Consider the following 57,671-nt stretch of genomic DNA (forward strand, 5'->3'; position numbering starts at 1 on the left):
CATCAGCGGGCTTGGCAGCAGTAAAGTTTCGACAGCCTCCAACAGAGTTTTTCATTAAAGGGACGGTGACATTAGTATCAGTATAGCTAAGTCCCCAAAAACTGAATAAACAGTGTTCCACGCAGGAGCACGTTCTTACATGACCCTCAGACATGCGACGAGCATTCGAAGAAGCGTAGGAGCACGCTCTTACATGACCCCTCAGATATGCGACGAGCATTCGAAGAAGCGTAGGAGCACGCTTTGTCACAGCATCATTTTCTCCTGCCATTTTAGTTCGCCGTCAATTTTTATATCAAGCTAAATCAACAGCTGCCTGATCAGCAACATCCGGTCCAATCTGCTGCAGATAGCAAGTCACTGCACCCTTATCTTTTTCTTCTGCATACGTCACAAGTTTTTCAGCAAATTCTTTTCCTTGTTCACTTCTGGATATTTCGTTGGTTAAAATCAGCATTTTTTCCATCTCATCATCCCCTCACAAGAAAAAAACAAGACCGGAGCAACGGTTAATCCTGCAGCTCCAGCCTTATAAAACAAAAGATTCTCAACCGCTTTTACTTATTGATTTTGGCATTCAGCTCAGCAATTTTTACAATTACATCTGTTGCCTTTTCCATTGCCTGAAGTGAAACATATTCAAAACGTCCATGCATGTTTTCTCCGCCGGCAAAAATATTTGGGGTCGGTATTCCCATAAAAGAAATTTTTGAGCCGTCTGTTCCACCACGAATCGGTTCAATGACTGGTTTTATATCCAGTTCAATCATCGCCTGTTTTGCCACTTCAATAATACTCATGTCTTTTTCAATAATTTCGCCCATATTGTAGTATTGATCAAACAAGTTCATCACAACACGTTCCTGATCAAACTGACTGTTTAATTTAGCCTGAATCTCCGTAATCATCTCTTTACGAGCTTCAAATTTCTCGCGGTCATGGTCACGGATAATGTAAATCATCTGTGCTTCTTCCGGAGTTCCTGACAATTGATGGAGATGGAAAAAGCCTTCTCTGCCCTCTGTCTTTTCAGGTACTTCCTCTGCAGGCAATTCATTATGAAAATCAATAGCCAGCTGTAACGCATTAATCATGGTGTCTTTTGCAGTTCCAGGATGAACATTTTTTCCAAGAAGCGTAATTTCTGCCTGTGCTCCATTAAAGGTTTCAAACTGCAGTTCCCCGACAGGTCCGCCATCCACTGTATACGCAAAATCAACATTAAACTGGTCAACATCAAATTTATTTGCACCTATCCCGATTTCTTCATCGGGGCCGAATGCCACCCGAATCGTTCCATGTTCAATTGATGGATTCTTAATTAAGATTTCCATAGCAGTCATTATTTCAGCAATCCCGGATTTATCGTCAGCACCTAACAAAGTTGTCCCATCTGTCGTAATAAGTGTCTGTCCGGCATAATTTTTTAAGTTCGGAAAATCATTCGTATTTAGCGTGTATTTCCCTTCAGCATCTAATTTAATGGTCGATTTTCCATCATAATTTTCAACAATCTGAGGATTTACATTTTCTGCATTAAAATCAGCAGTATCCATATGTGCAATAAAACCAATTGTACGCACGTCTTTGTCTGTATTTCCCGGCAGCGTGGCTATCACAAAACCATTATCCTCATTATAAAAAACCTCTGACATTCCCAGTTCTTCCAGTTCCTTTTTCAGTGTGCGGGCAAAAGCAACCTGAGTCTCTGTTGAAGGGGTCGTTTTACTCAGCGGATTTGACCGTGTTTCAGTCTTTACATAGCGTAAAAAACGAGGTAATAAATTTTCGTACATTCTCATTACTCCTATCTAAGTTTAAATGGATTTGTATTTACTTCTGATTGAATAAATGTTACTTCCCAAGTATAGTCTTTTTTCCACTGATTGAACAGTTTGACCAACTCAGGCATACACAATTCTTCGATGTGGTGCCCCGGATCAATAACTGTGAGTCCTTCTTCTTCCATGTCATGAGCAGTATGATAATAGACATCTCCTGTGATGTAAACATCAGCGCCCTTATTTAAGGCCTCCCGGTAAAACTTTTCTCCGCTGCCGCCGCAGATCGCCACTTTTTTGATCTTCTTCTCCTCGTCCTTTGTAATCAGCCGAAGTCCTTCCACACCAAACTTATTTTTCACCAATTTTATAAATTCTGTCAGAGTCACTGCTTCATTCAGTTCTCCAATCCGCCCTAGTCCATATTCTTTTTTTAGGTTGCTAATAGTATAAACATCAAACGCTGGTTCTTCATATGGATGAACAGAATACATTGCATTGAGGACAGCTGTTTCCAGTGTTTCAGGAAAAATCACTTCAATTTTGGCTTCCTGAACGCTTTCTTCCTGATTCAGCCGACCAATTGACGGACTTGCTCCTTCAACTGGCGTAAAGCGTCCTGTTCCAATAATTGAATAACTGGTATTACGATAATCCCCCTGAGTACCTGCTCCCGCTTCCCCCAATGCCGCTCTCATTTCTGCTGCCTGCTCCACCGGAACAAAGACTGCCAGCTTTTTATAGGGAACGGTATGTGTTTTTGCCAGGTAGACAGTGTTCTCAATTCCAAGCAATTCGCAAAACCAGTCGTTCAATCCATTTTCAACAATATCTAGATTCGTATGGGCTGCAAATACTGCAATATCATGCTTTAAAAGATCTGCATACATCTTCGTTTGCGGCTGATCCAAGTCTAATCTTTTAGCCGGTCGAAAAATTGGCGGATGTTTGGCAATAATTAAATCCACTTTTTTTTCAATTGCTTCTACCACGACTTCAGGACGCACATCCAGTGTGACCATCACTGTATTCAGTTCCTTGTTAGTTGTGCCGATATGCAATCCTACGGGGTCTCCTTCTTCGGCCAGCCATTGAGGACAGTAAGCTTCAAATTTTTCGAAAAATTGTTTCCCGGACAAACTCATTCTAAAGAACCTCCTCGATTTTTCTGATTTCTGATTCTATTTTTTTTATTTTTTCCGATTGATCTGCGGCTGACCTTTTTAGCTGTTCAACCACATTCTGCCGCTGTTTCAATTCCCGCTGCCATTTCTTCCGGAAAGCATCTCCTTTTTTAGTGATAAGAACAGGGCCAAACAACAATTCTGCTTCTGTATATTGAACAGTTCTCACTTCTCGTTTTGCACAGATAATCTCATAAATTTTTTGATTTTCTTCAAGGATAGCCTCTTCCAAAATGGTATATCCGCGCTGCTGCAGCCAGACGCGCAGTTCTCTTTCTCCAATGTTAGGTTGAAGAATCAGCAATTCACTGCCATTTATCCGTTTTGCGTTCCATCCCCGCTCCAGAATATCTCTGATGAGTACTCCGCCCATTCCACAAATTGAAACAGCATCAATTTTATCCTGCTCTTCAACCGCGTCCAAGCCATCAGCAAGACGGACCACTATTTTGTTCTCAAGCCCGCTTTTCCGAACTTGCTTTACAGCTGATGCATACGGTCCTCTGACCACTTCACCTGCTACAGCAAATTTTATTTTCCCCTGAAGCATCAGTGAAACAGGCAGATAGGCATGATCTGAACCGATATCAGCCAAGCGACTTCCAGTAGGAACAAAGGCTCCTACTTGGTTCAAACGTTTTGATAATTGATTTTCATTCATCTCTCAATTCCTCCATTAGACATTATAACATAAGAGAATTATTCTAAAAAATTTCAGCAGCAGGAAAATAACTTATTTGGTTTATTCCATTGCTTGATTTTCACTCCTGTTCCATTCAGGGAAAATAACAAGATACGCAGCAGAGAAAGGCGAACAGTCAGCTCTATTTTTCTATGTTTTCCAGAGTGAAACCGTTACACCTTTGTCCTCTCCTTTTTGAGTAAAGCCATTTCCATCTCGAATCTGGGTTAAAAAAAGCAGTCATTGAAAAGCAAACTGCTGTTCAATGACCACTCCCGAAATTCTATTTGTCAGACCTGTTTTATACGAAAGCTTATCAATAGCTTTCATTATTCAGATTGAACGAATAGTATGAGCTCACAAATGTTTGACAAAGGTCCGAACGCTCTTCGTCGTTCAGTTTTAATCAACTCTTTTTCTAATTCCTATTTTTCCAACCAGCTTTTCACTTCAGCCAAGGCTTCTTCAATCCCGGCAGGATTCTTACCGCCCGCTTGAGCCATATCAGGACGACCGCCTCCGCCTCCGCCGACTTTCGGAGCAATTGCTTTGATCAGCTCTCCTGCTTTCAAGCCCTTATCATTTGCTGTTTTAGACATTGCCGACAATAAACTCACCTTGTCACCTTGAGCAGTGGCTAAAACTAATACATCTGAAAGTTCCTTCTGCTTCCATTGGTCAGCAAGCTGACGCAACTGATTCATATCCTTAACAGTCACTTTTGCTGCGATATACGTATAGCCATTCGCTTCTTTCACTTCTTTGAACACATCGCCTGCCTGTTGATTTGCCAGCTTGCCTGCCAACTGTTCATTTTCTTTTTGAAGCTCACGCAGTAGCTGCTGCAGTTGTTCTGTCTTGGAGACAACATCCTTCAATTGTGGTGATTTTACAATTCCGGCAATTGTTTTCAACTGCTGTTCTTCTCCATGCATTAACTCGTAGGCTTCCTTACTCGTAACAGCCTCAATTCTTCTCACTCCAGCACCGATACCTGACTCAGAAACAATTTTAAAGATACCGATATCCTCTGTATTGCTTACATGCGTTCCGCCGCAAAGCTCAATGGAGTAACCGCCGATATTAACCACACGAACTTCTTTTCCATATTTTTCACCAAACAATGCCATTGCACCCATGTTTTTCGCTGTATCAATATCTGTTTCAATTGTTGTAACCAGAATTGCTTCCCAGATTTTTTCATTAACAATGGCTTCCATTTGAATCAGTTCTTCTGGAGTCACTTGTCCAAAATGTGTAAAGTCAAAGCGTAAATGTCCCGGCGCAACCAACGAGCCTGCCTGATTTGCATGATCGCCTAAAATATCCTTCAATGCACGATGCAGCAAGTGTGTTGCTGTATGATTTTTTAAAATGCGGTTGCGTTTATTTGTATCAACCTTCAATTGATACACAACACCTTCACTCAGTTTCCCTGTAATCTCAACTGTATGCAGAAATTGTCCGTTTGGTGCTTTGAGAACCTTCGTTACGTGAGCAACCACTTCGCCGCTTTGATTATTAATCGTACCCTGGTCAGCAACCTGTCCACCCATCTCAGCATAAAATGGTGTTTCAGCAAAAATCAACTGTGCTGTCCCTTCACTCATTTCATCAACAATATTTTCGCCGTCCAAAATAATCAGCAATTCTGAGTTTGCTTCAAGTTCAGTATAACCGACAAAAGTGCTTTTCACTTTAATATCAGTCAACACAGCTGACTGCACACCCATGGACGCTTCTGTATTTCTTGCAGCGCGTGCACGCTCCCGCTGCATGTCCATTTCTTTCTCAAAACCGGAGTGATCAACTTTCAGTCCTTCATCTTCTGCCACTTCCTCTGTCAGTTCAACTGGGAAGCCATAGGTATCATACAGTTTGAAAATGTCTTTACCGCTCAATGTGTCTTCTTTAGAATCCTTAACAGATGCAATCAGCTCATTAAGAATTTCCAGTCCTTCATTAATCGTTTCATGGAATCGTTCTTCTTCAGTCCGTACTACTTTTTCAATAAAGTCTTTCTGTTGAAGAACTTCCGGATAGTAGCTGACCATAATTTCACCGACAACCGGTACCAATTTGTAAAGGAACGCTTCATTAATCCCTAATTTCTTCCCATGCATCACTGCTCGACGAAGCAAGCGTCTTAAAACATAGCCCCTTCCCTCATTTGATGGAAGTGCACCATCTCCGATAGCAAATGACAAAGCACGAATATGATCGGCGATGACTTTAAACGAAATATCAGTCTGAGGATTTTCTCCATATTTTGCTAAGCTGCTTAATTTTTCAACTGCACGAATAATCGGCATAAATAAATCAGTTTCAAAGTTTGTCGGAGCATCCTGAATAATGGAGACCATTCGTTCCAGTCCCATCCCCGTATCAATATTTTTATGAGGAAGCGGATCGTAAGACCCGTCTGCCTGATGATTAAACTCAGAAAAGACTAAATTCCAAATTTCCAGATAACGCTCATTTTCTCCTCCCGGATAGTTCTCAGGATCATCTTCGGCAACATCTAAAAATGCTTCGCCACGGTCATAAAAGATCTCTGAATCTGGACCGCATGGACCTGCACCGATATCCCAGAAGTTATCCTCCACATCCACAATATGGTCTGCTGACAATCCTACTTCCTCTGCCCAAATTCTTTTTGCTTCTGTATCTTTTGGATAGACAGTGACATACAGCTTATCCGGATCAAAACCAATCCAATCAGGAGAAGTCAAAAACTCCCACGCCCAAAGAATCGCTTCTTTTTTAAAATAGTCGCCAATGGAGAAGTTGCCCATCATTTCAAACATAGTATGGTGGCGAGCTGTTTTTCCAACATTTTCAATATCATTAGTACGGATTGATTTTTGTGCATTGGTAATTCTCGGATTTTCGGGAACAACCGATCCGTCAAAATATTTTTTTAAGGTTGCTACCCCTGAATTAATCCAAAGTAGTGTGGGGTCATTAACCGGCACAAGTGAAGCACTTGGTTCAATAGAATGACCTTTTGATTTAAAAAAGTCCAAATACATCTGGCGGACTTGACTGCTTGATAACTTTTTCATCGTTCTATTCCTGCTTTCTTAATAAAGTTTTTCTTGTCTAACAAAGAGCTCTGGAAAACTTAATCTTACAGATACTATATAAAGCGACAAACAACTGGATCTTTGCTGAAACAGTCTGACAGCTGCTAATGATAGTCTGCATTTTATATGCTGGAGGTACTCCCCCTTGTCTGAGCACACAAAAACACCATTGCAGTCAAGGACGAAATCTTCGCGGTACCACCTTGATTGCAATGATGCTGATCATTACCTCTTAAGCTCTGTAACGCAGAGTGGCGCCGATATTTCTACCGGTGTAACTAAAGAGAGCCGATTTAATCATATGTTGTTCTTTTCTCAGCTGTAAAGAACTTTCTGTAAACATAGAGAACTAAAAAGATATTCTTTAGATTTCTTCTCAAAGTATAAGGAAAATCGCCTTAAAAGTCAACTGCCAGTCTTGAGCAAGACAGGAAATTGTTCAAGCTAGCCTTAAAATTGTTCTATTGATAATCAACCAGTATAGCTTTCCTGTACAAATACATATCCGGACTTAAAATCTGTTCCGCAGAAATGGTATGTTCGGACTGATAATACGTGGATAATGGCAGCATATTTTCAATCAATGATTGCTTCGGCCGCTGCCGCTCCAATTTTACAGAGCTGCTCTCTCGAGTCAGCTCATATCTGTTCATATGACTGTCAACAATCAATCCAAACATATTGGGCCCGTTAATTTTCTCCAGAATATGCTGTCCAGATGAATTAGGATAGATTTTCAATTCATTTCCCCACCGAAACAAGCGTCTTGTTCCCGCACCCGCCGCGAACTCCCAATGATCTTCTGATAGCAGCTCAAAGCCTTTTTGAGCGATTCGTTTCTTTAATCCAGCATGCGTACAATCCTGAGAAGAATAAACAAGATAAGAATCTGTTGTCGGCACGAACTCTAGATAATAGCAGTTCTTTTTATGCAGCGTTTTTGGAAATTCCCAGAATATGCTTTCCTGAGCAGATAAAGGTGGAAATAGTATGGTCTTAATTTCTTCTTCAAACTGTAAAAAGGTACCGACTTCTCCTCTGAACGTTCCAGTTACTGTATCAAGAATACCAAGAATTGATGTGCCGGCAGGCAACGCATATTTCTGAACGAGCATCGGTGCAATTTTTCTTTTTCTGAGTTCACTTGTATGATCATTAATATACAAACTGATTCCTTCCAGAGTCGAAAAATCATAGGAATCTTCCACATTTAACCAATCAGCCGCTTCATCAATTTCTTGCCGGCTCAACATTGCTTTATATGTTTGATTCTCAATTTCAGCAGAATCAACATTTACCAGTTCGTGACTGCGAAGTCCTTCCACTCCAAGATCCCAGCCCAGGATAGCCTCCCGATTTCCCGGTATAAAAACAAATGTTTCGCCATCCAGTTCCAATTCGAAGGTTCGGCATTTTATTCCATAAAGCTCAAAATTTTTCAAACGAATATCTGTAATTTCTATATTTGGATCAACGTAATAAAGAAGAAGCTGTTGAAAGACTGTTTTCTTCACACTGTCAGACAGCTGTTTCCAGTTCACCCAGTCTAATTGTTCCATGAACACTGCTGAGAACCTCCTCGTAATTTTTTAATATTTCTGTTATGATAAGTATACCACTGAATCACATTTTATTTATCATAAAACATGGAGGAAAACTATGAAACTACATTTTGGAAATGAACGTTGGAATCAGGCAGCAGCTTTTGCACTCCGCTATGAGGTATTCGTAAAAGAACAGCACATCTCTGTACAGGAAGAATTTGACAGCCTGGATACACCTGATCGTAAGTACTTCGTATTATACGATGGAAAAGAAGCAGTCGGAACTGTTCGTTATGAAAAAGCAGAAGATGAAATTATTCAGCCCGATCGCTTGTGTGTGGAAGAAAATAACAGAAGAAAAGGCATTGGAACAAAACTAATGAATGCTCTTGAAGAAAAAGCAGTCAAAGACGGCTGCACGACCTCTACTTTATCGGCTGAAATAAGCGTTGTGCCATTTTATGAAAAACTTGGCTATACCAAACAATCAGGCACGTTTTTGGAAGATAATATCCTGTGTGTAAAAATGTCTAAAGAACTACCTGTTGAAGAGTAAAAGCAAAAAATGAATACATAGGGGTATTTTCTAAAAGCATGCGATACAAACGTCTTTTGTACTTACCTTCTAAAAATTCTATAGAAGAATACTGCCAACATAGCTTTTCATCAAGACTTCTTTTTGTCTATGACAACTTGTCCGATGCAGAAAATGTATGAAAAGTAACAGTTATGTTTAATTACTTTTAAACAACCAATAGAAAAAAACTACACCAAAAGTATCCTCTAAATACAATATGGTACTTATACATCTGTTTTGTATAGGCTAAACTGTTTGTTTTATTAGCCATTTTTTGCCCTTCTAATCGTTATTAAATATGGTCTGAACAACTTATTTTAACGATTAGAAGGGCTTTTGGGGATAACCTCTTGTCTCCCACCCGCATAGCAGGTGGATAGTTGCTTTATCCAAAAACACCAATGAAATGAACCCTTTTTTGGGCAAGCATTCCATTGGTGTTTTACTATAAGTTTGGGAAAGAATAAAGTTTCAAACTCTCTTCATATCTAACCCTGAATAAACGGCGGTACAAAAGCAAAAATTCTTTTTGCGACGAGTAACCGCAAGAGCAGCTCCTTTAGAATTAAGCCGAACTATCCTGAAAATAGGAGACGCTCCAGGTCCTTCACCGAGTAGGTAACAGGACGTCATCTACTCTGCTAAAGCAATCCTAGTGAAGCCTGTCAACTCTCGTATGTTTCATACGTAGAAGTTGAGGTGATCGAAGCGCAGCGTAGTGTATCAATTCTCAGCTATTTATTTTATGACTAGTGTTCCTTGACTAGTTTCGGATATTCCTTCTTGATTCTCGGAGCTGATCGCTTTTGGCCCGACCTCCTTTTTTAGTCATCCTGATTCAGTTTGCGAATCAGCTCGTCAATATGATTTCCGTATTCAACAGACTCATCTTTTTCAAAAATCAGCTCAGGCGTCTTGTATAAGCTCAGACGTTGCCCTAATTCCTTGCGAATCAACCCTTTTGCTTTATCCAATCCTTCCTGTGCCTTTGTCTGATCAGATGCCAGGCCAGACAGCAGGCTGTAATAAATCGTTGCCTGCTGCAAATCTCCTGTCACACGAACATCAGTAATCGTAATCCCCTGAACTCTGGGGTCTCTGACACGTTTTCTCAGGATATCATTGATTTCTCTTAATATTTCCTGTCCGACACGTCGGTCACGATAATTTGCCATGTTCTTTCTTCTCCCTTCATTCTGGAGCAGAATAGACTAGTTTCGTTTAATTTCTTCCATAACGAAGCCCTCAATCACATCGTCAACCTTTAAATCATTAAAGTTTTCGACCATTGCTCCACATTCAAATCCTAATTTTACTTCTTTTGCATCATCTTTAAAACGTTTCAGACTCGCAAGCTTGCCTTCGAAAATTACAATACCGTCACGAATAACATGAACTCCGCTGTCTCTGCGAATTGAGCCGTCTGTCACATAACAACCGGCAATTGTTCCAACTTTAGAAACTTTATACAATTCACGAACAACCATCTGTCCTGTAATTTTTTCTTCAAATTCAGGATCAAGCAATCCTTTCATAGCAGTTTCAATTTCATCAATTGCATTATAAATAATTCGATGAAGACGAATATCCACTTCTTCTTGCTCAGCCTGTTGTTTAGCCTGAGGTGTAGGACGTACATTGAACCCAATAATGATGGCATTACTTGCCGCAGCAAGTGTCACATCACTTTCATTAATTGCTCCTACTGCTGAATGGACGATTTTTACCCGCACACCTTCAACATCAATCTTTTGAAGACTAGCAGAAAGAGCTTCCGCTGATCCCTGTACATCAGCTTTGATAATAACATTAACTTCTTTCAGCTCGCCCTCTTTCAGACTTTCAAACAAGTTATCCAGAGTTACACGGCTGTTTGCTGAACGTTGTTCATGCAAGGCCCGCTTCGCTCTTTCTTCCCCTGCCTGACGAGCTGTTTTTTCATCTTCAAGTACGGCAAAACGATCTCCTGCCTGAGGTACATCATTCAATCCGGTAATTTCTACAGGTGTTGCCGGACCAGCAGTTTTGTCACGACGTCCGATATCATTTGTCATCACACGGACACGTCCATAAGTATTGCCGACAACAATCGGATCTCCGACTTTCAGTGTTCCCTGCTGTACCAGTAATGTAGCAACAGAGCCTTTTCCTTTATCCAGACGTGCTTCGATAACCGTTCCAATAGCATGCTGTGTCGGATCAGCTTTCAGATCTTCTACTTCAGCAATCAGTAAAATATTTTCTAATAACTCATCAATATTTTGATTGAACTTTGCCGAGATATTAACAAAAATCGTATCTCCGCCCCATTCTTCAGGAATCAGTTCATACTCAGACAATGCCTGTTTCACATGATCCGGATTAGCACCAGGTTTATCAATTTTGTTCACAGCAACAATGATCGGAACCTTCGCTGCTTTTGCATGGTTGATAGCTTCAACAGTCTGAGGCATCACACCATCATCTGCAGCAACCACTAAAATAGTGATATCTGTGATACTTGCTCCACGAGCACGCATACTGGTGAAGGCCGAGTGTCCTGGTGTATCAAGGAACGTAATTGGCTTCCCTTCAATTTCAATCTGATAAGCCCCAATATGCTGAGTAATTCCGCCAGCTTCGCCTGATGTCACTCGAGAATGACGCAGGGTATCCAATAAAGTTGTTTTCCCGTGGTCAACGTGACCCATGATTGTAACAACAGGAGGACGGCTTACCAAATTCTCTTCTGAAACAGCATCAGGTTCAAAGAATTTATCGATATCTGCAATATCAATTTGTACTTTTTCCTGAGGCTCAATCCCGTAATCTACTGCCAGCAGTTCAATCGTCTCTTTGTCCAATGACTGGTTCTGATTAACCATCACACCCATCATAAACAGTTTCTTGATGATTTCTGCCGGCTCACGGTAAATCTTTTTGGCAATATCCGCTACGTTCATACCCTCTGTATATTCAAGAATTTCAGGAAGCTCCTTGAATTTTCTAGCCGGTACCGGCGGCTTGGTAGATTCCTGGTACTTGCCTTTTTTCCCTTTTTTATTAAATCTGTTACGATTTTGGTTGTTAAAGTTATTACGGTTGTTTCTGTTTTGACCTCCACCGAATGAATTGCTTCTATTCTGGTTATTAGTGTTGCTGCGGTTTTGATTTTGACTGCTTTGTCCTGCTGCAGATCTGGTTTGACCTTGCTGACCCTGAGTCGGGCGTTGTTGCCCCTGCTGTTGTCCTTGCGGACGATTGTTTTGGTTGGAACGCTGTTGATTATTCTGACCTTGTTGTCCCTGTGGTCGATTATTTTGATTTGGTCGTTGTTGATTTCCCTGACCCTGTTGTCCCTGTGGACGGTTGTTTTGATTTGGTCGTTGTTGATTTCCCTGACCTTGTTGTCCCTGTGGACGGTTGTTTTGATTTGGTCGTTGTTGATTTCCCTGACCCTGTTGTCCCTGCGGACGATTATTTTGATTTGGTCGTTGTTGATTTCCCTGACCCTGTTGTCCCTGCGGACGATTATTTTGATTTGGTCGTTGTTGGTTTCCCTGACCCTGCTGTCCCTGCGGACGATTGTTTTGATTTGGTCGTTGTTGGTTTCCCTGACCCTGCTGTCCCTGTGGACGATTGTTTTGATTCAAGCGCTGTTGATTCCCCTGACCTTGTTGTCCCTGTGGACGATTGTTTTGATTTGGTTGCTGCTGTTTGCTCTGATTCTGTTGAACTGCCGGCTTTGACTGAGGCTTTGCAGTTTGCTGAGCTGCAGGTGCCGCCTTTTTTGTAAACGCAGAGCGCAGCTTTGTTTCATCAGACGGGTTGATCGCTCCCATATGATTCTTTACATCTATACCCAACTCATGCGCTTTATTTACAACATCTTTACTTGGTTGATCTATTTCTTTTGCTAATTCATATATTCTCTTTTTTCCCATGCAATCACCTTCCTAGCATTTCGTTAATTCCTTGAATTTCTTAGCAAATCCTTGATCGTTTACGCCAACAATCATTCGCTGTCTGCCAATCGCATGACTAATTTCTATCTGAAGTAATTCGTCATTCCAGGGAATTTCGTAATAAGAACATTTGTCCTTAATTTTTTTGCGTGTATTGTCGCTTGCATCTGCAGCAATAAACACAAATTCTGTTTTATTTTTTTGGATATCTTTCACTGTCATTTCTTCACCAGTGATCAATCTCCCTGCCCGCATCGCCAGTCCAAGTAAATTCAATGTCTTCTCTTTATTCATTGCCAAACAGCTCATTACGTGCTTTTTGATGTTCGACATAAGCCAGCAGTTCCTGATAAAAATCATCAGTCAGTGTTGTTTCCAACACTCGGTCCAGTATCCGGTTTTCCCACGCTCTTTTTATTTCTTCCGGTTCAAGTGCGACATAAGCACCTCTTCCCGGTTTCTTTCCAGAAGGATCAAGAGAAACCTCTCCTTCTTTTGAACGTGTAATACGAACCAGTTCTTTCTTAGGTTTCATCTCTCCGGACACAACAGATTTACGCATTGGAATTTTTCTTTTTTTCATAATATAGTTCCCTCCAAAAACGCTATTTTTCTTCTGCCTGTTCGTTGTCAAATTCTATATTTTCATATTCATCTGAGGTCAAATCAGCTTCCATCACTTCTTGATCTTCTTCATAACTGTCTTCAAAATTTTCGTTATACTCTTCATCATATACTTCTTCGGAATATTCTTCTCCATCAGCATTTTCTGCCTGTTGAGCATAGAAATCTTCCATCTCTGATTCTGGCTTAATATCAATTTTGAAGTTTGTCAATTTTGCTGCCAAACGTGCATTTTGCCCGCGTTTTCCGATTGCCAGAGACAGTTGGAAATCAGGAACCACAACGGTGCAGGCTTTTGGATTTTCAGCAGCAAAAATTACATCAACTACTTGAGCCGGGTTTAGCGCATTGCTGATAAATACTGCCGGATCTTCATCCCACTCAACAATATCCATGTTCTCGCCTTTCAGCTCGTTAACAATTGCCTGAACACGTTGTCCTTTAGGACCGACACATGTCCCTACCGGATCAACATTCTGATCGTTTGAGCGTACAGCTACCTTTGAACGATCACCCGCTTCTCTTGCAATATTAACAATTTCTACAATACCATCATAAACTTCAGGAATTTCCTGTTCAAACAAACGTCGCAACAAATCCGGATGGCTGCGGCTTACAAACACCTGAGGACCCTTTGACGTATTTTCAACACGGGAAACGTAGACTTTGATTCGGTCATGAGGCTGATAAAATTCATTTGGCATCTGATCTTGTTTGGATAAAACTGCTTCAATCTTGCCTAAATTCACGTAGATATACCGTCGATCCTGTCGTTCAACGATTCCCTGCATGATATCATTTTCGTAAGCGCTGAACTCATTGTAAATAATTGTTCTTTCCGCTTCACGGACACGCTGCAAAATAACCTGCTTCGCTGTTTGAGCTGCGATTCTTCCGAAATCTTTAGGGGTTACTTCAAAACGAATTTTATCACCAACCTCATAAGCTTTGTTTATCGCCATTGCATCTTTTAAAGATACTTCCAATTGTGAATCAAATACCTCGTCAGTCACTTCTTTGACAGCATATACGTGGATATTGCCTTTCTTTTCATCGAACTCCACTTCAACATTATTGGCCTGTCCATAATGTCTTTTATATGCGGAAACCAGCGCTGCCACCAACGCTTCAATTACCGTTTCCTTTTTTATTCCTTTTTCAGCTTCTAATGCATCCAAAGCATTTAACATTTCTTTGCTCATTTTTTATTATTTCCTCCCATATTTAGTCAAAGCTGAACGCATCTGCTTCCATCAATAAAACAGACCGTTAGAAGTTAATACTTAAAACTGAATTGCTAAGCGAGCCTTTGCAATATTTTTTCGATCGATGACCAGTTCCTTTGTTCTTGTTTTCACTTTGACAGTCAGCATTACTGTATCCTTATCAAATTTTTCCATTGTTCCTTCAAACTGCTTTTCACCTTCTATAGCTTGATACAAAGAAACATGGATATATTCTCCGACAGCATTTTCATAATCCTGTTCCTTTTTCAATGGACGTTCAGCCCCGGGAGAAGATACCTCTAGAAAGTAAGCCTGAGGAATTGGATCAGGTTCCACCGCATCAAGCCGTTCACTTAGTTTTTCACTGACAAATGCGCATTCCTCAATATCTATGCCGCCTGTTTTATCAATAAATACACGTAAAAACCAGTTTTTACCTTCCTTGACAAACTCTATATCTACAAGTTCAAAATTCTGCTCTTTTAAGATCGGTGTGACTAACTCGGTAACAGTTTCCACGACACTACTCAAAATTTTCGCCTCCTTCGAGATTGATGTAACGTACCATTGGCAATACAAGGCTCATGATCAATGCCATTAAAAAGAGTGAGCAGAAATCCGCTCACTCCCAATTAGTATCATTACTTGTATATAAGTTTAACATATTCTCCTACAGGAATCAAATAGACTGTATGACTCTTTGCTTAAGCAGAGCCGTTTCCAGAAAAATACCTGATCTTTCACAGAATAATTGTCTTTCTACTCATAAAATCAGCTATCTTTATGTTGTTTTTAATGATCGATTGTAATATGCTGTGCTGACCGAATTAAACCTAAGTTATGCTTCTAACCCAAGAAATACGGAGCATATCCAGCAGTATTACATACGAAACTGCTGGATATACGACGAGCATTTACCAAAAACGCAGGGACAAATTATACAAAAGATCATTAAAATTTAAGAAATCCTTTTTTTTGCAACATCTTTCAATTTCAATGATTGCTTCTTCAGAAAGTACATTTATTTTAAGGTACCAGAAATTATGATCATATATTTGGGAAACCAATAGATTAATATGCTCTATTATAGTATTGCCCTCTTTTCCCAGATTAACCAGATGATAATAAGAAATTTCATTTGTTTCTATCTTCTTTGCTCTATTCATGATCAGAGTCGTTTTCCCAATTAAATAGTTTACTTTTAATCTTACCGGATTGCTCTGCAAATTCCAACGTCACGTTTAAAGATAAAGATTCTGATTTACGAAGAAAAAAGCTGCGTACTGAGTAAAGATCTGCAGAACCAATTCCAGTAGTTTATCATAGAAACAATCGCAAGTAACCCGCAGCTGCTTCAAATCCCCAAAAAATGCGATCCTCTTTAAAAAATCAGCTTTCCTAATAATTTGATCAGTCTGTCCCAAATAAGTATTAAGAAAATAGTTTTCTGTTTTAGCAACATAGTTGAGCCTTTCTTTTTTGGGTTAATTATCTTACTATAGAGAAAATACAGAAAGGACAGAGAAAATGAAACAAAATCAAGTAATCAAAGTATCGAACGAAACGCTTAAAAAAATGGCTGCGGTCTACGAAAAAAATAAACTAAGTAAATCTGTTCCCTATACCCTTTTCACAGCTAAAACCGGAACAACGACTATCACTGCTTATAATTCCGGTAAAGTGATGTTCCAAGGAACCGGTGCAGAAAAAGAAGCCCAAAAATGGGGAAATCCTGCGACCTCTGCAAAAACAGCTAACCCTTCCAAATCCCAGCAGCTGCCTCCGGGATTTGATCAGCTGTCTGTCATCGGCAGTGACGAGGTAGGAAACGGCAGCTACTTTGGCCCCGTCACAGTCTGTGCAGCCTATGTTGAAAAGAATATGATTTCAAAATTAAAAGCATTGGGCGTCCGCGACTCAAAAGAACTGACAGATGACCAAATCATTAAGCTCTCACATCTGGTGAAGGAATTGATTCCCTACCGTCTGCTTATTTTAGAGCCAAAAAAATACAATGAGATTCAACCAAAATACAATGCCGTACATATGAAAGTTGCACTGCATAATCAAGCAATTTATTTACTGCTGAAGGATTTGGCACCTGTTAAACCGGAAGGCATTCTGATTGATCAATTCACCCCAGAAGGCAACTACCGGAAATATGTCCGCAGCGAAAAAAATCAGGTAACAGAAAAACTCTATTTTATTACTAAAGGAGAACAGTATCACATTGCAGTTGCTGCAGCATCAATCATCTGTCGAGCGGCCTTTCTAGAAGAGCTGCAGAAGGAATCTAATGAACTGGGATATACAGTACCGTCTGGTGCAGGTGCAAAATCGGATCAGGTTGCCGCCCGAGTTTTAAAACAAGGAGGCATGGACCTATTGTCCAACTATGTTAAACTGCATTTTGCCAATACAGGAAAAGCCCAGAAAATTGCAGAGAAATAATAGAACAACCTCTTTTACAGAAGAACCAGACTAAAATACCTCTTATTATGCTGCATGTTCGCTTTTACTGACAGAGCCAAGCAGCAATTGATCTAAAGAAATTAAGGAGAGATGTATATGATTATTAGGGAAGCAATACTTTCTGATGCCGAAGCTTTACATACAATTAACCAGGACTCCCTTGGCTATGACTACCCGCTGATTAAAACAAAGGAGCAGCTGGAAGATCTTCTTAATTTGACTGATAATAAACTATTCATCTGCACTATTGATGATCAAGTATGCGGTTATATTCATGCAGCGGTCTATCTAACCATTTATGCACCAAAGATGATTAATATACTGGCATTGTCTGTTGATACAGCATTTCAGGGAAAAGGCTGCGGAAAAGAATTAATGCAGTCCGTTGAAAAATGGGCAGCAGCAACAGGAGCAGGCGGAATACGTCTGAACTCCGGTGAAGAAAGAAAAGCAGCTCATCACTTTTATGAACATATAGGCTTTGCAAAACGAAAAAATCAGGCAAATTACTATAAAATGATTGGGTAAATTACATTTGTGCTTGTTAGGAAAAATCTAAAAAAATTTACTGCCCTGAAAAAGTCCGTTTTACCTGTTGATCTCAATGAGCTCAGGCGAAACGGACTTTCTATTCCATTACCAAAATAAGTTCAGTTTAGTTCAGGTAACATTACTTTACTACTTTCTAAAATCTTCCAATACTAGTCCAATTATTGAAACCACCCCATTATCGGCAAACTTCACATAGATTCTCTTACCCAGACTTTCATCCTCTTTTGCAGTTTCCAATGTATCGTATAAATAAATTGTTTCATTATATTTACCTGAAAGTTCTGAAAGTTTCATGGAAAAATCATTTTCCGAAATATTATATGCAGATGCTAGCTGAGAGATCAGCTTCTTTTGATCCTTCCCATTGAATTGCTCTGTAGAGGCAATATTCTTTACAACAACAGCTTCTCGTGTTGAAGAAACTGTTTTCTTTCCCTTGTCAAGGGTATATTTTATCTCTACCTGAGCAGAAATCGGGTAATACCCTTCAGAAGTTTTGAAAACTAAATATTCACTGTAATCAACCTCTGCTGCTGAGGATTGACTATAGTATTGCGTGTAGTCCAACGTCTGATTATCCATGGTCAGCTGCTCAGTCAAAATGCCTGTTGCGTTTTTGAAAGCTTCCGTTAACATCAATTGAAGCTTCTCCTTCATTAACTCCTCTGCCTCTTCCTTAGTCATCTCCCCAATATCATAACTTGGAAATGACTTATCTCGATTTTCCGACCAGATTAATAAGTTGTCTTCTGATGACAACTTATTAGCAGATGATCCATCACATGCTACTAAAAACCCACATCCAAGTAAGAGTACAAGTAACGAATGAATGATTCTTTTATTAAAAAACATAAATTTTCCCCTTTATCTTAATCAGATCAATTGCTTCTATTAGATAGCTGTTGGCAGTGATCAATCGACATAAGAATATACAGCTTAACTAATTCTCTACTGAATTTATTTTAGAAAAATCAAAAAAATTAGTGCTAAAAATACTTTTTTGACAAATGCACCATTTTCCCTCTTTTACTTTCTTTCATTTACTTATTTTTCTAGTCAAATACACTCAAATCCATCTGAATTAGCTGGCTTTGATCAAACTCACCTTCAACAAAGGTTAGACTCACAACCCGGTTATTTTTATCAGTTGGAACTTTATAAAAAGCTAATCCTTCGCTTTCTTCTCCTCTAGAAAGCTCATCATCATTCGCCTCAGCCAGTACTTTCAAATTTTCTACAGCTTCTTCTTCTGGAAAGTCTGATTGATTAAGCACTTGATTCCCAATTGTCAAGCTTGTCTTTTTAAACCAGACAGCAGGTTTTATTGAATTTTCGCCCTTATTCAATAGCTTAAACCTTACTGCCAAATACTCTTGATCAATGATTGTCACTTTGCGATAGCCAGTTACTTCAAACCGCATGGAAGCATTTTCTGCAAACATATTGGAGCTGCTGTCAGAAGCAGAACTATCTGAAATCCCCTCACTGTCTGCTGCTCCTTTTTCTACTAAACTATCAGCTGATTGATTAAGGATTTCTACTCGCTTTTCGTAATTTCTATCATCTGCTGAAAAATAATTAACTTGTACAACACTATTCTCCGTCGCAATATAGTAAAAGTGAGCCCACATACTCTCATTTTCAAAGCTTGTATTCAAAGTATATTTAAATGCCGGATAGCCATTTACTTCATATTCTTTCATAAAGACATCTTCAAGATTTTCATAACCATATGTCCGTTGAAGTTCTTCTCTTGTCTTTTCAGCGAAATTCTCTAAATCAACCTCTGCTTTTGAAAATGCCAAAATATACATAAAAGAATCACTCTTTGTATCCTCTGCACCAAAAGCTGCTGCATCACCAAAGTTTTCTTTTAATTTTGATTCCGTTTGTGTGTCCCAGTCGCTTGGAAGTTGAAATTCAAAGGTATGACCAGCACCATTGAATTTCACTTTTTCATCGGATAATGAATCAGAACATCCGCTAAGGAGAAGCAGTACCATTGCCAGAAATATATAAAAATTTTTATTCATTTGATGATTCCTCTTTTCTCCGTATCAATCGATCTTCGTACCTTCTATATAGCAAAAACAAAGCAATACAGCCTGCAAAAAGTATGAGACCTGTTTTTAACCCTTGTGGTAAAAAGACAAATTCTATCTCGTGAGTTCCAGCAGGAATTGCCAATGTCAAAAAGGCATTTTTGAAGGTTGGTATTTCTATTTTTTCACCATCAATATAGGCAGTCCAACCTGCATCATAAGGAATTGTTGTAAAGAGGACTTGATCCTTTGCCAATTTAACTTTTGCAGTTGCCGTCCTGCCTGTGGTTTCAAATGACACACCCTTTGCTTGAACTGCTTCAACAGCTTGTTCAAATTTAGTCGAATCTAATAGTAATACATCCGGCTTATAAATTTTAATCATTCTAGTCCCTGTAAATACAGCTTTAACCTCAACCGTTGTTCCTGTTTCATAATCACCCAAATTGTAGTATTGACCTGACGATGTGATAGTAGTCTCCCTTGTCACTCCATTAACTGTTGTTTTAACACTTCCTTCAAGCATGTACATCATATCTGTTGGATAAATACTTAAGTATGCCTGGTGACCAGCCGGTACATAGACAGACCACGTTATCACTTTTTCTTTTCCAGGACTGATTTCAGTATAGATTTGTTCCTTTCCAGAAGTTGCAACAACTGCATTTTCTATAGTTACTTGTCTTGGCTCCACCACTTCAGTCATTATTTCATTCGTTTCAGCTAAGTGGTTAAATAAAGCAGTTTGATTTTTTACTGCATCTGTTTCAAATATTCCATCATCTGTCAAAATTCCGAGCGGTAAAGCATAGCTGTTTTCATAAAGAGCATAATCACCGCTTTCAGAAATTTTTTCATAGCCGAATTTCATTGGGTCATCTTTAGCAATGTTATACTTGATTCCCAGTAAAGAATCCATGAAAAGTGTATTATTATCATAATTAATTGTCAGATTAGTCCCCAAGGATCGAAAGCCTAAATTATTCAAATACGCTGAAGAATGGCGGTTTCGAATTGAAGAAAACATTGTTACCCCACTATACCCATGAGTAAAGCTGTCATTCAAGTTTGCCCGATCAAGATTTTCCATTCGATAGAATGTATCATTTTCTTTTTTTGTCTGATTAACCAGCTTTTCAATATCGGAATAGGATTCAGAATAATAATATCTGCCAGGATATCCCCAATCAGCTCCCACACCTGCAATTAAACCTTTTGCATTAAAAAAAGTTTCAGTACTCATTAAAAGAAACAAAAATATCGGTATGTATATCCTCAGTTTATCTGTTTTTCCATATAACAGCAGACAAACCGCATAAAGAGCTAGAAATCCAATCGTCAGATAAAGCGACTCATTCGTGATATAGTTGTATCGTTTAGGATTTGACAAAAGAATTGCTGCAATAAACAGACTACCAATGATTAGTAGTATGTTCATTAGTTTATTTTGATCCTTTTTATCAAAAGCCTCAAATCCATAGCCGCCGAACAAAATGACTAAAAAGGAAAACAGAAAGCTAAACCGGAATAAAAACATATTTGGAGCATGCAGACCATGCCAGAATAAATTTAACGCATCAATATAAACACTTGCAATAAGTAGAATGAACAAAGTACCATAGCATAATTTACTTCTTAGAGAAAATTTGTCTGAAACAAAGTAGAAGCAGCAGAAAATAAGTGGAAGCAATCCAATATATATAAAAGGTGCTGATTCATATTTACTGGTGTCATATACCGCAACCATACTTTTTACAATAAAATCCCAGCCCCCTGTATCTGGAGTAAACAGACGATCAATTTTATTTAAACCTTCACCATTGTTTGTTAAATCTAAAATGGTCGGCAGAACTGTAAGCATCGAAGCGCCACCAGCTAATAAAGAAGTAATCATATATGGGTAAATCGTTTTTTTATAACGAGACCAGTCAATAATTAAGTGCATGCAATAATAGAGGAAGGAAAAAACACCGATCATAAATGCCATATAAAAATTGGAGAGAAACAATAATAAGTAGCTCAAAAATAGAATTCCCAGCTTCTTTCCATCCAGTATTCGGTGAATTCCCAAGATAATCCAAGGCAAATAGACAAAGGCATCCAACCACATAATCACTGGTGAATAAGCAACAGTATATCCCATCAATGCATAGGTGCTGCTAAAAGAAAGCTGCTGCCAGCGTGACATCTTTTTATATGTCTGTTCCGCAAACACATAAAAAGATAAGCCAATAAAGCCAAATTTTATTAGAGTAATCACATAAAGTGCATCTGGCATAGCTGCATTATCAAACAAAGCAACTAAAGGTGTAAATATACTATTCACATAATATGCTGCAAATGCCCAGTAATTTAATCCTAGGGACCCGTACCATGTATAAAACATACTTTGTTCTCCATGAAGCACATTATTGAAACTGGCATGAAAATTGGAATATTGAGATAAAGAATCACTTGCCATGATACTTCGCTCACTACCTATGTATATCCCATTCATAGAGTAAACAATTATCATAATGATGACAGGTATTAAAAAACTCAGGATCAAAACCAACCAATTTTTCTGGATATATCCAACAATTCTTTTTTTCATATACAGTTCACTATCCTTTTATTCAATTTATAATCCCCATTTTTGAAAAGGGGTAATAACGAATGACAGCGACACCTTCAACCTGATCATCGCGAACAAAGCCAAAATGTCTGCTATCTGTAGAATGGTTGCTATTATCCCCTAATACAAAATAGCATCCATCTGGAATATTATCTAAGTGTTCCAAATCATTCCAGACATTTTCTGTAATCGTCACTTTTAGCGTTCCATCCGGCAACTCTTTTGCTGGAATATCTTTTTCAGCTTGTTCCTTCTTTATTCGGCAATTAATGAATAGGGCATTTCCTTCAACCCATATTCGATCTCCAGGTATCCCAACCACACGCTTAGTATAAGAACTGTCTTCGGTATTTTCAGGATCGAAAGCAATTAAATCATATCGGTCAGGAATTTTTGTCTTCCAAATAATCAGCCGATCACTATTGGTTAGGGTTGGTTCCATTGAACTCCCGTCAATCCGATGCATCCTGATTTTCATGATGCCTATTACAAGCAATAAGACCATACAGATACAGAAGAAAGCAGAAATAAGGATCTCTTTCTGCTTTCCTATAAATTTTTTTTTCAACCTAGCTTGGGTAACTAGTTTCTTTTTATCTTTCTTCATACTTCTTTATTCCTTTATCATTAAAATTAGAAACGAACCATTGTATGGAAAGGAAACAGACGAAGTTTTACTACTCCTATAATGTCTTTTTCAGAGACAAAACCAAAATGGCGGCTGTCAATTGTATAAGACCGATTGTCTCCCAGAACAAAGTATTTCTTTTCCGGCACCCATTTTTCTCCAGTCAATTCAACCAAAGCAAAGTCTTCAGTAATTTGTGAAGAACCCTCACTTGAACTATTCAAATAACGCTCCAGCTCTTCTTTTTCATTTAGATAGAGCTGATTATTTTTATATAATAATCGATCTCCAGGCAATCCAATAACACGCCGAATATAACTCTCCCCTGAAGAATTTTTGTAACAAATCAAATCAAAATTTTTGATTTTTTCGACCTTACTTACAAATAATCGGTCTCGATTGTTCAATGTAGGGGTCATCGCATACCCTTCGACTTTTACTAATCTGAATGTAAAAAATGATATAAGACCTATTAGAAAAGAAAAAACTACAATTGAAATACTCATTTGGACCAAAAACTGATTAAATTTCTTTTGCCCTTTTTGTTTTCCTGACAGATGTCTTCTTTTTTTGGATGATTTTCTTCCAGCTCTTTCTTTTGGAATGTCTGAAGTTATTTTCTTCCGCTTCTTTTTTATAGCAGTTTGTTTTTTATTATCTTCTATACGATAGTGTGGCGATCTGGCTGCCTGTCTCTTTTGGCTTTTAACAGTCATTTTCCTATTTGTTCTTTTTTTCATAGTTATTCACACTCAAGATAACTCATTTTTTTTGCTTCAGCGCATGTTCATTTACTTGGTATTCTTTAAATATTTCCTGCTGATTTTCTTTTATTTTTTCTATGTCTGATTGATACATTTCCATTTGTTCCAGGTTTTCCAAAATCACTCGAGCTTGAGCATTTAAATTTATCCCAAGATTTTTTGCTGAAGTGAAGTAACGGTTCAGCTTTTTCTGACCATCAACACTCAATCCCATATAAGCAGTCTCTACAGAAGCACTTGTCAACTGCTGGGATAAATCCCGAATATTCTTTTCTGTTTTTTCAATTGAAGCACCATTATTATAGGATTCAATCTGACTATCTATTTCTCCTATCAAATAATAGATTTTAGCTAATGCAGCTGCATTCGAAGTACTCAAATTCGTCAATTGATAATAACGAGTATAAGATGCTCCTCCACCAAGTAAAACTGCCATAATAAGAAGGAAAATACCGTTCCTTCTTCGCTTTTTCTTGTATTGTTCTGCCTTTCTACAGATACGCTGCCATTTTTTGCGTTTTTTCTTGTTTTTCGGTCTTTTTTTCTTCAGCCCTTCCAGTTTCCTTCCAGCAACAATACTAAGAACTAAAAAGATTATACCTAACAACAACAAAAGAATTCCTAATGACAGCAGACCTATGAAGGCCATATCCAATTTACTCATATTCAAATTCATAGATATTTCCTCATTTTCGAACTATTTTCTGCCTGTCTTTTTTTAGAAGGCTTTTACTTCTTCTTTTTCTTTTTATTAGAGACCGTATGAACAATCAAGAATATGACAATAAGCAATGCCAATGCCGTACCTACAATTCCAGCAATCAGCTTCCAATCGATTCCTCTTTCTTGAACCAGTGAAACATCCTGCCCATTAAATTTATCTGCTTCTTCATCTGCAATGGCGAAATTCTCTGTCCACTCCCAACGTTTCTCTCCGGAGACAACAAGGATATGTGCTTTATACTTTCCAGGCTCCATACGATCACCATTCATTGTGACTGGAAAATCAATATATGAATTAGGTGCCATTCTCATCCCGGCTTTTTTTACATCATACAAAACTTCTTCTGAATCTCCTGGCATAACCTGAACCTCTACAGTCATATCTTCCAGGTACTCTGCAACAATATTCGAAAAATTAACAAACACAGCATTTCGATAATTAGCCAGCCCCGCATACACTTTGTTCAGGATTAAATCCGGCTCCAGCACTGCTTCATTTTCCTGCAAAATCATGCCGATCATATAAGCATATTCATTAATAATCCCTGTTTGATCTTCTGGATGTTCTACTCGTTGTTTCAATTGAATACCGCCAACAATCTTCCCATCAAAGGAAACTTCCGGCATCTTTATATTCAGCTTTAAGGGAACCACTGAATTTGCAGGAATAGTAATCTCACTTTCAGCACTCACAATATCATTAAACTTATATTTTAATGACTTGTCATCTTCCATTGCAGTCGGTCCATGTTCAATCACACCATTACCGTTTGTTTTTGCACCATTCAGTGAAACATCTACAATCATTTCGTTTGCAGAATCGTTAATCAACTGAATTTCAACTAGTTGTTCCTGACTTGCTGTCATCAGCAAATCAAAATAGCCAACATCTTTTGAAAGTTGATTTTCTGGTTTAATAACTTGATAATTAAATCCACCCATTGGATCTGTTCCTTCATTTTCAGTGCTTACAGATTCTTCTGCATATGTGGAAACTCCAAAACTGAATAGCGACACTATGTACAGAAGGAATAATGGAAACAAAAAATTTTTTTCTTTTTTCATAACCTGACTACCTTGTGACCTTTCATATTTTTAATAAGAGAGGCTATGGCATTAGCATGCCTAGAACCCTTAAAACCGAATAAACAGTGTTCCAATCTTTGCATGATTCGAGCATTCGTAAGAAGCGTAGGATCAAGTTCTTATATACCCCCTCAGACATGCTTCGAGGATCGGAACCAAGTCCTTCAATTCTTAGCAGCTTTGCCATTTAGAAATTGATGAGATCAAAACGAAGTCCTTCAATTCTTAATGGCTCTGCCATTTCGGAACAAAGTGTAGCGAGAACCGCAGACGCAGAAAAACGGATACAGCGTAATGTTTTGTCTCGAGAATCGTTAGACTCGCAGAGACAGCAGTTCTTCTGCGCATACAGTTCTACTACATCAAGTAAGCTGGTTTCATTCAAGGAATACTTATCGAAACTACGCATACCATTCTGCTAAAGTACGAATATAAGCAGAAGCGGCAAAGTAGAACCAGCACTTGTCGGTCCTAATCTGTGCCGAGTAATCGCAGGCAACATCTCGGAAATATAGAAAGCTCCAAGTAGATATCAATCCACAGCTATTCATTTCATGAATAATGTTCCATGACAATTTTCGGATTATCCTTCTTGGTATCATAAATCACTACGATTGACTTGTCAGAGTAGATGATACCTACTTGGGTCTCCGAGCTGAACACTTTTACTCCTGCGGTTACTCGTCGCATGAAGAAGCTTTGTCCCGACCTCTCAGTACTCTTTGTTTAATACTGTAAATTATCTAGTGGCTTCCAGTGTCCATTGAATTTTAGCAGTATATTTCGTTTCGAAAATTTCAATATCATCCTTTAAATTAAGTTTAACTGAAGTTGCTGCAGTCCCTGCATCCTGGTTACCGAATGTTAATTCATAATCACCTGCTCCTTTATTTGCTGCAGTATTTTCCAGCATAAGCTGTTTATTACCAGCAACATTGTAAGACAATGAATTAGTACCAAAATTCAAATCAGCTGATTCTGGTTGTAAATGACTTGGTTCAATAGAAGTTAATGCTAGATTTGTAAACGTCAACTCTGATCCATTCAACGCAACATCTGTACCTTCTACTTGACCAGTAAATTCTTGTGTCATTTCAGCATATAATTTATATGCACGATTCAACGTTGAACGTCCATCATAGAATTTAACAAAGTTTTCAACCAAATATTCGTCTGCATTTCCTTCATTTGCAACAAACGGCAATGCAAAATATTCAGTCGCGGCTGACCCGGCAACTACTTCATGTGAGCTGAAATCCAATGGTGTTACGGCTACAATACCAAAATCACCTGGATCAGTAACATCTGGAATGTTTGTAATTGTTGAACCAGTTGTTCCTGGTTTTGTGATAGTTGTATTGCTGCCGCCCTCTGTATTACGCGTAAATTCGATGTACGCATCTCCGTCATGCTGCAGATTGTCTACCGCTTTCGTATTTGGTGCTGCAATCGCAACTCCTGCTACAGCTAATAAAGCTGTACCACATAATTTACTTGTTAATTTCATTTGTGTTTCCTCCTAATAATGTGTGTTTTATATTTATGGTAACTCGGCTAAAATCCAAGTTATCACCGTTGAATAGGGTACCGGATCTATTTGAGTGCCTCCCGGTACAGTTAGCTTTATTGCACTATTTTCATAGACCTGCTGACTATTAAAAGCGGAGTCCAGAACTGGCTCATTGTTTGCGTCTGTTTTAGGACTTAATGTTGATGATTGTCCCTCTGAATGTCCTTCAGATGCCCCAAAAGAAATACTCCATGTTCCCGCGCCGCTGCCTGTCTCAGCAGTTGCCAAATCATACGTATCACCAATATTGCTTAAGCGAATAATTTCGCTGGAAACAACAGGTGCATCCGTTGTTGAATTTGGTGTACTTATCCATGATTTATCAAATGACAATACTGCTCCATTTAATGAGCTGTTTGTCGTAGTTGAATTACTGAATTGATTTTCTTGACGAACCTGCAGCTTCCAGCCCTGTGCTGTCGCTGTTGTCCGATAATCAGATAATTGAATAAAGTTTCCTCGCGGACTAGTTTGCCCATCCAAAAACAGTTGTGCATTTACCGGATATGAAACTTCTTTATCAGAAATAACATTTGATGAAAAATTTAATTGTGGAACAAAATCAATCCGCAGCCTTCCGCTTGTACTTGGGCTTTCACCGGGATTAACTTCATTCTCGGGTTTTTCCGGATCAACAATGTAATCAATCTCCGTACTCCTCGTAAATTCAATTGCAGCATTCTTTTCAGTTCCTTCCGCAGGAACAAAATTGTTGAAGGAAACTAAAAGAGAAGCTGAAAGTAATACAGCAGGGAACAATTTTTTATTTAGCATTATCTGCTCCCCTTTCTCTTACCTTGTTCCTTACGTTTTATCCAAAAGAAGAAAAGAACAGCAGCTACAATTGCAATCCCGCTGAATGATAAGCCTGTTTTTACAAGCTCACCAGTTGAGGGATAAGTTCCTGTCGGTTTCCCAACAGTACTTGAACCGTCTGTTGCGGGCAGTGTTGAAGAAGAAGCCATTGATGAACTTGTTGTTGAAGAATTAGCTGGTTCAGTCGAAGAAGAAGTGACTGTTTCATCATAAAACGTAATCACACCATTCGTTTGAACGGAACCGCCATTGCCACTGGCCATTGCTTTCATTGAACCCCCTGAAAAGATACTCAACACCGCAATGAAGGAAGCGACAAGTAAAGCAAATAATTTTTTTCCCATGTTTATTCTTCCTCCATCCGTTTATGGTGTATTTTCCAAGTAATAAAGCATGGTTGCTTTATATTTTCCGAGTTTATTTACTGACCCTGCCGGCAATTCCAATTTAAAGCCTGTTCCTTCCGGTGTCCATGTTGAGCTGAGATCATATTCACCTTCATATGATTCAGTCACAATCTCTTCTAAATCTTCAGTAATGGTTAGTTCATTATTACCTGTTTGATAACGAATCGCATCAGGCAATACATAGGCTTCATCAGGATTTGCCTCATCAGGAAGCAAAGGTGATATTAATTTCACTGACAATGTCCAACTACGTTCACTATAGCGATAATCTGAAATAATCAGTTTATCCTTATTGTCAACATCATCAGACTCAGTATAGTTTTCATTATCAATCAGACTAGGATCATTTACTTTTACTTCATCTGTTACTTTAATAGACTGTGTACGGAAGTCCAGTGTTGGAACTGATTCCAATTTTAACAACCCAACAAAGATATATCGCACTGCTTTAGGTGTTCGTTCTACCAATACAGCAGATTCATCACTTGGACGATTTGAATCTGACAATGTGAACCTGCCTTTAGAAATGATTGTAGAAATCGCTGTAATCACACTGCTTTCCTGTGTCAGATTGATTGTTTTCCCTACTTCTCTGTCTGATAAAGTAACAGAAGATACATCAGGAACCGCTTTATAGGTGTCATTTCTGGACAAATAAACAAATTCTACAATGACGGTACTTTTAGCTTTTGCCAGAACATATTTCACTTCTGAACCGCCGCTGACAACTTCAACGCCTGTTTCATTTGATGGTCTTGTGATGATGTCATAACCATTTGTCTCCAAACTAGTGATTGCATCCAAGACTGTTTGTTCCAGCGTCAAGTCAACACTGTCACCAATTGATTTGGACAAATCTACTGCTGGTCGGATATCTGCATCCTGCTCATCTACAAAGCGAACTTTAAGAACAGCTTCTGCTATCACAAATGTATAACTCACAGCATTTTCGCCTCTTGCCACAGTGAGAGCTGTTTCATTTGATGGTCTTGAAATGACCGTATACCCTTCACTCTCTATGATAGCGACCATATTGCTGATTGATGATTCAGCTGTCAAATCAACAATATCTCCTACTTTTTTATTTAAAATAATCGGAGTCTTCAAATCACTGAAATCAGCAGCAAAGATGAAGCTTACTTTTACAGTTGCATCTGCTTTCTTCAGAACATATTCAACTGTTCTTCCGCCAACAGTAATTTCCACTGCATCTTCAGTACCTGGACGTTGAATAATATCATAACCAGCATCTGTTAATGCAGTTAATTGGTCTGTAACATCTGATTCTTGTGTCAAATCAATCTTGTCAGCTACTTTACCCGGAATAACCACAGGTGTCGCAACTTCTCCAGTTTCATCAACAAAGTTTATAGTCAATGCTGCTGCTGAACGAACAAACACATACGCAGCTTCTGAACCGCCAGAAAGCACTTCAACAGCCGTTTCATTTGGCGGACGAGATTGAACATCATAACCCAGAGCTTTTATTTCCTCAATCGCAGCTAAAACTTCTGCTTTTTGAGTCAAGTCAACAAATTGACCAATCATTTCTCCAGTAATTGAAATAGATGTACGTATTGTCTGATTCTGATCGTCCACAAAATGAACAGTTACATCAGCCTGTGTTTCACCAATTGCCACTTTTACAGGTACTTCTTTAGTTACACCCTGCGGAGTCGTCAAGATAACATAAACTGTTACTTCTTCTCCTGGGACAGTTGTATCCGGTAATCTTGAAATATCAACAGATACGCTGACAGGCTCATCCAAGATTGTATTTCCTGTATCGGTATGAACATTTTTTATTAAAGATGAAAGAATTTGGCTCTCTGTCAATGCAGCAAATTTAGTTCCTTTTGGATAAAGAATATCTTCTCTTGCATCAGCATACGGTATGCCGTCATAACGGACTTGTGATTGACTTTCTCTGTCACGGCCCAAATCAACTTGTTCTTCAGGCGTAAGAGAAATCAATGCAACCTCAGTTTTTGTTGAATAACTGTAAACTGTTTGTGTCTTGGTACCGCCCATTTCAAAGTTCGTCATGTATCCATTATTTTCACCAGAATACTGATAACCATAAAAATCCTTGTTTGCTTCAAAATCAAAGGATAAATTAGGCTTGGCCACAACTTTGATATCAAATACTTCACCATCAAACTCATCACTTTTTGGATTTTTTGCAATAACTCTGACCTTGTTACCCGTTGCTTCAATAGTAAAAAGATCAGTTACATCAGCTCCGGTTGAATAGTTATAAACCTTTGTAGCATTTTGATCTACATCATAATAGTCTGGAACTTCAGACTGAACTTCAAACTTATCATTTCGGTTATCTATACCATTAGCTGCATCAAACATATTTGGGGAAGTTCCTTGGCGAATGGTATATTGTAAATCCATATATCCATTATTACCATTCGAAATACTATTTCGATTACCATAGACAATAGGTCGAGAAGGAGCAATTCTTACTAAAGAATTGGAATCATACGTAATACCCATCGCACCTGAAGTATCATTTTTAAATTGAACAGACATATTTATTTCGCTGCCTTTGACTAATTTTGTTAACTTAGTATTTGGCGTCAGCAAAGATGTTCCACCCGCATACAGTTCAATAAAATCTGGATTGCTCTCGCCATTCTTAGTAGATTTTTTTATACCAATAAAGTTATTTGAAGTGGTATCATATTCCCGAATATAGATATCACTAAAATCAGTCAGATTAGAATGCTCAACAGATACTGCTTTTTGTTTATTAATATTAAGGAAATTCCAAGTACCTTTAAATTGATCAATCCGGGCATTAGTCTCACTATCGTAAAATTCATAATGATAATCAAAACTATCACCTTGAGAATATTTGTTATTCAAAATATTTTTATTACCGGATGAAGTTTGGTTTCCGCTTCCTAAAAAAAGAAATAACTTTCCCCAATTAGGAGCTGAGCTTGAAGATACAGGCATTGCTGCATCTGAATTTGTTAGCTCAGCATCAGCTGGATCCACAGCAATAAAATTTACATATTCAGCTGTAATATCAATTTGATCCATTACCAGTTTTAAATCAATTGATCTGCCATTATATATACCAGCATTTTTTATTTTTACAGAAGGTTTTTCATTAATAGGTAATGTTGAACTAAATGGCTTAAAACGATAATACTTTGTATTAGTAGGAATAGCTGACTCACCAACCCTAACAACTGTTTGGCTAACCACATAGTCTGTATTCCCCTCAACCTCATAAGAAGTGTTATCTGAAAGTCTAAAAACCGTCCCATATTCTCCTGGTACTTCTACAATATTTCCATCAGGGTCCGTACTATTCCCTTTAAGAATATTTACCAGTGGAGTATTCGTTTGATCAAATGCTGAATATCCTTCTGGAAAAGTAATTGGAGCTGCATTTATTGTACTGTTTGCCCTGAAATATAAAATTCCTGACAAAACAAGTCCAACCATGGTAATTAGTCCAGCTCCTAACTTTAATGTCTTATTTTTCATAATTTCCCTCCTTTCTTCTATTAATTGTCAATCTAATTACTTATAAAGCTGTGTCTGAAAATTAAAAAGACAGTAAATTAATTCAAATAGATAACTTTGAGACACAGCTAATTTTATCTTGTTTACCTTCTAAAATAGTGAACCTTGTAAAGAAATTTTCCCATAGTTTTCCATTTTGAACTGTTGTGATAAGTCGCCAGTTACTGAAAGTGTTTTACTATTACAAATTTTTCCGAAGTTTATAGCAAATTCTCCACCACTAAATGTTGAAGATGGTGCATCCAAATATTCTCCACCAACTTGTGTCCAAGTATAAATGTCGTTTACTCCTGTCGCATTAATCGTTGTATCTGTCGAATAGAAAAGCTTTGCCCCAGCTTTCTTATTGGTAACTTCAAAATTTGCAGGTGCATTTAAGTTGATAACCGCACCTTTATATTCGCTGCGGAATGTACCTATTGTGCTGTTTCCTGTTGCTACAAATTCAGAATCAGGTTCCATATTCAATTGAGCTCCATAGTATTGGAAGTAAACAGCAGGATAATTTCCACCGCCACGTCCGTTAAAGTATGCTTTTGCTCCGCTTGCCAAGTTCAATGAAGGTGCTTTGTTTACATAGTTAGCACGTGGGATAAATCCAAATGCTGTCCCTGCAGCATCTACATCTAATGTAGCTCCTACACCAACATCAACCTTGTGAACTTTATCGTAGAATACTGGATAATAGTAATTCACATTACTTTGAGGGCCAATCTTCACATTTACAGTTGCTCCGTCACCAATTTTTACTTCTCCGTTTGCTTTACAATTTACTAATGAACCATTGAAATAGAATGCTGAGAATTGAGAATGATCTTTATTTGCCGCAATTCCTGTATAAGTGGACCCTGCTTCAAACTCCAAATCATGAACCCAAGCATTTTCAGCTCTAGTATTGATTACATTTGTTCCTGAGAATGTTAATTTCCCTTCACTTAAATGAACAAAACGAGCACCATCATAGTTAACATTTTGAGCTACAACATCCCATCCATAGCTTAAAGGACCATTTCCTGCTCCACCAGTGAAGAACCGTCCATTACCGCTATCTCCAATAATACGAGCATTTTTAATAGTTAAAGTATTTTTCCCTTTTGTATTTTGCTTTCCATAAATAGAGAAGTGTCCAGAATTAATTACTACCCCCTGCCCTTTTCTACCACGAATTTCTACGTCACGGTTTGGAATATGAGTAACATTTTTGTTGAATGCAATACTTTGTGTAACAATGATTACTTTAGTATTTACATCCTTTAACGCAGATTCAAATTGAGCAAATGTCGATACTTCAACTGTACCTGATGCAGCTGCTTCAACTGTTTGGGCTTCCAATGGCGTGCCTGGCGCTGCACCAAAAGTAACTGCACTGATTGCCGCAACTGTTGCCAATGTCAGAAGCCCGTGCTTTAAAATTCTTGCCTTTTTCAAAATAATTTCCTCCTATTATTTCCCTGTGTTTTTTGCCTGAAACTGAAAAGTATTCCTCCTTTCATTTTTGATCAATTAGCCAGTTTCGCGGCAAATTTCATCGTTCGTTATACACATCCCAATCCCCCCTTTTCCCTAAATAACCAGTTTATAGCCCATTGACCGCACATTTTTTATGTATTTAGGATCTTTTTCATCGGTTTCGATTTTTCTTCTCAGGTGGAAGATCATGTTGCTGACGCGATACTTGCAAAGCTTTCCGCTTTCTTTCCAAACATTCTCATAAAGCTCTTCATAAGTTACTGTTTCTTTCGCATGTTTATGTAAATACTGAATTGTCATAAACTCAAGCTTTGTCAAATCAATTTCTTTTCCATCCTTCAGGCGCACACTCAAGTTCTTAGGCAGCAGTTCAAAATTGGTTTCTGCTTCATTCTTTTTCCTGCTGACTGAATCACTTTCATTGATTACTTGCGTTCCTTCTATAGTAGAAAATTCCATCATTTTATGTCGTTCAAGTGCATTTTTTACAATAAGACTAAACTCATCCAAATCGTTGGAACTGTCTACAACACCATCAGCACCTAACTGTAAATAAACAATTCTCATTGTTTTCGGAACTGCAGTATTAGGAGACAAGACCCAGACGAGCACGTCTGATTTTTCTCTAATCTTCATTAGCAAATTACACACCCAACTGACATCCGTAGCACTTGTTTCTTCCAAAACAATCCCTTCTAATGAAGAAAGATCAGAAAATTCTTCTTCATCGAGTTTCCGAAACTTATACAATTGGTTATCCAAAATACTATCGATGTACCCACTTTTTTGATTATTTGACACCAAATATCCAATCTGATGCATCTTATCTCCTCCTCAATCTCAAAAAAAGTATTTGAATTTATTCTTACAACCGTTTGGCTCTACAAATTGAACCTTTTACGTTATAATGAACAAAATAGTGGGTGCCTTGTTTCATATGGCTTATTTGACGGTTAGCAATATGAGAATTAAGTGGTCAAAAACGTGACGTTCTTTAATATGGATAAATCTTCTTTTTCTTTTATGATGCAGTTAAAAGAAAAGTTCTTTCCAAGCTTGCCCGTACAATAAAAAATAACAAATTTGACCATTATTTGACGACTTAAAAGACTAAAAAAAAAGAGGGACTGTGACATAAGTATGTCTAAGTCCCCTAAAACCGAATAAACGGTGTTCCAAAAGCTGTCTCTTCGGAAATAAGTCGAACTATACTGAAAATATGAGTAGCTATTTTCGTATATTCCGACTTATTTCTTGAGACAGAACACTTCTGTCACAACCTCTCTTTCTAGTTTAATTATTTTCAGATTTATACAATTGCCTAATCTGCCATTTCCAACCGTCGATCCATTAATGTTATTGCCTGCATTCGATTCTCCCATAAGGAGTCTGCATAGATATCTAACGTCATTTTTGTAGATGAATGCCCTAATAGCTTACTGATCGTGACGATATCTACTCCACTTTCTACACATCGGGTCGCAAAAGTATGTCTCAACATATGAAAATGAATAGAAGTCATTCCTATTGCAGACAGCAGCCTTTTAAACCGATAGCTGATTACTCTCGGTTCAGCAAAACTGCTCTTACAGGAAACAACATACTCTGAATCACTTTCCTTTCGTTTTTCCATTAAATATCTTTTCAAATTATGTGCTATTGGAATAACCCGCTTGGAAGAAGCTGTTTTCGGCTCGTCAATAACAATCTGAGTCTTCTGCTCTCCATCAGCATTAATAATTCTGTAGATGGTTCGACTAACATATAGTCTATTTTCTTCAAAATCGATATCAGACCACCTTAAACCACTAATCTCTCCTATCCGCATGCCTGTGTAAAGCGAAAGAATAGCCGCAGAGCAGCGCTTTTCCTTCAATGCAGCTTCCTCAATTTTTGTCTGAATACTCTTTGACAAAGCCTTAACATCCTCACTTTCACTTTTCTTAAAGCTGATATTAAGACACGGATTAATCAACAGCTGGTTCTCAACAACTGCCTGCTTCAATGCGCTTTTCAACACCGTTAGTATTGCGCGAATAGAGGAGCTGGAGATGTTTGTACCTTCCAAAAAATAGATAAATTCCTGTATATGGCGGGTTTGAATTTGGATAAGCTTCTTCTGTCCTAAAAAAGGTAAAATATATTTTTCAATTCTCAATCTATAATTTAGATAAGTAGATATTTTAATACGGCCTCTCATTGGACCATTCAACCAATACCACAGCCATTGTTCCAGTGTTCCTTCGTAAATCTTTAAACTACCGTAACTTGCAACATATTGAACCTTCATCTCAGCTAATCTTTGCTTAACAACAGTATATTTCCTGCCGTAAACATAACCATAGACTATTTTCCCGCGTTCATCTCGTGCTTTGATGTAACGTCCTTCCCACCGTCCATCTTTTCTCTTATAAATATTTTCTCCTCTTCTGCTCATAAAATAACATCCCTTTCGACAAAAAAATGACGGCTTATTTGACGGCTTAAAAATATGTATAAAATTTCAGTGTTATTTTTTAAATATGGATTTTAAAAAATGTTTTTTCACATGACATCTCCAAACATATCATTTCTTACCAAAAACATTTGAAATTATTCTCAAAAATATATTTTTAGTGTAGACTAATCCTTGCTCTTAAGTTAAAATGAATGAATAATTGAATAGAAAAGTGGGTGCTGAATTATTATTTTTTACATTTTTTCTTTTAACTGCATCATATAAGAAAAAATAACATATAATTTGAGAACAAACCTTTTAAAACAATGATATAACACTCGTTCCTCTATGTCTATGTCTCATTTCATACTTTTAATAAAAAAATTTAAAATCACTAAATTTTCGTAACATCAAACATTCTTTAACAAAAGTTTTTTTACTCTCTCTATTTCTATTTAATAAAAATACTGAATAATAAACTAAAATAATTCGTTTGTTTTATAAAATAGCTTTCTCTCAGGAAATAAACTCTCATTTTTTTAATGGATAAACAAAAAAATGATAGCTTCATCCGAATATTTCACTTCTTCATAGTTTTTTTATTTCAGTAAAAAATAATATATGCCTATCATAATTTCTCATAAAAGAAACCAGGACTATTGAACCGTCTATCCGAATTCAAGTCCTGGTTTCTTTTTTGTACTTATCCTTAGTTTTAGTTTTTCTCTTGAATAAGCCGAATCAGCTCTTGACTAAATTCAGAGCATTTCAACTGGGTGGCATTTCTTATTTGATCAGCAAAATCTTTTGTTACAGTCTTTGCAATGATCGCTTTTTCGATACTTACGATAATCTCTTCACTGACTTCATTCCAGCCTATATACTCAAAAAGGAGAGCACCTGACAGTAGTAGAGAAGAGGGATTTAATTGATCCAGCCCAGCGTATTCAGGTGCTGTTCCATGAGTTGCCTCAAAGATAGCATGTCCTGTTTGAAGGTTCATATTTGCTCCTGGCGCAATACCTATTCCTCCAACCTGAGCCGCCAACGCATCAGAAACATAATCCCCATTAAGGTTGAGGGTTGCTATTACATCATATTCTTTAGGGTGCAATAGAATTTCCTGTAGAAAAATATCAGCAATACGATCTTTTATAATAATTTTCCCTTGTTTTTGTGCTGTTTCCAAAGCTTCGTCTGCTTGTTCTTTCCCATGTACTTCTTTAATTTGCAGATAGTTCTTCCAAGTAAACGTTTGCTCAGAAAATTCTTCTTCAGCCAATTCATAGCCCCACTGCTTAAATCCACCTTCTGTAAACTTCATAATATTCCCTTTATGAACCAACGTGACCGATTTTCTTTTTTGTTTAATTGCCTGCTCAATTGCTCCACGCACCAAACGGACGGTCCCTTCCTTCGAAACAGGCTTAATCCCAATAGCCGATGTATTTGGGAAACGAATCTTGTTACTGCCAAGTTCATTTTTCAGGAAAGCAATTAGTTTTTCAGCTTCCGGGCTGCCTGAAGGAAACTCAATTCCAGTATAGATATCTTCCGTATTTTCCCGAAAAATCATCATATCTGTATGTTCAGGATGCTTCAGTGGAGAAGGAACTCCTTCAAAGTAGCGGATCGGGCGATAACAAATGTAAAGATCCAGTTCCTGACGCAAAGTCACATTTAAAGAGCGAAATCCTCCGCCAACAGGAGTCGTCAATGGCCCCTTTATTGCTACAAGATGAGTACGAAGTGTTTCAAGTGTCTCTTCCGGCAGCCAGCTTCCTGTTGTATTAAATGCTTTTTCTCCTGCCAGCAGCTCCTGCCATTGTACTTTTCTTTTTCCATGATATACTTTCTGAACAGCAGCATCAAAAACTGCACGACTGGCTGCCCAAATTTCAGGTCCAATCCCATCACCTTCAATAAAAGGAATAATGGGGTGATCAGATACTATTAAATTTCCCTGTTTCATTCCAATTTTTTGTCCCTCACTCAAGCTTCCATTCCTCCTTGTCTCATTATTCCCGAATTCACCGGATAATGTCTGTGTGTTTCTCCAACATAAAGAGATCTTGGCCGTATCAGACAGTCTTCAATCTTTTGCTCTGAGACATGCCCCAACCAGCCGGAGACTCTGCTCATTGCGAATAATAGTGTAAACAAATCACTATCGATATTCAGGCAATGATATACAGTTGCAGAATAAAAATCCACATTTGGTATTAATCCTTTTTTATATTTTAAATACTGTTCAATCTGGCAGGATAGAAAATACCATTGCTGACGACCTGTCGCTGTAGTCAGTTCCTGTGCCAGTCTTTTCAAATGCTTCTTCCTCGGATCCTCCACCTTGTATACACGATGTCCAAAGCCCATAACTTTTTCTTTCCGATCCAGCTTTTGATCCAGATGATCTTCAACAGATAAGTCTCCTGCCGCAATTTCTGTCAGCATATCAAATACTTTTTCATTTGCTCCGCCATGCAGCGGACCTTTCAATGAACCAATTGCAGCAGTAATACAGGAGTAAACATCTGAAAGTGTCGAAGAGCAGACTCTTGCAGTAAACGTACTGGCATTAAAATCATGATCTGCATGAAGCACCAATGCCTCATTCATCCCTTTTATCTGCATTTCCTCAGGTTCCTCACCTGTGAGCATATATAGAAAATTCGCCGCAAGCTCTGTTCCATCCTGTTTAGGTGATATTGGATCCAGACCTCTCCTCAGTCTTGAGTAAGCTGCTACAATTGTCGGTATCTTGGCTTGAATAGATACGCTCTGACGATAAACAGCCTCCTGACTTGTCTCCTCTGCATCCGGATCAAAAACACCTAACAGAGAAATTGTTGATCGGAGTACACTCATCGGATGAAGGTTTTCATGTGTTTGAATCTTTAAACAAGTAATAATCGTATCAGAAATAGGCATCTGAGCATATAAATCTTCCTTGAATTTCTCCAGTTCTTCCATAGTTGGAGCCTGTAAATACCAGAGTAAGTAAATGACTTCTTCAAAAAGAATTTCCTTTGCAACTAATTCATCAATGTTATAGCCTGCAAACAGTAATTGATTATCAACAATAGCACTGATTTTTGTTTCAGAAACGACGACACCGTCCAAACCTCTATGAACCTGCATGTGAGTTCCTCCTTATCTTCTATTATACAGTGACTTCTTTCGCCAGCTTTTTACGGATGACCATCGGCAAAATCCCACCATTCTGATAGTAGCTGACATCCACTGCAGAATCAAAACGAACAATCGCAGTGAACTGAATCTTTTCTTCCGCCTCTCCATAAGCAGTAATACTAGCCTCAGTTCCAGTAACAATCTGATTGGGAAGCTGAATATCAAAACGTTCCTTGCCAGTCAGTCCCAAAGTCTCAGCATCTTCACCGAGTTTAAACTGTAATGGCAGTATCCCCATCATAACCAGATTCGACCGATGAATCCGTTCATAGCTTTTGGCAATGACCACACGGACACCCAGCAGCTGAACCCCTTTTGCAGCCCAGTCTCTAGACGAGCCCATTCCATAGTCCTCTCCTGCAAGAATAATTGTTCCTGTTCCATCCTTCTTGTAATTCATTGCTGCATCATAAATGGGTAATACTTCATCTGTTGGAAAATATCGGGTAAAACCGCCCTCAATTTCCGGAATTAATTGGTTGTGTATACGAATATTGGCCAAAGTTCCACGCATCATAACTTCATGATGCCCCCGACGAGAGCCATAAGAATTAAAATCCCTGAGTTCCACTCCCTGCTCGGACAGATATTGCCCGGCAGGACTGTTTTTTTGTATATTTCCAGCTGGAGAAATATGATCAGTCGTGACAGAATCGCCAAACTTAGCCAAAACGGCCAGATTATTCAATGAAGGAACACTTTCCTTTTCGATTTCCATTCCTTCAAAGTATGGAGGATTCGCAATATACGTAGAGTCCTCTTCCCATGTATATAATGGAGTGTCGACAGACTCAATGTTATTCCATTCTTCATTATTATTAAAAACTTGCTGATAATGAAGCTGGTATAAGTCCGGAGTTACCCATGAATCAATGCATTGTTGAATTTCTTCATCAGTCGGCCAAATATCATTTAAGTAAACAGGTTTGCCTGTAGTATCTACCCCCAACGGTTCATTCATCATGTCGATATCCACGGTTCCCGCCAGTGCATAAAGTACTACTAACGGGGGTGAAGCCAGATAATTAGCCTTTACCAAAGGGTGTATACGCCCCTCAAAATTTCGATTTCCACTTAATACACCAGCAAGCAGCAGTTCCTCCTCAGCCATCATATCTTCTATTTCTTCTCTCAGATTTCCTGAATTTCCGATACAAGTTGTACAGCCGTAACCGACAACATAAAAGCCTAATTTTTCCAAATAAGGAAGAAGTCCTGAATTTTCCAGATACGCAGTTACCACCTTGGAACCAGGAGCCAGAGAAGCCTTGACATAAGCTGGAACAGTCAAGCCTCGTTCTACAGCCTTCTTAGCCAATAATCCGGCACTTAACATAACATGAGGATTGGATGTGTTTGTACAAGAGGTAATCGCTGCGATAGCTACTGCACCATTTTCCAGCTCGTACTCTTTGCCATCCAGTACCACGGGAACCGATCTTTTTTCAGAACTATTTGATGTATCCATATCTTCTTTTGCTTTATATTCATTGCTAAAAGCTTCTTTCATCTCTGCCAACGGTATTAAATCCTGCGGTCTTCTGGGTCCTGCCAGATTTGCTTGTATCTCATTTAATGAAATGCTGACCACTTGAGTATAGGAAATTTGATCCTCTGCTGAATAATAGAGGTTATTTCTCTTTAAATATTCCTCTGTGACGGCAATTCCTTTTGTGTCTCTCCCAGTAAGCTTCAAATAGCGAATTGTCTCATCATCTACAGGGAAAAAGCCGCAGGTTGCACCATATTCCGGTGCCATATTTGCAACTGTCGCACGATCTGCCAAAGACAATGATTCCAAACCCGAACCAAAAAATTCAACAAATTTCCCAACCACTTTGGTTTCCCTAAGCACTTGCGTAACCTTTAATGCCAAATCTGTTGCAGTAGCTCCTTCCGGCAAATGTCCGGTCAACTGAACCCCTACAACTTCCGGTATCGGGAAATAAGAGGGTTCGCCAAGCATACAGGCTTCCGCTTCAATCCCTCCAACACCCCAGCCCAGTACACCCAAGCCGTTAACCATAGTAGTATGAGAGTCCGTTCCAACCAGTGTATCTGGATAAATCAGCGTATTTTTCTCATCTATTTCCTTTTGAGCAACCACATCTGCTAAATATTCGATATTCACCTGATGGACAATCCCTGTTGCAGGCGGCACTACACGATAATTATCAAATGCTTTCTGTGCCCAATTCAGGAAACGATAACGTTCTTCATTTCGCTGAAATTCCATTTTCATATTCCGCTCCAACGCAAATTTCGTTCCGGCAACATCTACCTGAACAGAATGATCAATGACTAAATCAACAGGTATTTCCGGATTGATATGTTGAGGATCTCCACCAAATTTGGCATAGGTTTCCCGCAAAGCTGCCAAATCAACAATTGCCGGCACTCCCGTAAAATCCTGCAAAATAACTCGAGCTGGTTTAAAAGGAACTTCTCCCGTATTTTTACCTGATGCATTCCACGATGCCAGATTTTTAATATGTACTTCTGTCACTTCGCGACCGTTTTCCTGACGGATAAGATTTTCCAGCAGTACTCTAATACTATATGGCAGTGAAGTAATCGTCACATCCATAATCTTATTCAAAGAATCCAGTGCAAAGTAATGATACGTGTGACCATTTTTTTCAAATGTCTTTCTTGTTTGATTACTCATTGACCACCCACCTCTTTCTACCCTTTCTTTTTTCATCATTTTCTAATGTTAGTAATTATAACCACTTCTTTTTAAAATGTAAACACTTTTACGCAAGATCTTATGGTACTATATAACACCGACTTTACAGGCAGATGTCAGACTTTTTTATAAATATTTCAGTTATTTATTTTTCTTCATTTTATGAAATTTCGATTAGAATGACTATCTATTTAGAATCCTGTTTGTTTTTTTACTACGTTGAGAATATGACATGCTTATATAATGGCTATGCAAAAGATGAAATAATGAAGGTTTTTGTATCATTTAGATGTTTTTTACTCATTTTTGATTAAAACAGTAAAAAAGAAGGGAAAATGATTCTCAAAAAAATCATTTTCCCCTCTTCAATATAAGAAACTACAGTTGTTTTTGCTGCTGTCACAAAGCTTTTCTCTCAAACGGATCAGCTTCAAATAAACTAAACCAACTATCTTAATACTGCTGCTGCCAAAGCTCTTTGCACCTCAAGTACATTCTTATCTTTCCCAAATTGCAGTACTTCAACCGGTTCCATCCCGCTTGAAATCCAAATATTTAATTCTGAATCTAAATCAAAATGTCCAGAAGTTTCCACTGAGAAACGTGAAATGGATCGATAGGGAATCGATTTATATTCCGATTTTTTACCTGTCATGCCCTGTTTATCCACTAAGATCAGCCGTTTATCTGTAAAAACGACCAAATCCCGAATCAGTTTGAATGCAAGTTCCACCTGTTCTCCAGGTACCAAAAATTTTTTTAGCTTTTCCTCAACCTTCTCATTGGAATGGGTTGAGGCATTACCGATTAATCCACTGAATAAGCCCATTAATATTCCTCCTTATTGCTATTGTCTGAATTATATCAAATTCTCCAACATTCGACAAAACTACTTTTATCACAATCAGATAACATATCTATTTGTTAAATGTTCGTTACTAATATTCTAGTTTTTCAGAAAGGCTCTCCATAACAACTAAAAGTTATTTTTGTTATCATTAAAATCAGTTTTCTACTATACTAATAGGTGTAATCTACCCAAAGGAGTTTATTTATTATGATGATGTATTTTAATGTTTCTTTAGCTGTTCTTTTCTTTTTGGGGGTTCTGCTAATTCCTGTCTGGTGCTATCGAAAAAAAAGAAACTGGTTGTTGTATGAATTTATCTGGTCACTCTGCTGTTTTGTCATCTACTTGCTCTCACTGGAAATCAGTAATCGAACTTATTTTATTATTCTCCCTTTTACCTTTTTCTGGTTCTTCTTTATACCTTATAAAAAGGAGAAGAGACGACTGACAAACGGTCTACTGTTCAACTTGTTTCTAATCAGTATCGGAATCTATTTAACCCTGCTGGTGTTCAGTACAGAAAGTCCTCTGCTGATTGTTCTTTTAGGCGCTGCTTTAGTTCCGATCCTCCTGCTGCTTATGATTGGACTCTATACACTGATTATTTTTCTGTATTGGAATGCCATAGTTGTCCGGAAACGCGAAGGGCATTCACTGAGTAATTTGCTGACCTTTCTGTTGGCAATTGGACTAACTGCTTTCCTTATACTCAACTATGTTTCAGGTCGTTTTCTTCCAAACTGGGCAGCTACCCTATTTTCTATTTTACCGGTAATTTTGGTCTATTTCGCTATTGTATTCTATAATTTTCTAACGCTCTCCATTCTTTATCAGTTTAACCGGCCAAAATACAATCAACAGTACATTATTGTCCTTGGAGCCGGTCTGATTGAAGGAAAAAGAGTTTCCCCATTACTCGGCAGCAGAATCGAAAAAGCCATTCAATTTTACCAAAAACAAAAAAAGCAGACGGAGGTACCGCCGAAATTACTAATGTCAGGCGGCAAAGGCGATGATGAACAGCTTGCAGAAAGTGTGGCCATGAAGAATTATGCTGTTAATCTGGGCATTCCTGAAAGTGACATTTTAATAGAAGCAAACTCAACAAACACACTTGAAAATATGCTTTTTTCAAAAGAAATCATGGAAAAAGATTTCCAAGGAACAGATTATCATGCAATTTTCTCAACAAATAATTTTCATTTGTTTCGCGCTGGTTTATTTGCCAGAAAGGCTAATATCAAAGCAGACGGAATCGGCTCCAAAACAGCTTTTTATTACCTTCCCAATGCATTTTTAAGAGAATTCATTGCTGTCGTGATGATGAGAAAAAGAAGACATTTGATTATCTGTACCACGATTGCTGTATTCGAAATCTTACTGGCACTGCTGCAGTTTATAACTACTACCTTATTTTAGATAAAGCAAAAGGGACTGTGACATAAGTATGTCTAAGTCCCCTAAAACCGAATAAACGGTGTTCCAGAAGCTGTCTCTTCGGAAATAAGTCGAACTATACTGAAAATATGAGTAGCTATTTTCGTATAGTCCGACTTATTTCTTGAGACAGAACACTTCTGTCACAACCTCTTTTACATACAGCTATAAATCTGGAGAAATGCCTGAAGTAACAAGGCATTTCTTTTTGTGGTTCGGCAGTTGTATCCGGTGGAGACAATTGGGCAGAGATGAGCATTTACGGACCAAATAACCTGAACCCCCACATTCACTTGTTCCAGCTTTTAATACACTGCCGCTAAAAGCATCCTGTATATTCTCTGCTTTTAATACGAAGAAATTACGGGGAAAATAATTTTGCAGCTAAACTAGTATGAACTACACACTGCTACAAAGGAGGGAAATAATGGAAGAAAAAGATACAGATAAGCTGCTTCATTCTTTGAAAAATGCAAAAAGCTTCAAATCGGCTATTTCTGAAACAAAGCCATATACCGTCGATGTTGAAATAAAAAATTATTTAAACAGCTGGCTTGAAAAGAAAAATATTTCTAAAAGTAACGTCCTAAAAAATGCAGGAATCACTGAGGCTACAGGATACCAGTACTTTGACGGAAAACGTAAACCGCCTAGAGAAAAATTAGTTGCGATAACAATCGGACTGGATTTGACATTAGAGGAGACAAATACGCTCTTTAAACAAATCGGCTATGCCCAGCTGTATCCAAAACATCCTTGGGACGCAGTCATTATTTATGGTATTACGCATCACTTATCAATCGAAGCAATTGACGATCTGCTTTATGAGGAAGGGTTGAAGACGTTTATTTGTTGATTGTTATAGTTTTGAACACTAATTTGTAAACCAAGCTTATTTGGAAACCGAGCAAAAATAAAAAACCGAGCTTGGCTTGCTCGGTTTTTCTGTGTGACAAAACTATATGATATGCTTAAATATGGATTGGCAAACCTAAAGCCAATTCAGAAGCATCCATAACAATTTCACCTAGAGATGGGTGAGGATGGATAGTCAATGCAATATCTTCTGCATTCATACCGGATTCTACTGCCAGTGCCATTTCAGAAATCATGTCACTTGCTCCTACTCCGGCAATCTGTGCGCCAATAATCACATTTCCCTCTACTGTAGTAACCAGACGTACAAATCCTTCTGTTTTACCTAAAGAAATAGCACGCCCATTACCTGCGAATGGGAATTTATAGCCTTTCGCTTCAATTCCAGCTTCTTTCGCTTCAGCCACTGTCATACCAACAGATGCCAATTCAGGATCTGTAAAGGCCACAGCCGGCATTGCTTTATAGTCAACGGCTACTTTTTTACCGGAAATTGCTTCTGCAGCAATTTTAGCTTCATAGCTTGCTTTGTGTGCAAGAGCAGCGCCCGGTACGATATCACCAATTGCAAAAATGTTTGATACATTGGTGCGGCCCTGTTTATCAACATTGATTAAGCCGCGTTCGCCAATCTCAACACCAGCCTGTTCAAGACCCAAATCTTCAGTGTTTGCCCGACGACCTACAGTTACCATTACATAATCAGCAGTGACAGATTCTTCCTTTCCATCCACTTCATATTTCACAGTCACACTGTCACCATTGTCAACGGCTTCTTTCGCCATTGCAGAAGTCACAATCTTAACGCCTTTTTTCTCGAAATCATCAACCACAATTTTAACCATGTCTTTTTCATATGTTGGTAAAATTGAAGGCGTTCCTTCAATTATTGTAACTTCAGAACCTAGGTTTGCATATGCTCCGCCCAATTCAGCACCGATAACACCGCCGCCGATAATCACGAATTTTTTCGGAACTTCTTTTAAGTTCAAACCGCCTGTTGAGTCCAGTACACGCCCGCCAAACTTAAAGCCCGGGATTTCTATCGGACGAGAGCCTGTAGCAACAATCGCATTGTTGAAAGAATACGTTTGAGCAGAATCAGGATGAATCACACGCAAGGTATGATCGTCTACAAAGAATGCTTCGCCTTCAATAATTTCCACTTTGTGTTTCTTCAACAGCATACCAACACCGGAAGTCAATGTCTTTACGACCTTATTATCTTTCCATTCCTGTGTTTTTGTAAAATCAAGTTTTACATTTTCACTGGTAATACCAAATAGTGTTGAGTCCAGTGATTCCTGATAATGGTGACCCGCTGCGATCAGCGCTTTGGACGGAATACATCCAACATTCAAGCAGACACCGCCGATAAACTCGCGTTCAATGATGGCAACTTTCTGTCCCATTTCAGCAGCACGGATGGCAGCTACATAGCCGCCAGGTCCCGCACCGATTACAACTGTATCTAATTCAATGGCAAAATCTCCTACTACCATTTGTTAATCATCCTTCCATCAAAAGTAATTCAGGGTCAGCCAATAAACGTTTGATGTTGTTCATCGCTTTTTGAGCAGTTGCTCCATCAACGATTCGATGATCAAAGCTTAGTGACAATTTCATTACGCGTCCAACAACGATTTCTCCATCTGCATTCACTACAGGCTGTTGAGCAATTGTACCCACGCCCAAGATCGCTACTTCAGGGTAATTGATAACTGGAGTGAACCAGCCGCCGCCGACTGAACCGATATTACTGATTGTAATTGATCCATCACGCATATCCTGAGCTGCTAATTTACCATCATGAGCAAGCGCTGCTTTTTCATTGATTTCATCAGCAATCGCAAACATACTCTTTGTATTTGCGTTTTTAACATTTGGTACATACAAGCCATGATCTGTATCAGTAGCAATACCGATATTGAAATAATGTTTGTATACAATTTCCTGCTTTGCATCATCAATTGATGCATTTAAGACAGGGAACTTTTGAGCTGTTGCTGTCAATGCTTTAACAACATACGGCAGGAATGTTAACTTCGTACCATTTTCAGCAGCAACATCTTTAAACTTCTTGCGGTGATCCCACAGCTTAGATACCTCCACTTCATCATGCAGCGTAACATGAGGAGCTGTATGCTTGCTGTTGACCATTGCTTTGGCAATTGCTTTACGTGTTGGTGTCATCGCTTCACGCGTTTCCATTTCTCCCAAGTTTGAAGTAAATGGTTGAGCAGGTTTCACCGGAGCTGCAGCTGGTGCCGCTGTTTCTTTCACGGCGTTTGCTTCTACTGCTGCAGAAGCTGAGACCGCAGGCGCTGAACCTCCATTAGTCAAGAAGTTGTCGATGTCCTCTTTGACCACACGTCCGCCTTTTCCTGTTGCAGCAACTTGTGTAATATCTACGTCTTTTTCTCGGGCATATTGACGAACAGAAGGCATTGCCAATACACGTTTATTAGGATCGGCAGCTGTAACAACGTCAGAAGACGCTGCAGGCGCTGCTTCTGTTTTAGATTCTGTCGAGGCTGGTGCAGGAACACTTGCTGGTGCAGCATTATGTCCCGGTGCATCAATCTCAACCAGTACATCGCCGACATTGGCTATTGTGCCTTCAGAAACAACAATGTTTTTCACTGTTCCTGTCACTGGTGACGGAATTTCTTCTACTGATTTGTCATTTTGCACTTCCAATAATGTATCATCTTCATTAATTGTATCGCCGGCTTTTACAAACCACTTAACAATTTCTCCTTCAGCAATTCCTTCACCAATATCCGGTAATTTGAATTGGAAGACCCCATCGCCTGAACCAGATGATTCTGCCGGAGCTGCAGGCTGTGCTGGTGTTTGTTCCTGAGAGGCTGCTCCGCTGCTGCCTTCATTATCTTCATGTCCCGGTGCGTCAATTTCGACCAGTACATCACCGACATTGGCTACTGTGCCTTCGGGAACAACAATATTTTTCACTGTTCCTGTCACTGGTGACGGAATTTCTTCTACTGATTTATCATTTTGTACTTCTAATAATGTATCATCTTCATTAATTGTATCGCCGGCTTTTACAAACCATTTTACGATTTCACCTTCAGCGATTCCTTCACCGATATCCGGTAGTTTAAATTGATAAGCCATCGTTTTTTTCTTCCCTTCTTTACTAATTAAAATTCAACGATTTCTTTCACTTTTGCTTCAATATCAGAAGCATTAGGCAGCCAAATATTTTCCGCTTGACCAAATGGGAAGATGGTATCTGGTGCTGATACACGGCCAATTGGTGCTTGTAGAGAAAGAACAGCTCGTTCTGAAATTTCAGAAACAACTTGTGCAGCTACGCCTGCCTGTTTCTGCGCTTCCTGAACGACAACCACACGGCCTGTTTTTTCAACAGACGCAATAATTGTTTCAATATCAAGAGGAGCTACAGTACGTAAATCGATAATTTCAACAGAAATATTTTCTTTTTCAAGCGTTTCAGCAGCTTTGACTGCTTCACGAACCATGGCACCGTAAGTAATGATGGAAACATCGCTTCCTTCACGGGTAACAGCTGCTTTGTCCAAAGGTACTTCATATGCTTCATCCGGCACTTCCTCACGGAAAGAACGGTACAATTTCATATGTTCAAGGAAAACAACCGGGTCATTACTGCGGATTGAAGAAATCAGCAACCCTTTTGCATCGTATGGATTTGATGGAATAACTACACGTAACCCCGGTGACTGAGCCATCAGTCCTTCCAGATTATCAGAATGGAGTTCGGGAGTGTGTACTCCTCCGCCAAATGGTGAACGAATAGTTACCGGGATATTTCTTGTACCGCTCATACGATAACGAGTACGAGCCATTTGAGCAACTACTGCATCCATCGTTTCAAAAATAAAGCCGAAAAATTGAATTTCAGGAACCGGACGATATCCTTCCAAAGCAAGACCAAATGCCAATCCGCCAATACCAGACTCAGCTAACGGCGTATCAAATACACGATCTTCGCCGAATTTTTCCTGTAAACCTTCTGTCGCACGGAATACACCGCCGTTTTTACCAACATCTTCACCAAAAACCAATACGTTTTCATCATTCTCTAACTCAAGAGCTAGGGCATCAGTAATAGCTTGAATCATTGTTTTTTGTGCCATGATTATTTCGACTCCTTCGCTTCGTAAATTGCAATTTGTTCTTTGATACTTTGTGGTTGTACTTCAAACATATGTTTCAGGAAATGAGAAACTTTTTGTTTGCCCACTTTATCTGCTTCAGAAATTGCTGTTTTAATTTCTTCTTTTGTTTGTTCAATAATTTGTTCTTCTTTTTCTTCAGACCATAATCCCTTTTCAGTAAGATAATTACGGAAACGGATCAATGGATCTTTTTGTTGCCACTCATCGTCCATTTCTTTTGAACGGTAACGAGTTGGGTCATCCCCTGACAATGTATGTGGACCATAACGGTAAGTTAATGTTTCAATTAAGACAGGACCGTTTCCTTCTGCTGCCCAGTCACGTGCTTCCTTAGCAACTGTGTAAACAGCCAAAGGATCCATTCCATCTACTTGGATACCTGGAATTCCTGCTGCCACTGCTTTTTGTGCCAGCGTTTTAGCCGCTGTTTGTTTTTCACGAGGAGTTGAAATCGCAAAACCATTATTTTGAATGATGAAAACGCCATTTGCCTGATACGCTCCTGCAAAGTTGATTGCTTCATAGAAATCTCCCTGTGAAGAACCGCCGTCACCAGTATAAGTGAAGACAACATTTTTTTTGCCGCGTTTCTTCATACCCAAAGCAACGCCTGCTGCTTGAATGTATTGTGCACCGATAATGATTTGTGGAGGCATAGCATGCAGATCATCTGCGTACATATTTCCTCCGGCATGTCCTCTTGACCATAGGAAAGCTTCTTTTAAAGGAAGACCATGTTGAACCAATTGCGGCACATCACGATATCCAGGTAACAAGTAATCCTCTTTTTCCATAGCGAAATGACTGGCCAATTGACTTGCTTCCTGTCCTGCTGTTGGAGCGTAGAATCCTAAACGTCCCTGACGGTTTAATGCAGTTGAACGTTGATCCAGCACTCTTGACCAAACCATGCGTGTCATTAATTCAACTAATTCCTCATCTGATAAATCCGGAATCAGCTCTTTGTTTACAACTTTCCCATCTTTATCCAGTGCCTGGTAAGTCGGGAACTCTGCGTTGACTTCATCCATTAGCTGATTAAAGTCAATAGGTTTTTTCTTGTTTGCCATTTTGTCACACAATCCTCTCTATTAACAATTCTTTTTTATTTTAGAGAAAAATGAAACAGCATTTAAATCTGTATCATTTTCTCTGCTACGTATACAAATTATCATTTATTTCAAAAAAGAGCAAGTAAATAAACTCAATGAATTCGAAAAGATTTCTAAAAGGAAAAACCCTTATAAAACAGTGAATAGTGATGAATGTCACAAGTTTGAAATACCTTCTCTCTGTTTCAAATCTGTTTTTAAGTTTTCTCACCTCCTGTTATAGTGTTTTACATCAAAAAATTATAACAGAAAGCTACCTGTTATATCTTTATACTTATATTGTACTTGCTCATTGTTTAACTTTCCAATGATACCCCTTTCAAAAACAAGTGCTTTTTATCAATTATTTTATATTTATCCAAAATTTCTGATATTATTTTTCAACTATTACTTGTAATCCTTATTAAAGCAGTCTTGCAAATTCCTCAGGCTGTAAAGTATTAGCAGCTTATACCAAAATTATAGAACGGAATATCAATTTATCCCTTGGATTGACCGAATTACCTTCGGATTTTTCCTATTAAACAAATAACATCACTTAACCCCTTTGAACAGGATAACTACTCCCCGTCTTAGATAGTTTTTTAAAAGCAAAAAAGGGACTGTGACATAAGTATGTCTGAGATCCCTAAAACCGAATAAACGGTGTTCCAGTCTTTGTATGATTCGAGCATTCGAAGAAGCGTAGAAGCAAAGCCCCTCCATGCTTCGAGAATCGGAACGAAGTCCTTCAATTCTTAATGGCTCTGCCGTTTAGAAATTGATGAGATCGAAACGAAGTGTAGTGAGAACCGTAGACGCAGAAAAACGGATACAGCGTAATGTTTTGTCTCGAGAATCGTTAGACTCGTAGAGACAGCAGTTCTGGAAATAAGTCGGACTATACTGAAAATATGAGTAGCTATTTTCGTATAGTCCGACTTATTTCTTGAGACAGAACACTTCTGTCACAACATATTCTTTTTTAAATCCATTCTTTCGTCAAATGAATGTATAAACGTTTGGCAAATTCGACTGTAATCAGATACAGGATGATGATAGCAAAGAACCATCCCCAGTATGCTGTTGGCAATGCGGTAAATTCGAAAATCTCGCGTAATGGACTGATAACCAGACCGAAACCTAAAAGTATTGCTCCAAGACTTGTCAGAATTACCGGCATAGAAGCCGTACTCTGAATAAACGGCAGTTTGCGTGTCCGCACCATGTGTACAACCAATGTCTGACTGACTAAACCGACCATAAACCAACCCGTCTGGAACAGACTTTGGTTTGCAATCGTGTTTGCCCCAAACACAAACCACATCACCAGATAGGCCATAATATCAAAAATGCTGCTGACAGGTCCGATACAAAGTGTAAATTTAGCTAAGCTCTTGATTTCCCAGCGAACAGGTCTTACTAATTCATCTTCATCCACATTATCCCAGGGGATCGTCAGCTGAGCAACATCATAAATCAGGTTTTGAATCAGCAATTGTATGGAAAGCATCGGCAGGAATGGCAGGAAGGCACTCGCCACTAAAATAGAAAAGACATTCCCAAAGTTCGAGCTGATTGTGATCTTGATATATTTCATCATATTGCTGAAAACTTTTCGGCCTTCAATCACGCCTTCTTCCAGCACATTCAGACTCTTCTCAAGTAAAATAATTGAACTGGCATCTTTAGTAATATCCGCAGCTGTATCAACAGAAATGCCAACATCTGCTTTTCTAAGTGCGGGTGCATCGTTAATACCGTCTCCCATAAAACCAACTGTATGCCCATTTTTCTGAAGTGTTTCGATAATTCGAGATTTTTGCATTGGATTCAGTTTAGCAAACAAATTAGTCAGCTCAACTTCTTTTTCCAATTCCTCATTAGACATTTCATCAATTTCTGATCCCAGTACAACATGAGAAACCTCAATCCCAACATCCCCGCAAACTTTTTTGGCAACAATATCATTATCTCCGGTCAGAACCTTCACATTTACACCGTGCTCGTGCAGTGAACGAATGGCAGTAATTGCTGATTTTTTTGCCGGATCAAGAAATCCCATAAAGCCGATCAGCGTCATATCTTTTTCATCATCCGCACTATATATCGCTTCATTGTGAACATCTTTTTTCAGTGCTACAGCAATAACCCGCATTCCCTGTTCATTCATCTTACGGTTAACATCACGCATTTTCTGACGCAGTTCTTCGGTCAATCCAACAATTTCTCCATTAATTTCTGCATGAGTACAAACAGCTTCCATCTCTTCAACGGCTCCCTTAGTTACCATAAACTGATGTCCATCCGCATTTACAACAACGGTTAACCTTCTTCTCGAGAAATCAAAAGGAATCTCATCCAGTTTTGTCACAGTTTGAAAAGGAGTCTCTCTTTTATTTTCAGTATAGTAATTAATAACAGCTATATCCATCAGATTTTTCCAGCCTGTTTGATAATGAGAGTTCAAAAATGCCATATCCAATACTTGCTTATTCTCATCCCCCAAAGGATTTAAATGCTTCACCAGTACTACGCGATCTTCTGTTATTGTTCCGGTCTTATCTGTACACAGCACATCCATGCTTCCCAGATTTTGAATGGAAGGAAGCTCTTTTACAATGACTTTGTGTTTTGAAAGCATAATGGCTCCCTTTGCCAGATTACTTGTTACAATCATCGGCAGCATTTCCGGCGTTAGTCCGACAGCTACAGCAATTGCAAAGAAAAATGCTTCTCCCCATTCGCCTTTTGTCAAACCATTAATCAAAAACACAATCGGAAACAGAACCATGACCATTCTTAATAAAAATTTGCTGACTTTTGTCAACCCAATATCAAATGATGTTTTTCCTCTTTGTGTCGTTGCGTTTTTAGCAATATCCCCGAAGAATGTATTTTGACCTGTCTTTAAAATAATTGCTTTTCCCTGACCACTCAACACATCAGTTCCCATAAAGATTAAATCCTGCATATCCAGTGCGGAAATATTTTGCTGATCCTTATCTACACCAGCATCTACAAATTTTTCAACCGGCATGGATTCACCAGTTAACGAAGATTGATTAACAAACAAGTCCTTTGTCCAAATCAGTACAGCATCCGCCGGTATCATATCACCAGTTGCCAGAGTAATAACATCCCCCGGGACCACTTCGTCCATTGGAATTTCTTTCGTATTGCCCTCTCTGGTTACAGCCGTTGTGTTTTCAATCAGTTCTTTCAGCGCAAGGCTGGCTTTTTGAGAACGATATTCTTGAACAAACGTAATAATTACACTAGCTAAAATCATTAACCCCATCACAACAGCTGCTTCGTAGTCTCTTGTTAATGAGGATACGACCATCAGCAAGGCTAAAACAAATACAAAAGGATCTCTAAATGCTTCAATAAACATGATAATTGCCGGTATCGGCTTTTGTGCTGAAACTTCATTGGGACCAAATTCTTCCAGTCGTTTTACTGCGTCTTCTTCAGATAGCCCCTTTTCAGAGGTCCGCAACTCCATCATTAATTCTCTTTCAGAGAGCATTGCCAGTTTTTTCAATTGCTGTTCTTTTGTTTCTTTTCTCAATTCTGTTACTCTTTTATTTGTCATCATTGTTCTTTCCTCCAACTCCTTCACTCGACTGAAAGGAAAGAAGCCTAACTAACCTTTTCCAGTTAAGTGAAGATTATTTTTGCTCCACCTCTGATGTGGGTCTTCCATGATAATCTTCCCTTCTGTTTTTTTATTGACTGTTCGTTAAATTTTTTGAAAATGACTGTCAGGTCCTTCGCTTCTTTCAAAGCGCCTCATGTCCATGGTACTTCCATCTGCTGAGAAACACAATTATTTGGTAACCCTGAAGCCGCTAAGCTTTTGGTCTCCTGTTCCAAATAAAAAATACAGCTTTTTGTTCAGCCTGTAAGTCCTGAAACATAAAAAAACGCATACCCAACAATAGAGCATACGATAAACAGCATAAATATATTCTCCATCGTTGAGCTTTAGCACTATATGGCGTAGATAATTTCTTATCAGCTGCATTATGAATGACCTTCACGATCATTCCTGTTCTACCAGCTAAGAGTCTCTCGAATCTTTCGCGGCAGCAGCATATTTCCATATAGGAGCCTCACCTAACAATTCATTATTCAAATTTTTAACCAAACTCATCATAAATGATTCACCCATAAAAGTCAAAACAAATACGCCTGCTAAATAGCAAATCTTGTTCTATTTTATTCAGGATAACTCAATGAAACTTTTGAATATTATACTCAAAATAACGAGCTGATTTTCCTGTAAGCAGTTTTATTATCTCTGCTTTAATCGAAGCACAGTCTGCCTTGCTCATGCTGATAAAAACAAATGAAGAAATAAATCATAGCTTATCAACGATTTTAGGAGAAATTTTCTTGTCGCTATAAAAACACAACGAAGGATGAATTAATACTTTCTCATCACAATTATTTTCGAAATAATAACCGAAGATAACTGCACTTTTAAGAAAACTTCAAAACAGGATTTACAATCTGTCCATAGCCTTTGAATGGATACGTAATCTTAACAACTCCTTCTTGTGTATCACCGATACCAGAAAAAAGCTCACAATTCTCATCATCATGATAAATCATCCCTGAAGGGAAGCAACAATCTTTTAAATGTTCCCGTTTTGCAGGTCCTTCCGGGTAGCTCTTCCTTGTTGCAATAATTTTGTAATCGTCAACCGCTAAAGTAAGTGGATCAAAAACAAAAGACATGACTGTATAAACACTTTGTTCTTCTTCAAGATAAGATAAATGCCCGATTACACCGATTTTATTTGTATCCAATAAAAAAACCTGATTGACCCCACCCCATTCCAGATTCCCAAACAAATCTGGCAGGATCTTGGCATTAGCAATTTTTTCAGCGGTCAATTCATCTAAATGATCAATGATCGTAAAACCAATTAGTGCCTCACTGCCATATTCTTTAATTAACTGTTTATCTCTAGGACGTGAAAAAACACCAATACGACCATCTGCTAATTGGACAATCCGAATATCCTTCATATTTCGCGGACCAGTAGTAAAGTATTTAAGATCGTTTAGAGCCTGTCCATAATAAAAATAACCAAAATAAGCTTCCAATTTATCTTCTTTTTTTACTTGAACATGAGTACCTCCCATAACAAGGTTGTTGTCAATCTTGGCAATATAAGGATCCTCTAATTGATAAACCATTGAATCTTCAACTAGCTTCCAACAATTTTTTTCAACCTTCTCGAATAGACGTACCCAGGATCGCATCCATTCACTTCGACGCTCTACTCGTCCAAAAAGATACCACTTATCCTCATAGTTAAAAGGTTGAGAACAATTATAAACATCAAAACCATCAACACCTTTAAAACGAAGAATTTCTGTTTCTGATTTTTGCTGCTCAGCTTCAAATAGCTGCTTTCTTTGTAATGCATTCATAATGACCTCCATCTTGACTCGCTCCGCTCTTCGAGTCAAATAGTTGATAAAAAACGGATGCGGATATTCGTTTATAATATAAAGCAGTAATGAATCTGCTAAAAAAGGACATCTGTCAGATCACTAGGTCCTCCTTATATTTGAACAAGCTGATGGAATGCAGCTTGTAGAGCCTTCATATTTTCATTGGCTTTTTCCTGTGTTGGTGCATTGACCGAATAATAAATTTTAAACTTCGGCTCAGTTCCAGATGGTCGAACGCACACCCAAAAATTATGTTTAAAGACGAACCTCAAAACGTTGGATTTAGGTAAAAGAAGCTTTTCTTGAGTTCCCTTGACTAAATCAACTTTCAAGGCTGATACGTAATCTTCTTTTACAATTAATTCAAAATCAGCTAAAGAAGTGAATTCTTTTTCTCGCAAATTTTCTACCAATTGGTTCATCTGATTAATCCCATTTTTTCTTATAAATTCTTTCGTTTCCAAAACTTCTTCATAATAGCCATATTCCTCATATATCATGTTCAAACGATCAATAAGATTACTATTTGAAAGCTGACAATCTAATGCCGCTTCAGCTAAGAGAACGGCTGCCTGAATTGCATCTTTATCTCGTACAAATGGTTCAATCAAATACCCATAGCTCTCTTCATAGCCAAATAAAAAGCGTTTATCATTTTGCTCTTCTGATAATTCAATTTGTTCACCAATAAACTTAAAGCCAGTAAGAGTGTTTCTGACTTGAATACCATTTGCTTCAGCGATTTTTACGCCTAAATCCGAAGTTACAATCGTTTTTGCCAAAAAGTAATCTGCTAAATTTTCCCCTTTTCGTTTTTTTTCCTTGATGAGATAGTCCAGTAATAAAGTACCGATTTGATTCCCATTTAAATAGATTGGCTTCCCATCTTTAAAGACAATAACACCTAAACGGTCTGCATCAGGATCTGTCGCAATTACCAGATCAGATTGATTTTTTAAAGCTTGTTTCAATGCTAGCTCAAAAGCATCAGGATCTTCTGGATTCGGGGATTTTACTGTAGAAAAATCCGGATCTGGGAATTCCTGTTCCTTCACTAACTTCAAATTTGAAAATCCTATTCGTTTGAATGCCTGACTAACCAAGATTCTTCCTGTCCCATGCAAGGGTGTATAAACGATTTTCAATTGGGAACCAAACATGTTTACTTTTTCATAGTTTTGGGTCACCAAACGTAGATTTTCCAAATACCATTCATCTGCCTCTGAAGAAAACACCTCAATCAGCCCTTCAGAAATATATTCCGTTAATAAATCCGCTTGAATTGATAACTCATTGGTTATTTCCTCCAGAATAGCCGTCAAACGTGCCGCTGTTTCTAAAGTTATCTGACCGCCATCTTGTCCGTATACCTTAAAACCATTGTATTGTTTTGGATTATGGCTGGCAGTGATCATCACACCCGCAAAAGCCTGATAATGCCGAACCAAAAACGATAATTCAGGCGTTGGGCGCAATTGGTCGGATAAATAAACTTTGATTCCTTTAGATGCTAAAATTCGAGCAGTCCATCTTGCAAAAAGGTCGGAAAGATGCCGATTGTCATAAGAAATGACCACCCCTCTTTCAGCTGAGTGGTCATCAGATTCTAAAATATATTTTGCAAGACCTAGTGCAACACGTTTAATAGTATAGATATTGATCCGATTCGTTCCTACACCCAATTCTCCGCGCATCCCACCAGTTCCAAATTCCGGATAGCGGTAAAAACGCTCTTCTAGATCAGCTGGATTTGAAAGAGCAGCTAATTGCTCTTTCAAATCCAACTCTAAACCCTGAAACTTCTGCCATTCCTGCAATTTTGTCTGCCACTCCATCTCTATCCCTCTTTTGCCTGTTGAATGATTTCGCTGATAGAAAGTGTACAACCAGCCATAGAAGTATCTGCCACTCCGTAATACATGGTCAAGCGATCTTCATCAACAATACCACCACAACCAAATACTACATCACCAAAGAAGCCGTTTTTTTCATATTCAGCTTCCGGCTCCATAATCGGCTTTTGCGAACGAGCAATTACCTTCGTAGGATCATTCAAATCCAGTAACACTGCTCCCATACAATAACGATGCTCAGATGTT

43 protein-coding genes and 1 riboswitch (1 of these 44 only partly in view) are annotated in these 57,671 nt (G+C 38.5%); of the genes, 5 read left to right on the forward strand and 38 right to left on the reverse strand.

Translation table 11 applies throughout. From position 1 onward, the window contains the following. Positions 1–295: 295 nt before the first annotated feature. From IW492_RS09405 to IW492_RS09430, 6 genes are all read right to left on the reverse strand, one after another. Positions 296–466 (reverse strand): hypothetical protein, encoded by a 171-nt coding sequence (locus IW492_RS09405; RefSeq protein ID WP_202067361.1) that lies wholly within the window; start codon positions 464–466, stop codon positions 296–298. Between the two features lie 91 nt (positions 467–557). Continuing rightward, positions 558–1,796: a peptidase T gene (gene pepT, locus IW492_RS09410; protein WP_202067362.1), complete on the reverse strand. Its 1,239-nt coding sequence runs from the start codon at positions 1,794–1,796 to the stop codon at positions 558–560. Between the two features lie 11 nt (positions 1,797–1,807). After that, positions 1,808–2,926, reverse strand: coding sequence for a Nif3-like dinuclear metal center hexameric protein (locus IW492_RS09415; protein WP_202067363.1), 1,119 nt, complete (start codon positions 2,924–2,926; stop codon positions 1,808–1,810). A gap of 1 nt (position 2,927) precedes the next feature. Continuing rightward, complete coding sequence (locus IW492_RS09420) at positions 2,928–3,626, reverse strand: tRNA (adenine(22)-N(1))-methyltransferase (RefSeq protein WP_202067364.1); 699 nt, start codon at positions 3,624–3,626, stop codon at positions 2,928–2,930. A 446-nt stretch (positions 3,627–4,072) separates the two neighbouring features. After that, positions 4,073–6,712 carry an alanine--tRNA ligase gene (alaS, locus tag IW492_RS09425; protein WP_202067365.1) on the reverse strand — a complete coding sequence of 880 codons (2,640 nt, stop codon included), beginning with the start codon at positions 6,710–6,712 and terminating at the stop codon, positions 4,073–4,075. A gap of 482 nt (positions 6,713–7,194) precedes the next feature. Beyond that, positions 7,195–8,292: a DUF7278 family profilin-like fold-containing protein gene (locus tag IW492_RS09430; protein WP_202067410.1), complete on the reverse strand. Its 1,098-nt coding sequence runs from the start codon at positions 8,290–8,292 to the stop codon at positions 7,195–7,197. Between the two features lie 100 nt (positions 8,293–8,392). Between IW492_RS09430 and IW492_RS09435 the strand changes: the two genes are divergently transcribed. After that, a complete protein-coding gene (locus IW492_RS09435; protein WP_202067366.1) occupies positions 8,393–8,833 on the forward strand; it encodes a GNAT family N-acetyltransferase in 441 nt (146 codons plus the stop codon). A gap of 845 nt (positions 8,834–9,678) precedes the next feature. Here IW492_RS09435 and rbfA read toward each other — a convergent pair. The 6 genes from rbfA to rimP all read right to left on the reverse strand — a co-directional run bounded on the left by rbfA (position 9,679) and on the right by rimP (position 15,179). Beyond that, positions 9,679–10,029, reverse strand: coding sequence for a 30S ribosome-binding factor RbfA (gene rbfA, locus IW492_RS09440; RefSeq protein WP_202067367.1), 351 nt, complete (start codon positions 10,027–10,029; stop codon positions 9,679–9,681). A 36-nt stretch (positions 10,030–10,065) separates the two neighbouring features. Beyond that, a complete protein-coding gene (infB, locus tag IW492_RS09445; protein WP_202067368.1) occupies positions 10,066–12,777 on the reverse strand; it encodes a translation initiation factor IF-2 in 2,712 nt (903 codons plus the stop codon). 12 nt (positions 12,778–12,789) lie between these two features. Then, a complete protein-coding gene (locus tag IW492_RS09450; RefSeq protein ID WP_202067369.1) occupies positions 12,790–13,092 on the reverse strand; it encodes a YlxQ-related RNA-binding protein in 303 nt (100 codons plus the stop codon). Continuing rightward, complete coding sequence (rnpM, locus tag IW492_RS09455) at positions 13,085–13,381, reverse strand: RNase P modulator RnpM (RefSeq protein ID WP_202067370.1); 297 nt, start codon at positions 13,379–13,381, stop codon at positions 13,085–13,087. Before rnpM ends, IW492_RS09450 begins: the two co-directional genes overlap by 8 nt. Positions 13,382–13,403: 22 nt before the next feature. Then, entirely contained in the window at positions 13,404–14,624 is a 1,221-nt protein-coding gene (gene nusA / locus IW492_RS09460) for a transcription termination factor NusA (protein ID WP_202067371.1), read from the reverse strand. Positions 14,625–14,705: 81 nt separating this feature from the next. Further along, entirely contained in the window at positions 14,706–15,179 is a 474-nt protein-coding gene (rimP, locus tag IW492_RS09465; protein WP_202067372.1) for a ribosome maturation factor RimP, read from the reverse strand. A 996-nt stretch (positions 15,180–16,175) separates the two neighbouring features. Between rimP and rnhC the strand changes: the two genes are divergently transcribed. Both rnhC and IW492_RS09475 read left to right on the forward strand, forming a co-directional pair. Beyond that, entirely contained in the window at positions 16,176–17,099 is a 924-nt protein-coding gene (gene rnhC / locus IW492_RS09470; RefSeq protein WP_202067373.1) for a ribonuclease HIII, read from the forward strand. A 117-nt stretch (positions 17,100–17,216) separates the two neighbouring features. Beyond that, a complete protein-coding gene (locus IW492_RS09475; protein ID WP_202067374.1) occupies positions 17,217–17,648 on the forward strand; it encodes a GNAT family N-acetyltransferase in 432 nt (143 codons plus the stop codon). A gap of 150 nt (positions 17,649–17,798) precedes the next feature. Here IW492_RS09475 and IW492_RS09480 read toward each other — a convergent pair whose 3' ends face one another. From IW492_RS09480 to IW492_RS09565, 18 genes are all read right to left on the reverse strand, one after another. Then, positions 17,799–18,524: a hypothetical protein gene (locus tag IW492_RS09480; RefSeq protein WP_202067375.1), complete on the reverse strand. Its 726-nt coding sequence runs from the start codon at positions 18,522–18,524 to the stop codon at positions 17,799–17,801. Between the two features lie 200 nt (positions 18,525–18,724). Then, positions 18,725–19,705: a hypothetical protein gene (locus IW492_RS09485; protein ID WP_202067376.1), complete on the reverse strand. Its 981-nt coding sequence runs from the start codon at positions 19,703–19,705 to the stop codon at positions 18,725–18,727. Then, positions 19,698–22,307, reverse strand: a complete 2,610-nt coding sequence (locus IW492_RS09490; protein WP_202067377.1) for a YfhO family protein — start codon at positions 22,305–22,307, stop codon at positions 19,698–19,700. Before IW492_RS09490 ends, IW492_RS09485 begins: the two co-directional genes overlap by 8 nt. Before the next feature lie 22 nt (positions 22,308–22,329). After that, positions 22,330–22,935 (reverse strand): signal peptidase I, encoded by a 606-nt coding sequence (gene lepB, locus IW492_RS09495; protein WP_202067378.1) that lies wholly within the window; start codon positions 22,933–22,935, stop codon positions 22,330–22,332. A 26-nt stretch (positions 22,936–22,961) separates the two neighbouring features. Continuing rightward, entirely contained in the window at positions 22,962–23,696 is a 735-nt protein-coding gene (gene lepB, locus IW492_RS09500) for a signal peptidase I (RefSeq protein WP_202067379.1), read from the reverse strand. Between the two features lie 22 nt (positions 23,697–23,718). Continuing rightward, entirely contained in the window at positions 23,719–24,396 is a 678-nt protein-coding gene (locus tag IW492_RS09505) for a hypothetical protein (protein ID WP_202067380.1), read from the reverse strand. Between the two features lie 53 nt (positions 24,397–24,449). Continuing rightward, positions 24,450–25,508, reverse strand: a complete 1,059-nt coding sequence (locus tag IW492_RS09510) for a DUF916 and DUF3324 domain-containing protein (protein WP_202067381.1) — start codon at positions 25,506–25,508, stop codon at positions 24,450–24,452. A gap of 760 nt (positions 25,509–26,268) precedes the next feature. Then, positions 26,269–27,036: a WxL domain-containing protein gene (locus IW492_RS09515; RefSeq protein ID WP_202067382.1), complete on the reverse strand. Its 768-nt coding sequence runs from the start codon at positions 27,034–27,036 to the stop codon at positions 26,269–26,271. 33 nt (positions 27,037–27,069) lie between these two features. After that, positions 27,070–27,873, reverse strand: a complete 804-nt coding sequence (locus tag IW492_RS09520) for a WxL domain-containing protein (RefSeq protein ID WP_202067383.1) — start codon at positions 27,871–27,873, stop codon at positions 27,070–27,072. After that, positions 27,873–28,259 carry an LPXTG cell wall anchor domain-containing protein gene (locus IW492_RS09525; RefSeq protein ID WP_202067384.1) on the reverse strand — a complete coding sequence of 129 codons (387 nt, stop codon included), beginning with the start codon at positions 28,257–28,259 and terminating at the stop codon, positions 27,873–27,875. Before IW492_RS09525 ends, IW492_RS09520 begins: the two co-directional genes overlap by 1 nt. A 21-nt stretch (positions 28,260–28,280) precedes the next feature. Next, complete coding sequence (locus tag IW492_RS09530) at positions 28,281–31,832, reverse strand: MucBP domain-containing protein (protein WP_202067385.1); 3,552 nt, start codon at positions 31,830–31,832, stop codon at positions 28,281–28,283. Between the two features lie 129 nt (positions 31,833–31,961). Beyond that, complete coding sequence (locus IW492_RS09535; protein WP_202067386.1) at positions 31,962–33,299, reverse strand: pectate lyase-like adhesive domain-containing protein; 1,338 nt, start codon at positions 33,297–33,299, stop codon at positions 31,962–31,964. Between the two features lie 135 nt (positions 33,300–33,434). Further along, positions 33,435–34,163 carry a winged helix-turn-helix domain-containing protein gene (locus tag IW492_RS09540; protein ID WP_236671864.1) on the reverse strand — a complete coding sequence of 243 codons (729 nt, stop codon included), beginning with the start codon at positions 34,161–34,163 and terminating at the stop codon, positions 33,435–33,437. Positions 34,164–34,662: 499 nt separating this feature from the next. Next, on the reverse strand, positions 34,663–35,778 hold the full coding sequence (locus IW492_RS09545) for a tyrosine-type recombinase/integrase (RefSeq protein ID WP_202067387.1): 1,116 nt from the start codon (positions 35,776–35,778) through the stop codon (positions 34,663–34,665). A 715-nt stretch (positions 35,779–36,493) separates the two neighbouring features. Continuing rightward, complete coding sequence (icd, locus tag IW492_RS09550) at positions 36,494–37,774, reverse strand: NADP-dependent isocitrate dehydrogenase (RefSeq protein ID WP_202067388.1); 1,281 nt, start codon at positions 37,772–37,774, stop codon at positions 36,494–36,496. Beyond that, complete coding sequence (locus IW492_RS09555) at positions 37,771–38,919, reverse strand: citrate/2-methylcitrate synthase (RefSeq protein ID WP_202067389.1); 1,149 nt, start codon at positions 38,917–38,919, stop codon at positions 37,771–37,773. Before IW492_RS09555 ends, icd begins: the two co-directional genes overlap by 4 nt. Before the next feature lie 22 nt (positions 38,920–38,941). Next, positions 38,942–41,638: an aconitate hydratase AcnA gene (gene acnA, locus IW492_RS09560; RefSeq protein ID WP_202067390.1), complete on the reverse strand. Its 2,697-nt coding sequence runs from the start codon at positions 41,636–41,638 to the stop codon at positions 38,942–38,944. Positions 41,639–42,107: 469 nt separating this feature from the next. Next, positions 42,108–42,488, reverse strand: a complete 381-nt coding sequence (locus IW492_RS09565) for a PH domain-containing protein (protein WP_202067391.1) — start codon at positions 42,486–42,488, stop codon at positions 42,108–42,110. Positions 42,489–42,716: 228 nt separating this feature from the next. On the opposite strand from IW492_RS09565, the gene IW492_RS09570 reads away from it, so the two are divergent. After that, positions 42,717–43,928, forward strand: coding sequence for a YdcF family protein (locus IW492_RS09570; RefSeq protein WP_202067392.1), 1,212 nt, complete (start codon positions 42,717–42,719; stop codon positions 43,926–43,928). A gap of 445 nt (positions 43,929–44,373) precedes the next feature. Then, on the forward strand, positions 44,374–44,802 hold the full coding sequence (locus tag IW492_RS09575) for a helix-turn-helix domain-containing protein (protein WP_202067393.1): 429 nt from the start codon (positions 44,374–44,376) through the stop codon (positions 44,800–44,802). A gap of 115 nt (positions 44,803–44,917) precedes the next feature. Here IW492_RS09575 and lpdA read toward each other — a convergent pair whose 3' ends face one another. The 8 genes from lpdA to IW492_RS09615 all read right to left on the reverse strand — a co-directional run. Further along, positions 44,918–46,324, reverse strand: a complete 1,407-nt coding sequence (gene lpdA, locus IW492_RS09580) for a dihydrolipoyl dehydrogenase (protein ID WP_202067394.1) — start codon at positions 46,322–46,324, stop codon at positions 44,918–44,920. 7 nt (positions 46,325–46,331) lie between these two features. Beyond that, positions 46,332–47,963: a dihydrolipoyllysine-residue acetyltransferase gene (locus IW492_RS09585; RefSeq protein ID WP_202067395.1), complete on the reverse strand. Its 1,632-nt coding sequence runs from the start codon at positions 47,961–47,963 to the stop codon at positions 46,332–46,334. Positions 47,964–47,989: 26 nt separating this feature from the next. Next, complete coding sequence (locus tag IW492_RS09590) at positions 47,990–48,967, reverse strand: alpha-ketoacid dehydrogenase subunit beta (protein WP_202067396.1); 978 nt, start codon at positions 48,965–48,967, stop codon at positions 47,990–47,992. A 2-nt stretch (positions 48,968–48,969) separates the two neighbouring features. Then, a complete protein-coding gene (pdhA, locus tag IW492_RS09595) occupies positions 48,970–50,079 on the reverse strand; it encodes a pyruvate dehydrogenase (acetyl-transferring) E1 component subunit alpha (RefSeq protein ID WP_202067397.1) in 1,110 nt (369 codons plus the stop codon). A gap of 1,006 nt (positions 50,080–51,085) precedes the next feature. Then, the gene (mgtA, locus tag IW492_RS09600; protein ID WP_202067412.1) at positions 51,086–53,698 is read right to left on the reverse strand and encodes a magnesium-translocating P-type ATPase; all 2,613 of its coding nucleotides are present in this window, start codon (positions 53,696–53,698) and stop codon (positions 51,086–51,088) included. A 369-nt stretch (positions 53,699–54,067) separates the two neighbouring features. Then, a riboswitch (M-box (ykoK) riboswitch) is annotated at positions 54,068–54,237 on the reverse strand. Positions 54,238–54,588: 351 nt separating this feature from the next. After that, entirely contained in the window at positions 54,589–55,548 is a 960-nt protein-coding gene (locus tag IW492_RS09605) for a DUF1861 family protein (protein ID WP_202067398.1), read from the reverse strand. Between the two features lie 134 nt (positions 55,549–55,682). Next, positions 55,683–57,407, reverse strand: coding sequence for a phospho-sugar mutase (locus IW492_RS09610; RefSeq protein WP_202067399.1), 1,725 nt, complete (start codon positions 57,405–57,407; stop codon positions 55,683–55,685). Positions 57,408–57,409: 2 nt separating this feature from the next. After that, positions 57,410–57,671: the 3' end of a BtaManbiosPhlase gene (locus IW492_RS09615; RefSeq protein WP_202067400.1), read on the reverse strand. The gene runs 800 nt beyond the window's last position; only the last 262 of its 1,062 coding nucleotides appear in the window; its start codon lies off the right edge, out of view — the gene reads right to left on this strand; the stop codon is at positions 57,410–57,412.

The sequence above is a fragment of the Enterococcus sp. BWB1-3 genome (assembly GCF_016745275.1).
Classification (GTDB): domain Bacteria; phylum Bacillota; class Bacilli; order Lactobacillales; family Enterococcaceae; genus Enterococcus_L.

What these genes read in the sequence shown, in the direction of transcription:
- rnpM (WP_202067370.1), bottom strand. Translation starts at nt 13,381, where the DNA reads ATGAAAAAAAGAAAAATTCCAATGCGTAAATCTGTTGTGTCCGGAGAG.
- IW492_RS09525 (WP_202067384.1), bottom strand. Translation starts at nt 28,259, where the DNA reads ATGGGAAAAAAATTATTTGCTTTACTTGTCGCTTCCTTCATTGCGGTG.
- lpdA (WP_202067394.1), bottom strand. Translation starts at nt 46,324, where the DNA reads ATGGTAGTAGGAGATTTTGCCATTGAATTAGATACAGTTGTAATCGGT.
- IW492_RS09605 (WP_202067398.1), bottom strand. Translation starts at nt 55,548, where the DNA reads ATGAATGCATTACAAAGAAAGCAGCTATTTGAAGCTGAGCAGCAAAAA.
- rbfA (WP_202067367.1), bottom strand. Translation starts at nt 10,029, where the DNA reads ATGGCAAATTATCGTGACCGACGTGTCGGACAGGAAATATTAAGAGAA.
- IW492_RS09405 (WP_202067361.1), bottom strand. Translation starts at nt 466, where the DNA reads ATGGAAAAAATGCTGATTTTAACCAACGAAATATCCAGAAGTGAACAA.
- IW492_RS09565 (WP_202067391.1), bottom strand. Translation starts at nt 42,488, where the DNA reads ATGGGCTTATTCAGTGGATTAATCGGTAATGCCTCAACCCATTCCAAT.
- alaS (WP_202067365.1), bottom strand. Translation starts at nt 6,712, where the DNA reads ATGAAAAAGTTATCAAGCAGTCAAGTCCGCCAGATGTATTTGGACTTT.
- IW492_RS09610 (WP_202067399.1), bottom strand. Translation starts at nt 57,407, where the DNA reads ATGGAGTGGCAGACAAAATTGCAGGAATGGCAGAAGTTTCAGGGTTTA.
- IW492_RS09475 (WP_202067374.1), top strand. Translation starts at nt 17,217, where the DNA reads ATGATTATTAGGGAAGCAATACTTTCTGATGCCGAAGCTTTACATACA.
- lepB (WP_202067379.1), bottom strand. Translation starts at nt 23,696, where the DNA reads ATGAAAAAAAGAACAAATAGGAAAATGACTGTTAAAAGCCAAAAGAGA.
- rnhC (WP_202067373.1), top strand. Translation starts at nt 16,176, where the DNA reads ATGAAACAAAATCAAGTAATCAAAGTATCGAACGAAACGCTTAAAAAA.
- lepB (WP_202067378.1), bottom strand. Translation starts at nt 22,935, where the DNA reads ATGAAGAAAGATAAAAAGAAACTAGTTACCCAAGCTAGGTTGAAAAAA.
- IW492_RS09480 (WP_202067375.1), bottom strand. Translation starts at nt 18,524, where the DNA reads ATGTTTTTTAATAAAAGAATCATTCATTCGTTACTTGTACTCTTACTT.
- infB (WP_202067368.1), bottom strand. Translation starts at nt 12,777, where the DNA reads ATGGGAAAAAAGAGAATATATGAATTAGCAAAAGAAATAGATCAACCA.
- IW492_RS09415 (WP_202067363.1), bottom strand. Translation starts at nt 2,926, where the DNA reads ATGAGTTTGTCCGGGAAACAATTTTTCGAAAAATTTGAAGCTTACTGT.
- IW492_RS09420 (WP_202067364.1), bottom strand. Translation starts at nt 3,626, where the DNA reads ATGAATGAAAATCAATTATCAAAACGTTTGAACCAAGTAGGAGCCTTT.
- IW492_RS09490 (WP_202067377.1), bottom strand. Translation starts at nt 22,307, where the DNA reads ATGAAAAAAAGAATTGTTGGATATATCCAGAAAAATTGGTTGGTTTTG.
- IW492_RS09555 (WP_202067389.1), bottom strand. Translation starts at nt 38,919, where the DNA reads ATGCAGGTTCATAGAGGTTTGGACGGTGTCGTCGTTTCTGAAACAAAA.
- IW492_RS09510 (WP_202067381.1), bottom strand. Translation starts at nt 25,508, where the DNA reads ATGAAAAAAGAAAAAAATTTTTTGTTTCCATTATTCCTTCTGTACATA.
- IW492_RS09435 (WP_202067366.1), top strand. Translation starts at nt 8,393, where the DNA reads ATGAAACTACATTTTGGAAATGAACGTTGGAATCAGGCAGCAGCTTTT.
- IW492_RS09585 (WP_202067395.1), bottom strand. Translation starts at nt 47,963, where the DNA reads ATGGCTTATCAATTTAAACTACCGGATATCGGTGAAGGAATCGCTGAA.
- IW492_RS09570 (WP_202067392.1), top strand. Translation starts at nt 42,717, where the DNA reads ATGATGATGTATTTTAATGTTTCTTTAGCTGTTCTTTTCTTTTTGGGG.
- IW492_RS09575 (WP_202067393.1), top strand. Translation starts at nt 44,374, where the DNA reads ATGGAAGAAAAAGATACAGATAAGCTGCTTCATTCTTTGAAAAATGCA.
- IW492_RS09505 (WP_202067380.1), bottom strand. Translation starts at nt 24,396, where the DNA reads ATGAATTTGAATATGAGTAAATTGGATATGGCCTTCATAGGTCTGCTG.
- IW492_RS09530 (WP_202067385.1), bottom strand. Translation starts at nt 31,832, where the DNA reads ATGAAAAATAAGACATTAAAGTTAGGAGCTGGACTAATTACCATGGTT.
- nusA (WP_202067371.1), bottom strand. Translation starts at nt 14,624, where the DNA reads ATGAGCAAAGAAATGTTAAATGCTTTGGATGCATTAGAAGCTGAAAAA.
- acnA (WP_202067390.1), bottom strand. Translation starts at nt 41,638, where the DNA reads ATGAGTAATCAAACAAGAAAGACATTTGAAAAAAATGGTCACACGTAT.
- pdhA (WP_202067397.1), bottom strand. Translation starts at nt 50,079, where the DNA reads ATGGCAAACAAGAAAAAACCTATTGACTTTAATCAGCTAATGGATGAA.
- IW492_RS09520 (WP_202067383.1), bottom strand. Translation starts at nt 27,873, where the DNA reads ATGCTAAATAAAAAATTGTTCCCTGCTGTATTACTTTCAGCTTCTCTT.
- mgtA (WP_202067412.1), bottom strand. Translation starts at nt 53,698, where the DNA reads ATGACAAATAAAAGAGTAACAGAATTGAGAAAAGAAACAAAAGAACAG.
- IW492_RS09545 (WP_202067387.1), bottom strand. Translation starts at nt 35,778, where the DNA reads ATGAGCAGAAGAGGAGAAAATATTTATAAGAGAAAAGATGGACGGTGG.
- IW492_RS09430 (WP_202067410.1), bottom strand. Translation starts at nt 8,292, where the DNA reads ATGGAACAATTAGACTGGGTGAACTGGAAACAGCTGTCTGACAGTGTG.
- IW492_RS09515 (WP_202067382.1), bottom strand. Translation starts at nt 27,036, where the DNA reads ATGAAATTAACAAGTAAATTATGTGGTACAGCTTTATTAGCTGTAGCA.
- IW492_RS09590 (WP_202067396.1), bottom strand. Translation starts at nt 48,967, where the DNA reads ATGGCACAAAAAACAATGATTCAAGCTATTACTGATGCCCTAGCTCTT.
- IW492_RS09485 (WP_202067376.1), bottom strand. Translation starts at nt 19,705, where the DNA reads ATGAATAAAAATTTTTATATATTTCTGGCAATGGTACTGCTTCTCCTT.
- IW492_RS09450 (WP_202067369.1), bottom strand. Translation starts at nt 13,092, where the DNA reads ATGAATAAAGAGAAGACATTGAATTTACTTGGACTGGCGATGCGGGCA.
- pepT (WP_202067362.1), bottom strand. Translation starts at nt 1,796, where the DNA reads ATGTACGAAAATTTATTACCTCGTTTTTTACGCTATGTAAAGACTGAA.
- IW492_RS09540 (WP_236671864.1), bottom strand. Translation starts at nt 34,163, where the DNA reads ATGCATCAGATTGGATATTTGGTGTCAAATAATCAAAAAAGTGGGTAC.